General features: G+C 56.3%; 49 protein-coding genes and 1 tRNA gene (1 of these 50 running past the window's edge). 29 read left to right on the plus strand and 21 right to left on the minus strand.

Going from position 1 to position 57671, the window contains the following annotated elements; genetic code table 11:
- From IM304_RS16360 to nagB, 6 genes are all read right to left on the minus strand, one after another.
- A tRNA-Met gene (locus IM304_RS16360) sits at positions 1 to 74 on the minus strand.
- Positions 75 to 300: 226 nt separating this feature from the next.
- Complete coding sequence (asnB, locus tag IM304_RS16365; protein WP_193356470.1) at positions 301 to 1965, minus strand: asparagine synthase B; 1665 nt, start codon at positions 1963 to 1965, stop codon at positions 301 to 303.
- A gap of 250 nt (positions 1966 to 2215) precedes the next feature.
- Positions 2216 to 2968, minus strand: a complete 753-nt coding sequence (gene nagD, locus IM304_RS16370) for a ribonucleotide monophosphatase NagD (RefSeq protein WP_148420840.1) — start codon at positions 2966 to 2968, stop codon at positions 2216 to 2218.
- Positions 2969 to 3013: 45 nt separating this feature from the next.
- Positions 3014 to 4234 (minus strand): N-acetylglucosamine repressor, encoded by a 1221-nt coding sequence (locus IM304_RS16375; RefSeq protein WP_148420838.1) that lies wholly within the window; start codon positions 4232 to 4234, stop codon positions 3014 to 3016.
- An 8-nt stretch (positions 4235 to 4242) separates the two neighbouring features.
- Complete coding sequence (gene nagA / locus IM304_RS16380) at positions 4243 to 5391, minus strand: N-acetylglucosamine-6-phosphate deacetylase (RefSeq protein ID WP_193356469.1); 1149 nt, start codon at positions 5389 to 5391, stop codon at positions 4243 to 4245.
- A 55-nt stretch (positions 5392 to 5446) separates the two neighbouring features.
- On the minus strand, positions 5447 to 6247 hold the full coding sequence (gene nagB, locus IM304_RS16385; protein ID WP_148420835.1) for a glucosamine-6-phosphate deaminase: 801 nt from the start codon (positions 6245 to 6247) through the stop codon (positions 5447 to 5449).
- 326 nt (positions 6248 to 6573) lie between these two features.
- Between nagB and nagE the strand changes: the two genes are divergently transcribed.
- The 4 genes from nagE to chiQ all read left to right on the plus strand — a co-directional run bounded on the left by nagE (position 6574) and on the right by chiQ (position 12577).
- On the plus strand, positions 6574 to 8523 hold the full coding sequence (gene nagE / locus IM304_RS16390) for a PTS N-acetyl glucosamine transporter subunit IIABC (RefSeq protein ID WP_193356468.1): 1950 nt from the start codon (positions 6574 to 6576) through the stop codon (positions 8521 to 8523).
- Between the two features lie 169 nt (positions 8524 to 8692).
- Positions 8693 to 10357, plus strand: coding sequence for a glutamine--tRNA ligase (glnS, locus tag IM304_RS16395; RefSeq protein WP_193356467.1), 1665 nt, complete (start codon positions 8693 to 8695; stop codon positions 10355 to 10357).
- Between the two features lie 445 nt (positions 10358 to 10802).
- A complete protein-coding gene (chiP, locus tag IM304_RS16400) occupies positions 10803 to 12200 on the plus strand; it encodes a chitoporin (RefSeq protein WP_148420829.1) in 1398 nt (465 codons plus the stop codon).
- 47 nt (positions 12201 to 12247) lie between these two features.
- Positions 12248 to 12577, plus strand: a complete 330-nt coding sequence (gene chiQ / locus IM304_RS16405) for a ChiQ/YbfN family lipoprotein (protein WP_193356471.1) — start codon at positions 12248 to 12250, stop codon at positions 12575 to 12577.
- Positions 12578 to 12672: 95 nt separating this feature from the next.
- Here chiQ and fur read toward each other — a convergent pair whose 3' ends face one another.
- The 4 genes from fur to ybfF all read right to left on the minus strand — a co-directional run bounded on the left by fur (position 12673) and on the right by ybfF (position 15286).
- Positions 12673 to 13119, minus strand: a complete 447-nt coding sequence (gene fur, locus IM304_RS16410; RefSeq protein WP_003858655.1) for a ferric iron uptake transcriptional regulator — start codon at positions 13117 to 13119, stop codon at positions 12673 to 12675.
- A 291-nt stretch (positions 13120 to 13410) separates the two neighbouring features.
- Positions 13411 to 13941: a flavodoxin FldA gene (gene fldA, locus IM304_RS16415; protein ID WP_014069353.1), complete on the minus strand. Its 531-nt coding sequence runs from the start codon at positions 13939 to 13941 to the stop codon at positions 13411 to 13413.
- 155 nt (positions 13942 to 14096) lie between these two features.
- Positions 14097 to 14384 (minus strand): LexA regulated protein, encoded by a 288-nt coding sequence (gene ybfE / locus IM304_RS16420; RefSeq protein ID WP_176610886.1) that lies wholly within the window; start codon positions 14382 to 14384, stop codon positions 14097 to 14099.
- Positions 14385 to 14512: 128 nt separating this feature from the next.
- Positions 14513 to 15286: an esterase gene (gene ybfF / locus IM304_RS16425; protein ID WP_176610885.1), complete on the minus strand. Its 774-nt coding sequence runs from the start codon at positions 15284 to 15286 to the stop codon at positions 14513 to 14515.
- A 183-nt stretch (positions 15287 to 15469) separates the two neighbouring features.
- Between ybfF and seqA the strand changes: the two genes are divergently transcribed.
- Both seqA and pgm read left to right on the plus strand, forming a co-directional pair.
- The gene (seqA, locus tag IM304_RS16430; protein ID WP_148420825.1) at positions 15470 to 16015 is read left to right on the plus strand and encodes a replication initiation negative regulator SeqA; all 546 of its coding nucleotides are present in this window, start codon (positions 15470 to 15472) and stop codon (positions 16013 to 16015) included.
- Positions 16016 to 16039: 24 nt separating this feature from the next.
- Entirely contained in the window at positions 16040 to 17680 is a 1641-nt protein-coding gene (gene pgm / locus IM304_RS16435) for a phosphoglucomutase (alpha-D-glucose-1,6-bisphosphate-dependent) (RefSeq protein WP_148420824.1), read from the plus strand.
- 103 nt (positions 17681 to 17783) lie between these two features.
- Here the strand turns inward: pgm and potE are convergent, their stop codons facing one another.
- The 9 genes from potE to kdpF all read right to left on the minus strand — a co-directional run bounded on the left by potE (position 17784) and on the right by kdpF (position 29715).
- Positions 17784 to 19097, minus strand: coding sequence for a putrescine-ornithine antiporter (gene potE, locus IM304_RS16440; protein ID WP_148420823.1), 1314 nt, complete (start codon positions 19095 to 19097; stop codon positions 17784 to 17786).
- The gene (speF, locus tag IM304_RS16445; protein ID WP_193356466.1) at positions 19094 to 21292 is read right to left on the minus strand and encodes an ornithine decarboxylase SpeF; all 2199 of its coding nucleotides are present in this window, start codon (positions 21290 to 21292) and stop codon (positions 19094 to 19096) included. Before speF ends, potE begins: the two co-directional genes overlap by 4 nt.
- Before the next feature lie 254 nt (positions 21293 to 21546).
- Positions 21547 to 21651, minus strand: a complete 105-nt coding sequence (gene speFL, locus IM304_RS16450; RefSeq protein ID WP_003858645.1) for a leader peptide SpeFL — start codon at positions 21649 to 21651, stop codon at positions 21547 to 21549.
- A gap of 278 nt (positions 21652 to 21929) precedes the next feature.
- Positions 21930 to 22607 carry a two-component system response regulator KdpE gene (gene kdpE, locus IM304_RS16455; RefSeq protein WP_148420821.1) on the minus strand — a complete coding sequence of 226 codons (678 nt, stop codon included), beginning with the start codon at positions 22605 to 22607 and terminating at the stop codon, positions 21930 to 21932.
- On the minus strand, positions 22604 to 25291 hold the full coding sequence (gene kdpD / locus IM304_RS16460) for a two-component system sensor histidine kinase KdpD (RefSeq protein WP_193356465.1): 2688 nt from the start codon (positions 25289 to 25291) through the stop codon (positions 22604 to 22606). Before kdpD ends, kdpE begins: the two co-directional genes overlap by 4 nt.
- On the minus strand, positions 25292 to 25867 hold the full coding sequence (gene kdpC / locus IM304_RS16465) for a potassium-transporting ATPase subunit KdpC (RefSeq protein WP_193356464.1): 576 nt from the start codon (positions 25865 to 25867) through the stop codon (positions 25292 to 25294).
- Positions 25868 to 25879: 12 nt separating this feature from the next.
- Positions 25880 to 27928, minus strand: coding sequence for a potassium-transporting ATPase subunit KdpB (gene kdpB / locus IM304_RS16470; RefSeq protein WP_193356463.1), 2049 nt, complete (start codon positions 27926 to 27928; stop codon positions 25880 to 25882).
- A gap of 18 nt (positions 27929 to 27946) precedes the next feature.
- Positions 27947 to 29626: a potassium-transporting ATPase subunit KdpA gene (gene kdpA, locus IM304_RS16475; protein ID WP_193356462.1), complete on the minus strand. Its 1680-nt coding sequence runs from the start codon at positions 29624 to 29626 to the stop codon at positions 27947 to 27949.
- Entirely contained in the window at positions 29626 to 29715 is a 90-nt protein-coding gene (gene kdpF / locus IM304_RS16480) for a K(+)-transporting ATPase subunit F (RefSeq protein ID WP_014069365.1), read from the minus strand. The genes kdpA and kdpF overlap by 1 nt, the downstream gene beginning before the upstream one ends.
- A gap of 308 nt (positions 29716 to 30023) precedes the next feature.
- Here kdpF and IM304_RS16485 point away from each other — a divergent pair, with 308 nt between their 5' ends.
- The 7 genes from IM304_RS16485 (at position 30024) to nei (ending at position 35708) form a co-directional block, all read left to right on the plus strand.
- The gene (locus IM304_RS16485) at positions 30024 to 30230 is read left to right on the plus strand and encodes a YbfA family protein (RefSeq protein ID WP_003858637.1); all 207 of its coding nucleotides are present in this window, start codon (positions 30024 to 30026) and stop codon (positions 30228 to 30230) included.
- A 177-nt stretch (positions 30231 to 30407) separates the two neighbouring features.
- Positions 30408 to 31820: a deoxyribodipyrimidine photo-lyase gene (gene phrB / locus IM304_RS16490; RefSeq protein ID WP_193356461.1), complete on the plus strand. Its 1413-nt coding sequence runs from the start codon at positions 30408 to 30410 to the stop codon at positions 31818 to 31820.
- A 10-nt stretch (positions 31821 to 31830) separates the two neighbouring features.
- Positions 31831 to 32574 carry a type 2 GTP cyclohydrolase I gene (locus IM304_RS16495; RefSeq protein WP_148420864.1) on the plus strand — a complete coding sequence of 248 codons (744 nt, stop codon included), beginning with the start codon at positions 31831 to 31833 and terminating at the stop codon, positions 32572 to 32574.
- A gap of 14 nt (positions 32575 to 32588) precedes the next feature.
- The gene (gene pxpB, locus IM304_RS16500) at positions 32589 to 33245 is read left to right on the plus strand and encodes a 5-oxoprolinase subunit PxpB (protein WP_193356460.1); all 657 of its coding nucleotides are present in this window, start codon (positions 32589 to 32591) and stop codon (positions 33243 to 33245) included.
- Positions 33239 to 34171: a 5-oxoprolinase subunit PxpC gene (gene pxpC / locus IM304_RS16505; RefSeq protein WP_148420814.1), complete on the plus strand. Its 933-nt coding sequence runs from the start codon at positions 33239 to 33241 to the stop codon at positions 34169 to 34171. Before pxpB ends, pxpC begins: the two co-directional genes overlap by 7 nt.
- The gene (pxpA, locus tag IM304_RS16510; protein ID WP_193356459.1) at positions 34158 to 34898 is read left to right on the plus strand and encodes a 5-oxoprolinase subunit PxpA; all 741 of its coding nucleotides are present in this window, start codon (positions 34158 to 34160) and stop codon (positions 34896 to 34898) included. The genes pxpC and pxpA overlap by 14 nt, the downstream gene beginning before the upstream one ends.
- Positions 34899 to 34916: 18 nt before the next feature.
- Positions 34917 to 35708 (plus strand): endonuclease VIII, encoded by a 792-nt coding sequence (gene nei / locus IM304_RS16515; RefSeq protein WP_148420812.1) that lies wholly within the window; start codon positions 34917 to 34919, stop codon positions 35706 to 35708.
- Positions 35709 to 35788: 80 nt separating this feature from the next.
- On the opposite strand, the gene IM304_RS16520 is transcribed toward nei, so the two are convergent.
- Positions 35789 to 37072 (minus strand): citrate synthase, encoded by a 1284-nt coding sequence (locus IM304_RS16520; protein WP_176610874.1) that lies wholly within the window; start codon positions 37070 to 37072, stop codon positions 35789 to 35791.
- A gap of 639 nt (positions 37073 to 37711) precedes the next feature.
- Here IM304_RS16520 and sdhC point away from each other — a divergent pair.
- From sdhC to sucD, 8 genes are all read left to right on the plus strand, one after another.
- Positions 37712 to 38116: a succinate dehydrogenase cytochrome b556 subunit gene (gene sdhC / locus IM304_RS16525; RefSeq protein ID WP_026080740.1), complete on the plus strand. Its 405-nt coding sequence runs from the start codon at positions 37712 to 37714 to the stop codon at positions 38114 to 38116.
- Positions 38110 to 38457 (plus strand): succinate dehydrogenase membrane anchor subunit, encoded by a 348-nt coding sequence (gene sdhD, locus IM304_RS16530; RefSeq protein WP_010428702.1) that lies wholly within the window; start codon positions 38110 to 38112, stop codon positions 38455 to 38457. The genes sdhC and sdhD overlap by 7 nt, the downstream gene beginning before the upstream one ends.
- On the plus strand, positions 38457 to 40223 hold the full coding sequence (gene sdhA / locus IM304_RS16535; protein ID WP_014883036.1) for a succinate dehydrogenase flavoprotein subunit: 1767 nt from the start codon (positions 38457 to 38459) through the stop codon (positions 40221 to 40223). Before sdhD ends, sdhA begins: the two co-directional genes overlap by 1 nt.
- Positions 40224 to 40238: 15 nt before the next feature.
- Entirely contained in the window at positions 40239 to 40955 is a 717-nt protein-coding gene (sdhB, locus tag IM304_RS16540; RefSeq protein WP_148420810.1) for a succinate dehydrogenase iron-sulfur subunit SdhB, read from the plus strand.
- A 269-nt stretch (positions 40956 to 41224) separates the two neighbouring features.
- Positions 41225 to 44032, plus strand: coding sequence for a 2-oxoglutarate dehydrogenase E1 component (gene sucA / locus IM304_RS16545; RefSeq protein WP_193356458.1), 2808 nt, complete (start codon positions 41225 to 41227; stop codon positions 44030 to 44032).
- 14 nt (positions 44033 to 44046) lie between these two features.
- A complete protein-coding gene (gene odhB / locus IM304_RS16550; RefSeq protein WP_148420808.1) occupies positions 44047 to 45273 on the plus strand; it encodes a 2-oxoglutarate dehydrogenase complex dihydrolipoyllysine-residue succinyltransferase in 1227 nt (408 codons plus the stop codon).
- A 95-nt stretch (positions 45274 to 45368) separates the two neighbouring features.
- Entirely contained in the window at positions 45369 to 46535 is a 1167-nt protein-coding gene (sucC, locus tag IM304_RS16555; RefSeq protein WP_017384968.1) for an ADP-forming succinate--CoA ligase subunit beta, read from the plus strand.
- Positions 46535 to 47404, plus strand: coding sequence for a succinate--CoA ligase subunit alpha (gene sucD / locus IM304_RS16560; protein WP_006809578.1), 870 nt, complete (start codon positions 46535 to 46537; stop codon positions 47402 to 47404). Before sucC ends, sucD begins: the two co-directional genes overlap by 1 nt.
- A gap of 85 nt (positions 47405 to 47489) precedes the next feature.
- On the opposite strand, the gene IM304_RS16565 is transcribed toward sucD, so the two are convergent.
- Positions 47490 to 48206, minus strand: coding sequence for a GntR family transcriptional regulator (locus tag IM304_RS16565; RefSeq protein ID WP_148420807.1), 717 nt, complete (start codon positions 48204 to 48206; stop codon positions 47490 to 47492).
- Between the two features lie 171 nt (positions 48207 to 48377).
- On the opposite strand from IM304_RS16565, the gene mngA reads away from it, so the two are divergent.
- From mngA to tolQ, 8 genes are all read left to right on the plus strand, one after another.
- Positions 48378 to 50294, plus strand: coding sequence for a PTS 2-O-a-mannosyl-D-glycerate transporter subunit IIABC (gene mngA / locus IM304_RS16570; protein WP_193356457.1), 1917 nt, complete (start codon positions 48378 to 48380; stop codon positions 50292 to 50294).
- A gap of 23 nt (positions 50295 to 50317) precedes the next feature.
- A complete protein-coding gene (gene mngB / locus IM304_RS16575) occupies positions 50318 to 52954 on the plus strand; it encodes a mannosylglycerate hydrolase (RefSeq protein ID WP_193356456.1) in 2637 nt (878 codons plus the stop codon).
- 676 nt (positions 52955 to 53630) lie between these two features.
- The gene (cydA, locus tag IM304_RS16580; RefSeq protein WP_148420804.1) at positions 53631 to 55199 is read left to right on the plus strand and encodes a cytochrome ubiquinol oxidase subunit I; all 1569 of its coding nucleotides are present in this window, start codon (positions 53631 to 53633) and stop codon (positions 55197 to 55199) included.
- Between the two features lie 15 nt (positions 55200 to 55214).
- On the plus strand, positions 55215 to 56354 hold the full coding sequence (gene cydB, locus IM304_RS16585; RefSeq protein ID WP_148420803.1) for a cytochrome d ubiquinol oxidase subunit II: 1140 nt from the start codon (positions 55215 to 55217) through the stop codon (positions 56352 to 56354).
- Between the two features lie 14 nt (positions 56355 to 56368).
- On the plus strand, positions 56369 to 56482 hold the full coding sequence (gene cydX / locus IM304_RS16590; protein WP_006177208.1) for a cytochrome bd-I oxidase subunit CydX: 114 nt from the start codon (positions 56369 to 56371) through the stop codon (positions 56480 to 56482).
- On the plus strand, positions 56482 to 56772 hold the full coding sequence (gene ybgE, locus IM304_RS16595) for a cyd operon protein YbgE (RefSeq protein WP_176610870.1): 291 nt from the start codon (positions 56482 to 56484) through the stop codon (positions 56770 to 56772). The genes cydX and ybgE overlap by 1 nt, the downstream gene beginning before the upstream one ends.
- Before the next feature lie 148 nt (positions 56773 to 56920).
- A complete protein-coding gene (ybgC, locus tag IM304_RS16600) occupies positions 56921 to 57325 on the plus strand; it encodes a tol-pal system-associated acyl-CoA thioesterase (RefSeq protein WP_180240999.1) in 405 nt (134 codons plus the stop codon).
- On the plus strand, positions 57322 to 57671 hold the 5' portion of the coding sequence (gene tolQ / locus IM304_RS16605; protein ID WP_003858590.1) for a Tol-Pal system protein TolQ. The gene runs 343 nt beyond the window's last position; 350 of the gene's 693 nt are visible here — the first part of the coding sequence; it begins with the start codon at positions 57322 to 57324; its stop codon lies off the right edge, out of view. Before ybgC ends, tolQ begins: the two co-directional genes overlap by 4 nt.

Genomic DNA, 57671 nt, shown 5'->3' on the forward strand with positions numbered 1-57671 from the left:
TGGCTACGACGGGATTCGAACCTGTGACCCCATCATTATGAGTGATGTGCTCTAACCAACTGAGCTACGTAGCCATCTTTTTTTCGCGTTACCTTATCGGCGTTGCGGGGCGCATTATGCGTATAGACCCTTGCAGCGTCAACACCTTTTTCAATGAAAATAGCCGGAATGTGACTGTTTGGTTAGGTTGCGAACAGCGAGGCCGAATATTCGACAATTATTGGTTATTAATCGATTTTATGCGGTGAAAAGTGAGGCAAAAAAAATCAGGCCCCGGAGGGCCTGATGACAATCTGAACGTTATTTATAGGCAGACTGGTGTACGCCTACCGCCCGTCCTGACGGATCGTTCATGGCCTTGAAAGATTCATCCCATTCAATGGCTTTGGCTGACGAGCAGGCGACAGATGGACCACCCGGAACGCACTCGGCTGCGCTTGGCACCGGGAACAGTTCTTCAAAGATTTCACGGTACAGATACGCCTCTTTCGAGCCCGGCGTGTTGTACGGGAAGCGGAAGCTCGCGGTTTCCAGCTGTTGGTCAGAAACCTGTTTCGCCGCCACCTCCTTCAGGGTGTCGATCCAGCTGTAGCCTACGCCATCGGAGAACTGCTCTTTCTGACGCCACGCCACGCTTGCCGGCAGGTAGGATTCAAAACATTCGCGCAGGATATGTTTTTCCATTTTGCCGTTGCCGCACATTTTGTCCTGCGGGTTGATGCGCATCGCCACGTCGAGGAATTTCTTATCCAGGAACGGCACGCGGGCTTCCACACCCCAGGCGGACATCGCTTTGTTGGCGCGAGCGCAGTCGAACATGTGCAGCGCCTGAAGCTTGCGCACGGTCTCTTCATGCAGCTCTTTGGCGTTCGGCGCTTTGTGGAAGTAGAGGTAGCCGCCGAACACTTCGTCTGAACCCTCGCCGGAGAGCACCATCTTGATACCCATCGCTTTGATCTTACGCGACATCAAATACATCGGCGTGGAGGCGCGGATGGTGGTCACATCATACGTTTCAATGTGGTAGATCACATCGCGAATCGCATCCAGGCCTTCCTGCACGGTGAAGTGAATTTCATGGTGCACGGTGCCGAGGTGGTTCGCCACCTCCTGCGCGGCTTTCAGGTCAGGCGCACCTTCCAGGCCTACGGCAAAGGAGTGTAGCTGCGGCCACCAGGCTTCAGAGCGCTCCTGATCTTCCACGCGGCGCGCGGCGAATTTCTTGGTGATGGCGGAGATCACGGAGGAGTCCAGCCCGCCGGAGAGCAGCACGCCGTACGGCACGTCTGACATCAGGTGGCTCTTAACGGAATCTTCAAGCGCCTGGCGCAGTTCGGCTTTATTCGTCACGTTGTCTTTTACCGCGTCGTAGTCAAACCAGTCGCGCTGGTAGTACTGACGGATTTCGCCATCTTTGCTCCACAGGTAGCTGCCTGCCGGGAACTCTTTAATGGTGCGGCAAACCGGCACCAGCGCTTTCATCTCTGACGCGACATAGAAGTTGCCGTGCTCGTCGTGGCCCATGTACAGCGGAATGATACCAATGTGGTCGCGGCCAATCAGGTAAGCGTCTTTTTCGCTGTCGTACAGGGCGAAGGCAAACATGCCCTGCAGGTCGTCGAGGAATTCCGGGCCTTTCTCCTGATACAGCGCCAGGATCACTTCACAGTCAGAGCCGGTCTGAAAGGCGTAGCGGTCGCCATACTCGGCGCGCAGGGCCTGATGGTTGTAGATTTCACCGTTCACAGCCAGCGCGTGCGTTTTTTTCTCGTTATACAGCGGCTGTGCACCGGCGTTGACGTCAACAATGGAAAGACGTTCGTGAGCCAGAATCGCTTTATCGCTGGCATAAACGCCGGACCAGTCCGGACCGCGATGGCGCATCAGACGGGACAGCTCAAGTGCTTTTTTACGCAGTTCGCCCGCGTCAGTTTTAATATCCAGTACGCCAAAAATAGAACACATAACCTTCTCCGTTAACCCTGTTGCGTTGTGATGTTGCTTGCTAATGAAAATGCCGCAAAAGGGGGAGAGGGCGCAAGCGTTTTACGGGTGAATACGCAAAAAGTGCAATGACGATTGCGGAATCTTAAAAAATGAGTATGTTTTGCGCGGTTTTATTGAGGATTGTTCAATGGAAGGTGCTTTTTGTTAGATTTGACGGTGTTTTTTGGCTACAGAAATAAAAAACCACGCCCTGAGGCGTGGTTCTTGATCAAATAACGTCGATTTCGTCGACGGAAGGGTATATCCAGCTTGGGCGGAAGGGCATGGTGTCGATATCGTCAATCGTCGAGACGCCGGAGAGCACCAGTATCGTTTCGAGCCCCGCCTGGAAGCCGGCCAGAATATCAGTGCGCAGGTTATCGCCGACAATCACGGTCTCTTCAGAGTGGGCCTGCATCGTATTCAGCGCTGCACGAACGATCCACGGGCTCGGTTTACCGACAACAAACGGCTTACGGCCGGAGATTTTTTCGATACCGGCGCACAGTGCGCCGCAGGCCGGATAGAAGCCGCGGCCGTGCGTATCCGGGTTGGTGGCGATAAAGCGCGCGCCGCTTGCGACAAAGTAGGCAGCTTTATGCATCATCTCCCAGTTAAAGGAACGCGTTTCGCCCACGATGACAAAGTCCGGGTTCACGTCGGTAATGGTAAAGCCCGCTTTGTAGAGCTCATGGATCAGCGCACCTTCGCCGACCACGTAGGCTTTCTTGCCTTCCTGACGCTTCAGGAAGTCAGCCGTTGCCATGGCGGAGGTATAAAACACGCTGTCCGGTACGTTGACGCCCGCAGTCGCAAAGCGGTTTGCCAGATCCTGACCAGTCTGTGAAGGGTAGTTCGTGAGAAGAACCAGTGGCATTCCTTTGTCGATGATGCGATGAAGAAATTCCGCAGCACCCGGCACGGCAACGTTGTCGTGCATCAGCACGCCGTCGATATCACAAATTACATTCTTAATGGTCATGGTCAACCCGACATCAAAAAAAGAAGGCGTTACTATAAGGTCCGATCAGGATTCCAGCAAATGCTGGAGCAGGATCCCGTTGAGCATCGCACGTTTTACCAGCGCGAACGCGCCAATCGCCGAGCGGTGATCGAGCGTAGAACGCACCACCGGCAGGTTCTGGCGAAACGCTTTCAGCGCCTGGGTATTGATGCAGCCTTCAATAGCCGGCAGCAGTACTTTTTCTGCTTCAACGATCTCGCCGGCAATCACCACTTTCTGCGGATTAAACAGGTTGATGGCAATGGCGATGGTTTTACCCAGATGGCGACCAACCTGTTCGATCACTTCGCAGGCCAGCGCGTCGCCTTTGTTGGCGGCTTTGCAGATGGCGGCGATTTTACAATCGTCCAGCGTAACGCGGCTCTGGTAACCCTGCTCCAGCAGATGGCGAACGCGATGCTCAATGGCGGCATTGGCGGCCACGGTTTCGAGGCAGCCAAAGTTACCGCAGTGGCAGCGCTCGCCGAGCGGTTCAACCTGGATATGGCCAATCTCGCCCACGTTGCCGTTACGACCGATAAAAATGCGTCCGTTAGAGATGATGCCAGCGCCTGTACCACGATGCACGCGCACCAGAATGGAGTCTTCGCAGTCCTGGCTCGCACCAAAGTAGTGCTCCGCCAGCGCCAGTGAGCGGATATCGTGACCGACAAAACAGGTCAGCTTAAAGCGCTTTTCCAGCGCCTCAACCAGCCCCCAGTTTTCCACGTTTATATGCGGCATGTAGCGAATAACGCCGCTCTCCGGGTCGACCAGACCGGGCAGAATGACCGAAATGGCAATCAGCTCGCGGATCTTGCGCTGACAGCTTTCGATAAAGTGCGCAATGGTATTCAGTAAGGCGTGTTCAAGCGTCTCCTGAGTGCGTTCAGGAAGCGGGTAGTGCTCTTCGGCAATGGCTTTGCTGCTCAGATCGTAGAGCGTAAGCGTGGTGTCATGACGGCCTAAACGGACGCCGATCGCCTGAAAGTTGCGGGTTTCAGTAACGATGGAGATCGCGCGACGGCCTCCGGTGGAGGCCTGCTGATCGACTTCTTTGATCAGGCCGCGCTCAATAAGCTGACGCGTAATTTTTGTTACGCTGGCGGGAGCAAGCTGGCTTTGTTCGGCTATCTGAATGCGTGAGATTGGCCCGTGCTGGTCAATCAGGCGATAAACTGCCGCGCTGTTAAGCTGTTTAACGAGATCGACATTACCGATTTGAGCTTGTCCGCCTGGTGTCATACTTTTACTTACTCAGTGACGACCTCGTTACCATTAACGATGGTCTTAATAATTTTATAATCGTGTGTGAACGCCGTCAGGTTTGCAACCATACCGGGTGCAATACCACCGAGCCGTTTATCCACGCCAATTGCGCGTGCCGGATAAAGCGTGGCCATACGCAGCACTTCATCAAGGGCAATTCCGCAATGCTCAACGAGGTTACGTACCCCTTCGATCATCGTCAGAGAAGAACCGCTCAGCGTGCCGTTCTCATCCACGCACAGTCCATTCCGGTAGTATATTGTTTTACCAGCAAAAATGAACTGGTCAATATTTGCCCCTGCCGGTGCGGTGGCATCGGTTACCAGGCACAGCTTGTCGCCCTTAAGGCGCTTGGCGTTGCGGATGTTAGCGTAATCGACATGCATACCGTCGGCGATAATGCCGCAGTAGACGTCCGGCTCATCCAGAATAGCCCCAACCAGGCCCGGTTCGCGGCCGGTGATGTACGGCATCGCGTTGTAAAGGTGCGTGGCAAACGTAATGCCTGCGCGGAAACCGGCTTTCGCCTCCTTCAGCGTGGCGTTCGAGTGACCCGCTGATACCACAATCCCGGCGGCAGCCAGCTTGCTGATAACGTCCGTGCCGGTCATTTCCGGTGCCAGCGTGACTTTAACGATCGCATCGGCGTTGGCGCACAGGTAATCAACCAGTTCGGCATCCGGCTTGCGCACATAGTTCGGGTTATGGGTGCCTTTCTTGACCATGTTCAGCCATGGTCCTTCCAGATGCAGGCCCAGCGCCTGATTCGGATATTTTGCCTGGTAATCGCGCATGACGCGGATACCCTGCTTCATCAGGTCGTCGCTGCTGGTGATAAGCGTCGGCAGATAGCTGGTGCAGCCCGATTTCTCGTTGGCTTTTTGCATGATTTCCAGCGTTTCAACCGTTACCGCCTCTGGGGTATCGTTAAACTGGACACCGCCGCAGCCGTTAAGCTGTACGTCGATGAAACCGGGGGAGATCGCAGCTCCATTGAGAGAACGCTGTTCGATCTCCGGCGGCAGTTCTGCCAGCGGGCAAACACGTTCAATCAGGCCATTGGCGATAACAATCGCATGGTCATCCAGAATTTCATGGCCGGTATAAATCCGACCGTGGGTTAAAGCGTACATATTGACCCCCGGTTAACAAAAGCGACCGCCCCTGAATAAAGAGGCGGTTATTCAATTACAGACCTTTGATGTTCTCTGCTTCTAACTCGTTGAAGTATTTCAGCGTTTTCACTTTCAGTTCCATGGTGGACGGTTCGTCACACACGATGACTGATTTTGGATGCAGCTGCAGGCAGCTGATGGTCCACATGTGGTTTACGTTACCTTCAACAGCGGCCTGAAGCGCCTGCGCTTTCACGGCTCCCAGCACCAGAATCATCACTTCTTCGGCATCCAGCAGGGTGCCTACGCCAACGGTCAGCGCGTATTTAGGCACCTGGTTCACGTCGCCGTCAAAGAAGCGGGAGTTAGCCACACGCGTGTCGTGGGTCAGCGTTTTGATACGGGTACGGGATGCCAGTGAAGAGGCCGGTTCGTTGAACGCGATGTGGCCATCGTTGCCCACGCCGCCCATAAACAGGTGGATTTTACCGTAAGAACGGATTTTTTCTTCATACTGACGGCATTCTGCGTCAATATCAGGCGCGTTTCCATTCAGCAGGTTAATATTTTCCGCCGGGATATCAACGTGATCGAAGAAGTTACGGTGCATAAAGCTGTGGTAGCTTTCCGGATGTTCCTTTGGCAGGCCGACATATTCGTCCATGTTAAAGGTCACAACGTGTTTGAAGCTAACCTGGCCCGCTTTATGCATTTCCACCAGCGCTTTATACGCGGTCAGCGGCGTGCCGCCGGTTGGAAGGCCGAGAACGAAAGGACGATCGGCAGTTGGCTTGAAGGCGTTGATGCGGTTAACGATATGACGTGCAGCCCATTTTCCGACTTGTTCAGCTGTTGCCAGGGGAATCAGTCTCATTATTCACCTCTAAAGTTTAAGTAAAAGTGGGCGGATGATTAGTGCAACCTGAACTAAGCGTAACCTGGAACCTTTCAGGCCGGATCAATCCGTCTTGATTTTTTGAATGATAAAATAAGTTTTCGTCGTTAGCCAGTGAAAGGGAGGGTTGAATACGATATTTGGTGACAATAATCACAAAAAATAGGTGTTTAATTTGCGATACGAATTAATTTTTCACACACTCACACTGCCAGTGAATCATCAACTGTATCTATCGTTCGTGACACAATAAAAAACATAGTTTATGCGCGAGCCTTCACAACGGGTCTCGTAGGGGGAATAGGATGAATATTTTAGGTTTTTTCCAGCGCCTCGGTAGGGCTTTGCAGCTCCCTATCGCCGTGCTACCGGTTGCAGCGCTCCTGCTGCGATTCGGGCAACCCGATCTTCTCAACGTGCCGTTTATCGCCCAGGCAGGCGGCGCAATTTTTGACAACCTGGCGCTGATTTTCGCCATCGGTGTGGCATCTAGCTGGTCTAAAGACAGCGCCGGTGCTGCGGCACTGGCCGGAGCCGTGGGTTACTTCATCCTCACGAAAGCGATGGTGACCATCAACCCTGAAATCAACATGGGCGTACTGGCGGGTATCATTACCGGTCTCGTCGGTGGTGCCGTGTACAACCGTTGGGCGGGTATCAAGCTCCCTGACTTCCTGAGCTTCTTCGGCGGAAAACGCTTCGTGCCGATCGCGACGGGCTTTTTCTGTCTGATCCTTGCCGCCATCTTTGGCTACGTGTGGCCACCGGTGCAGCACGCTATCCATGCGGGTGGCGAGTGGATCGTTTCCGCGGGCGCAATGGGTGCGGGTATCTTCGGCTTCATCAACCGTCTGCTGATCCCAACGGGTCTGCATCAGGTGCTGAACACCATCGCCTGGTTCCAGATCGGCGAGTTCACCAACGCGGCGGGCGCCGTATTCCACGGTGATATCAACCGCTTCTACGCAGGCGACGGCACCGCGGGCATGTTTATGTCCGGCTTCTTCCCAATCATGATGTTTGGTCTGCCTGGCGCTGCGCTGGCGATGTACCTGGCCGCGCCGAAAGCGCGTCGCCCAATGGTTGGCGGTATGCTGCTGTCCGTGGCGGTAACGGCCTTCCTGACCGGCGTGACCGAGCCGCTGGAATTCCTGTTCATGTTCCTGGCTCCGCTGCTGTACCTCATGCACGCCATCCTGACCGGTATCAGCCTGTTTGTTGCCACTCTTCTGGGCATCCATGCTGGCTTCTCCTTCTCCGCAGGCGCTATCGACTACGTGCTGATGTACAACCTGCCGGCGGCAAGCAGCAACGTCTGGATGCTGGTGGTGATGGGTCTGATCTTCTTCATTATCTACTTCGTTCTGTTCAGCGCGGTTATTCGTATGTTTAACCTGAAGACGCCGGGCCGTGAAGATACGAAAGACGACGTTGTTACCAGCGAAGCAAACAGCAATACCGAAGAAGGTTTAACCCAGCTGGCAACCAGCTACATTGCCGCGGTAGGCGGTACCGACAACCTGAAAGCCATTGATGCCTGTATTACCCGTCTGCGCCTGACCGTTGGCGACTCTGCGCGCGTAAGCGATGCAATGTGTAAACGCCTGGGCGCGTCTGGCGTGGTGAAGCTGAACAAGCAAACCATCCAGGTCATCGTGGGTGCGAAAGCCGAATCTATCGGCGACGAGATGAAAAAAGTGGTTGCCCGTGGGCCGGTTGCTGCCGCGTCAGCGGATAGCGCACCGGTGGCTGACGCTCCGGCTGCTAAACCGCAGGCGGTGCCAAATGCGGTGACCGTCGCGGCGCTGGTTTCTCCGGTGACAGGTGACGTCGTTGCGCTTGAGCAGGTGCCTGACGAAGCGTTCGCCAGCAAGGCGGTAGGTGACGGCGTGGCGGTGAAGCCTACGGACAAAACCGTGGTCTCTCCGGCAGCCGGTACTATCGTGAAAATCTTCAACACCAACCACGCGTTCTGCCTGGAAACGGAAAAAGGCGCGGAGATCGTTGTCCATATGGGTATCGACACCGTTGCGCTGAACGGTCAGGGCTTTACTCGCCTGGTGGAAGAGGGCGCTGAAGTCGTGGCAGGCCAGCCGATCCTGGAAATGGATCTGGATTACCTGAACGCCAATGCGCGCTCCATGATAAGCCCGGTGGTATGCAGCAACATCGACGACTTCAGCGGTCTGGTTATCCAGGCGCAGGGTCAGGTGGTTGCCGGTCAAACGCCACTGTATGAGATTAAAGGCAAGTAATCGCTCCTGAGTAGAGTTATGCCTTTAGCGGCGGGGGATATCCTCCGCCGCTTTTTTTTGCAGCAATTGTCCCCATTATTTTCTTCCGGGACGTTTTAAGGGTTGTCACTACGTCCGGCTTATAAGATCATATGCCGTTATACGTTGTTTACGCTTTGAGGAATCCACGATGAGTGAGGCAGAAGCCCGCCCGAGTAACTTTATTCGTCAGATCATCGATGAAGATCTGGCCAGTGGTAAGCACACCACGGTGCATACGCGTTTCCCGCCGGAGCCAAACGGCTACCTGCACATTGGTCACGCTAAATCGATCTGCCTGAACTTTGGCATCGCCCAGGATTACCAGGGACAGTGCAACCTGCGTTTCGATGACACCAACCCAGTAAAAGAAGACATCGAATACGTTGAGTCGATCAAAAACGACGTGCAGTGGCTGGGCTTCAACTGGTCTGGCGATATCTGCTACTCCTCTGACTATTTCGATCGGCTGTACGCCTATGCGGTTGAGTTGATCAACAAAGGTCTGGCCTACGTTGACGAGCTGTCTGCTGACGAAATTCGTGAGTATCGCGGTACGCTGACTCAGCCTGGCAAAAACAGCCCGTTCCGCGATCGCAGCGTGGAAGAGAACCTGGCGCTGTTTGAAAAAATGCGCGCCGGCGGCTTCGAAGAAGGTAAAGCGTGCCTGCGCGCCAAAATCGATATGGCGTCACCGTTCATCGTGATGCGCGACCCGGTGCTGTACCGCATTAAGTTCGCGGAACACCATCAGACCGGCAATAAGTGGTGCATCTACCCGATGTACGACTTCACCCACTGCATCAGCGATGCGCTGGAAGGCATTACGCACTCTCTGTGCACGCTGGAGTTCCAGGACAACCGACGTCTGTACGACTGGGTGCTGGATAACATCACGATCCCCGTGCATCCGCGTCAGTACGAGTTCTCTCGTCTGAATCTGGAATACACCGTGATGTCCAAGCGTAAGCTGAACCTGCTGGTAACCGACAAGCACGTTGAAGGCTGGGACGATCCGCGCATGCCGACCATCTCGGGCCTGCGTCGTCGTGGTTATACTGCCGCGTCCATTCGCGAGTTCTGCAAACGTATCGGCGTCACCAAGCAGGACAACACCATTGAGATGGCCTCTCTGGAATCCTGCATTCGTGAAGATCTGAACGAAAACGCGCCGCGCGCAATGGCGGTTATCGATCCGGTGAAGCTGGTCATCGAAAACTATCACGGCGGCAGCGAAATGGTCTCTATGCCAAACCATCCGAACAAACCGGAAATGGGCACCCGTGACGTGCCGTTCAGCGGTGAAATCTGGATCGATCGCGCTGACTTCCGTGAAGAAGCGAACAAGCAGTACAAGCGTCTGGTGCTGGGCAAAGAGGTTCGCCTGCGCAACGCCTACGTGATCAAAGCCGAGCGCGTGGAGAAGGATGCAGAAGGTAACATCACGACTATCTTCTGTACCTATGATGCAGAGACGTTGAGCAAAGATCCGGCTGATGGACGTAAAGTGAAGGGCGTTATTCACTGGGTGAGCGCAATGCACGCGCTGCCGGTTGAGATCCGCCTGTACGATCGCTTGTTCAGCGTGCCGAACCCTGGCGCGGCGGAAGACTTCCTCGCCACCATCAACCCGGAATCGCTGGTCATCAAACAGGGCTACGCGGAACCGTCTCTGAAAGCCGCTGAAGCCGGTAAAGCGTTCCAGTTCGAACGTGAAGGTTACTTCTGCCTGGACAGCCGCTACAGCACGGCTGAAAAACCGGTATTTAACCGTACCGTGGGTCTGCGCGATACCTGGACTAAGATCGGCGAATAATAACGCTGCACTGGTCAATGAGAAACAAACGCCGCGTAATGCGGCGTTTTTTTATTTAACGATCATGTCGTTAAGCAGAGGGGGAAATAGTAAAAATAAAAAATGCAGGTCAACGTGGTGCTACTTATTTTTTTGAAAAAAGTTTCTCTGTTTATGAAAAACGGAATCCGATTAAAATAAATTCTTCATTACCTTGTTACTTACTGAAAACGCGTCTGTTCCCCGCCAGCGCTCACTCCGCGGTAATTGTTACAAACCGCTACGAAATATGTGCACTTCGTCATAATCCTGACTTTTGCCTCATTAAAAGCATTGATAATTCGCGTCGCGAAAAATAACCTAAAGACGGTAGTTAATTCGAGGGTATTTCTGACTACCCCTGACCGTTTGGTCTTTTTATTTTTCGCCGTTTAAGGCGTTTTAATTCGTCAAAGAGGAATAATCTATGCGTACGTTCAGTGGCAAACGTAGTGCGCTGGCGCTGGCTATCGCCGGTGTGACAGCAATGTCGGGTCTGGTGGTTGCGCCAGAAGCAAAAGCAGCCGGTTTCATCGAAGATTCTACCCTCACGGGCGGTATTTATTACTGGCAGCGTGAGCGTGACCGTAAAGACGTCACTGAAGATAAATACAAAACCAACCTTTCTCACTCCACCTGGAACGCCAATCTGGATTTCCAGTCGGGATATGCCGCCGATATGTTCGGTCTGGATATTGCGGCATTTACGGCAATTGAAATGGCGGAAAATGGCGACAGCGGCCACCCGAACGAAATTGCTTTCTCCTCCAGCAACAAAGCTTATAAAGAAGACTGGTCCGGGGATAAAAGCGGCATCAGCCTCTATAAAGCGGCTGCGAAATTCAAATATGGCCCGGTATGGGCGCGTGGTGGCTATATTCAGCCAACCGGCCAGACGCTGTTAGCCCCGCACTGGAGCTTTATGCCGGGTACCTATCAGGGGGCGGAAGCTGGCGCTAATTTTGACTACGGCGATGCGGGTGCGCTGAGCTTCTCCTATATGTGGACCAACGAGTACAAAGCGCCGTGGCACATTGAGATGGACAAGTTCTATCAAAACGATAAAAAAACAAAGGTCGACTATCTCCACTCGCTCGGCGCGAAGTATGACTTCAAAAACGATCTGGTGCTGGAAGCCGCCTTTGGTCAGGCTGAAGGTTATATCGATCAGTATTTTGCGAAAGCCAGCTACAAATTTGATATCGCAGGCAGCCCGCTGAGCACCAGCTACCAGTTCTACGGTACGCGCGATAAGGTCAGCGATGGCGGCGTAAATGATATCTATGACGGTACGGCCTGGCTGCAGGCGCTGACCTTCGGCTACAAGGTAGGCCAGGTCGATTTGCGTCTGGAAGGGACGTGGGTGAAGGCAGAAGGGCAGCAGGGCTACTTCCTGCAGCGTATGACGCCAACCTACGCCTCCTCCAACGGTCGCCTGGACATCTGGTGGGATAACCGCTCTGACTTCAACGCCGACGGTGAAAAAGCGGTCTTCTTCGGCGCGATGTATGACCTGAAGAACTGGAACCTGCCGGGCTGGGCGGTAGGGGCATCCTACGCGTACGCCTGGGACGCGAAGCCGGGGGATATGGCGACGCCGGACGCTTACTACGATCCGAACTACCGTCTGAAGGAGTCTTCATACAGTCTGGATGCGATTTACACCCTTCAGGAAGGCCGGGCGAAAGGCACGATGTTTAAGCTGCACTTCACCCAGTATGACAACCACTCCGATATCCCGAGCTACGCGGGCGGTTACGGCAACATCTTCCAGGATGAACGTGACGTGAAGTTCATGGTCATCGCGCCATTCACCATCTTCTGATGAAGAGTCCGGCGGGGTAGCTCCCGCCGAACCGGAGACTAAATATGATGAAAAAAATCGTAATCGTCGCGCTGCTGGCATCGGGGCTGGTGGCGTGCGCGCAGGAACCGGCGCCAAAGGAAGATTCTCGCCTGAAGGAGGCGTATAGCGCCTGCATCAATACCGCGCAGGGCTCGCCTGAGAAGATTGAAGCCTGCCAGAGCGTGCTGGACGTGCTGAAAAAAGACAAAGCGCACGAGCAGTTCGCCAAGCAGGAAACCGTTCGCGTGATGGACTATCAGGCCTGCATTCAGGCGCGTAAAACGGGTAACGATCAGGAAGTGGCGAAGCGTTGCGACAAGATTTGGGAAGACATTCGAAGCAATAACGGTAAGTAACCTGCTGTTATCCTGCCCGGTGGCGCTGCGCCACCGGGCTTTTTTACGGCAAAAAAAAGCCAACCTTTCGGCTGGCTCAGAGTATGAACGCTAACTTATTTTGCGTCGTGCGCGTGTTCATTTTCGCGGCAATCACCTTCAGCGCAGTGACCGTACAGGTACAGGCTGTGGTTAGTCAGGCGGATGCCATGACGGGCGGCGATTTCACGCTGGCGTGATTCAATGGAATCATCGCTAAATTCAATGACCTTGCCGCAATCGAGGCAGATCAGGTGATCGTGGTGGTGCTGCTGAGTCAGCTCGAACACGGATTTACCGCCTTCGAAATTATGACGAGTAACAATGCCCGCGTCATCGAACTGGTTCAGCACACGATAGACGGTTGCCAGCCCAATCTCTTCACCCATATCGATAAGACGCTTGTAAAGGTCTTCCGCACTGACATGGTGATTGTCTGGCCCCTGAAGCACTTCAAGGATTTTTAACCGAGGAAGCGTTACTTTCAGGCCAGCTTTCTTTAATGCGGTATTGTTGTCAGTCATGCGGAATCTGTCCTGTTGCTAAACGATTCACTTCTAAAGAAGAAGTGACAGAAAATGCACTTGGGATAATGCGTCTCATTATAGAACTGCCATGGCTAAATGAAAACTGCAAGTCTCAAGCAAAGTATGCTTATAAAAACGTGGTATCACCAACAAACTTGTTCGATGGCACCCACTTTTTACCAGGGGGATATTGTACAGGTCTGAACGAAAAAGTTAAAAGTTTGTAGCAATTAATTTAATCGGTATAACCTGGAAAACGGGCGCAACCGGAGCTGCGCCGCAGGGAAATCAGGCGTTAAGAATGTCGTCCAGGTTCAGCTCTTCGCGGATCTGCTTAACCCATTTTTCAACACGCTCAGCGGTAAGCTCTGGCTGACGATCCTCGTCAATCGCCAGGCCAACGAAGTGATCGTCATCTGCCAGGCCTTTAGAAGCTTCGAAGTGATAACCCGCCGTTGGCCAGTGGCCGACAATTGCCGCACCGCGTGGCTCAATGATGTCGCGAATGGTGCCCAGCGCATCACAGAAGTATTCAGCATAGTCTTCCTGATCGCCACAGCCGAACAGGGCAACCAGCTTGCCGTTGAAGTCGACTTCTTCCAGCGTCGGGAAGAAATCATCCCAGTCACACTGCGCTTCGCCGTAGTACCAGGTCGGGATGCCCAGCAGCAGGATGTCATAGCCCTCGAGATCTTCTTTGCTGCTCTTGGCGATGTCATGCACATCAGCAACGTCTTTACCGAGCTGTTTTTGAATGTTTTTTGCGATATTTTCAGTATTGCCGGTATCACTGCCAAAGAAAATGCCGATGATTGCCATGAGTAAAATAACCTCTTGAAACTTAATGGTATGGTGGCGCAAATTGTCCACGGATAAGGGCAATAATAGCAGAACTGGCAACCCTGCGGAAACAGCTATCACGCAGGACTGCACTCTGTGCTACATGAAAAGGGTAATATTGGGGATTTTCTGAGTTACGCCTTGCCGCGTAAGGCCTCAAGTTGGGCGATCAGCATCTCTTCGATCAGTTCGCTGCGGCTGATGTTGCGTGCTTCAGCCAGCTCGTTAAGCGCATCGACGGCATCGGCATTCAGCTTCAGTTCGACACGCTTAAGCCCACGATTTTTATCGCGTTTAAGCTGGTTGCGTTTATTAATACGCAGCTGTTCGTCACGCGAAAGCGGATTCGTTTTCGGTCGTCCCGGTCGACGCTCATTCGCGAACAGATCTAGTGTCGTACGGTCCGTTTGTTCTTTGGCCATGATTCTGAGACTTCGGGGGAAACACGCCGCCCTGCTAATGCCCGGGCGATAAGCGCGCCATCATACATCACCCAAATCCACACGCCAACGACTGGAAGCCCGTCGTCTTCCGGTCGCTGGCTTTTTAATCAATTCGCAGTATCAGTGAGATAGCGACGAATGGCGCGCAGTACGGCATCCGGTTTTTCCGCGTGCACCCAGTGCCCGGCACCGGCAATCACGTGGGCGCGAGCCTGCGGGAACTGCGCCAGCAGCGTGTCGCGGTACGCGTCAGTGACGTAGGGGGAGTTACCGCCACGGATAAAGAGGGTAGGGTGCGGCCAGGCGGGAACATTCTCCCAGCCCACGATGTGCGAATATTGGTCCCACAGCACCGGCACGTTAAAGCGCCATTGTCCGTCCACAAACGATTTCAACAGGAACTGCACCACGCCCTCTTCATCAAGATGGTCGCGCATAACGGCAGCCGCCTGCTGGCGGGTGGAAGCGCCTGACGCCGTCACGGCGCCGATCGCAGCAAAAATTTCATCGTGGCGACGAACGTCGTAATTGACGGGCGCAACGTCAATGACCACCAGCCCGGAAATGCGCTCGGGCGCGAGCGCGGTGAGCGCCATCACCGCCTTGCCGCCCATTGAGTGCCCGATGAGCGTCGCTGTCTGGATATCGTGCGCATCCAGCGTGTCCAGCAGATCCTGCGCCATGGCCGCGTAGGTCATCTCCTCTGAACGTCCGGAAAGACCGTGGTTTCGCATATCAACCTGAAGAATTTCATGATCGGTAACCAAATCGCGCGCCAGCACGCCCAGGTTATCCAGGCTGCCAAACAGGCCGTGAACCAGTACGATGGGAGAATTATTGTTCGGCGATTGTGCAGTTTGCGCTCGGGTATTCAATTTCATGGCAAAGTTCTTTTTTTAGGTTTGTCAGGTTAGGGTATCATGTTGACCATTCTGCCGCCCGGGGGCAAGGATCCAGTTTAATCCGACTTTTGCCGCCAACCTGGTTTGACGCTATCCGCTGTTGGGATTAGACCTTATAATCTCAATGACTTGTATTCAGATAAGATATCGCACTGGATTAAGATGAAAACAATCGAAGTTGATGACGAACTCTATCAGTATATTGCCAGCCAGACGCGGCATATTGGGGAGAGCGCGTCCGACATTTTACGGCGCATGCTTAAAATTTCCGCCGCCTCACAGCCCGCTTCTGTCTCTAAGGATGTCGTGTCTCAGCCGAGCGTTGTCGCACAAGTAAAACCTGCCGTCATGCCGGCTAAAGACAAAGTGCGCGCCATGCGCGAGCTGCTGCTGTCTGATGAATATGCAGAGCAGAAAAAGGCGGTTAACCGCTTTATGCTGGTGCTGTCTACACTTTACTCACTGGATAACAAAGCGTTTGCTGAGGCGACAGAGTCGCTCCACGGTCGTACTCGCGTTTACTTCGCCGGCGACGAGCAGACGCTGCTGCAAAATGGCAATCAAACCAAACCCAAACACGTTCCCGGTACACCATACTGGGTGATCACCAATACCAATACGGGCCGCAAGTGCAGCATGATCGAACATATCATGCAGTCCATGCAGTTCCCGGCGGAGTTGATCGAAAAGGTTTGCGGTACAATTTAACCCTTGCATCAGAAGGACCAGGCAATGGCAAATCACAGCCGTGCAGGCCAACCTGCACAACAACGCGATTTGATTAACGTCGCTCAGCTGACCGCGCAGTACTACGTGCTGAAACCGGTCCTGGGCAACGCAGAACACGCAGTGAAGTTTGGTACATCTGGCCACCGCGGCAGCGCGGCGCGCCACAGCTTTAACGAACCGCACATTCTGGCCATTGCTCAGGCCATCGCGGAAGAGCGCGCCAAAAATGGCGTCACCGGTCCGTGCTACGTTGGGAAAGATACCCACGCCCTGTCTGAACCCGCTTTTATCTCCGTGCTGGAAGTGCTGGCGGCGAACGGCGTGGACGTGATTGTTCAGGAGAACAACGGCTTTACGCCAACGCCTGCGGTTTCCAACGCCATTCTGGTACACAACAAAAAAGGCGGCGCGCTGGCTGACGGTATCGTCATCACCCCGTCCCACAACCCGCCGGAAGATGGCGGTATCAAATACAACCCGCCGAACGGTGGCCCGGCAGACACCAACGTCACGAAAGTGGTGGAAGATCGCGCGAACGCGCTGCTGGCTAATGGCCTGGACGGCGTGAAGCGTATCTCCCTGGATGAAGCCATGGCCTCCGGTCATGTGAAAGAGCAGGATCTGGTGCAGCCGTTTGTGGAAGGGCTGGCGGATATCGTTGATATGGCCGCCATCCAGAAAGCCGGCCTGAAGCTGGGCGTGGATCCGCTGGGCGGCTCCGGTATTGAATACTGGAAGCGTATTGCCGAGCACTACAAGCTGGATCTCACCATCGTGAACGATCACGTTGACCAGACCTTCCGCTTTATGCACCTGGATAAAGACGGCGCGATCCGTATGGACTGCTCCTCTGAATGCGCAATGGCTGGCCTGCTGGCGCTGCGCGACAAATTCGATCTGGCGTTTGCTAACGATCCGGATTACGACCGCCACGGTATCGTTACCCCTGCGGGTCTGATGAACCCTAACCACTACCTGGCTGTGGCAATCAACTACCTGTTCCAGCATCGTCCGCAGTGGGGCAAAGAGGTCGCCGTCGGTAAAACGCTGGTTTCCTCCGCGATGATCGACCGCGTGGTCGACGCGCTGGGCCGCAAGCTGGTGGAAGTGCCGGTGGGCTTTAAGTGGTTTGTAGACGGTCTGCACGACGGCAGCTTCGGCTTTGGCGGTGAAGAGAGCGCGGGAGCATCCTTCCTTCGCTTCGACGGCACCCCGTGGTCAACCGATAAAGATGGCATCATCATGTGCCTGCTGGCCGCGGAAATCACCGCTGTCACCGGCAAGAACCCGCAGGAGCATTACAACGAGCTGGCGGAACGTTTTGGTGCGCCAAGCTACAACCGTATTCAGGCTGGCGCGACCTCTGCCCAGAAGGCGGCCCTGTCCAAACTCTCTCCGGAGATGGTCAGCGCAAGCACGCTGGCGGGTGACCCGATCACCGCACGTCTGACGGCGGCACCGGGCAACGGCGCGTCCATCGGCGGCCTGAAGGTGATGACTGAAAACGGCTGGTTCGCGGCGCGTCCATCCGGTACGGAAGATGCGTACAAAATCTACTGCGAAAGCTTCCTCGGCGCTGAGCATCGCCAGCAGATTGAGAAAGAAGCGGTAGAAATTGTCAGTGAAGTGCTGAAAAACGCGTAAGTGGTGTTTGGTGCGGGCTGGTGCCCTCACCCCGGCCCTCTCCCACAGGGAGAGGGTGAAAACATGGAAAACGGCAACCTCAGGGTTGCCGTTTTGCTTTTACCTAGCCGTGCTTATTCTTTAGTTCAAATCTCGGCGACACCAGACCGTACAGCGTCCAGCCCATAAATGTCACCATCGCGCCGTACAGCATCGCTTCCTGACCGGACGAGTAGAGCGCGTAGAAGCTGTAAATCGCCCCCGTCAGCGCCACAATATTTGCCGCCCGGGCCTTTCGCGGATCCACTTTCGCCACCTTCTGAATAATCACCAGCGCCGCCATCGACAGAATGTAAGGAATGATGTTCGTTACCACCGCCAGGTTGACCAGCACGTTGAACTGGCTGTTCAGCGACGGGCTGATGGTCATTAACGACAGGCCGCTCTGGACAATCGCAATGGCCAGCATGCCCTGCACCGGCGCATCGGCTTTTGTCACCCGGGAGAAGATTTTCGGGAAGTAGCCTTCGTCAGCCGAAGATTTAAACACCTGTGCGATGGTGAACTGCCAGCCGAGGAGCGAGCCGCAGCAGGACATCACCATCAGCCCCATGATGACTTTCCCCACCTCCGGGTTGAACATCTGCGCGAAGGCCAGCCCGAACGGTGCCGTGGAGTTTGCCAGATCCGCGTTTGGCACAATCCCCGCAATCACGTTAGTGGAGATGATGTAGATCACCGCCGCGCCCAGCGTTCCGCCGAGCACCGCGATGGGGACATTTTTCTCCGGATTTTCCACCACTTCAGCGTTTGCGCAGGCCGACTCCAGACCGAGGAAGGCCCACAGCGTCATGGCGATAGAAGATCCGACTGCGGAAAAGAACGGCACGTGGTGCGGGTTCCAGGAGTTTGCGTACAGCGTCGGGCTGAACCAGAACCAGCCGATAACGCACAGGCCGACCACAGGGATGATCACGCCCCAGACGGTGATGCTGCTGAGCTGTCCGGTGATGCGCGCGCCGCCGAAGTTGGCCACGGTGCAGATCCACAGCACGCCAATGGTGGCTAAACCAATCTGTACCGGACTGAGCGTCGCGCCAAACAGCTCCGTGCCGTAGCCGACGGCGGAAATAGCAATCGCCACGTTAGCGATCAGCAACGACACGCCGTAGGTGTAGTTGGCCATAAAGTTACCGGACTTGCCGAACGCATATTCGGCGTAGCCGCCCATGCCGCCTGACTTGCGGCTGAACATCCCACACTTGGCAAACGCCCACGCCAGCGCCATCGATCCCACGGCGGTGACCAGCCAGGAGATAATCGAAATCGTCCCCACTTCGGCGAGCTTGGTGGGCAGCATGATGATCCCGGACCCCATCATGTTCACCATGGTGAGAATTGTCAGCTGCACCACGCCCATCTTGTTGGCCTTACTCATACTTTTTCTCCTTTCAGCAGCGCGGGCTGAGCGGCAGGTTGTTTAATGACGTAGCAGCGCACCTGTTTACGTCCGTCACGCTCCTCGACGTACACGCCCTGTAGCTCCGGCGCAAAGCCCGGCAGCAGATTGATCCCGTCCTCCAGCGCGGCAAAGTAGCGCAGCACGGAACCGCCCCAGACTTCCCCCGGGACCACGCACAGCACCCCCGGTGGGTAAGGGAGCGCCCCCTCCGCGGCGATACGGCCTTCTGCATCGCGCAGGGAAACCAGCTCGACTTCCCCGCGCAGGTAGGCGTAGTTCGCCTCCTGCGGGTTCATCATCACGCGCGGGAAGTGGGACTTGCGGAACATCTCTTTTTGCAGCTGCTTGACGTTATGGCGGGCATAGAGGTCGTGCATCTCCTGGCAAATCTGGCGCAGCGTGTAATTCGCGTAACGTTCCGGATGCTGCTTATAAAGAGAGGGGAGAACCGCTTTCAGCGGCGCATCGCTCTGGAGCAGCTTTTCGAAGCGCACCAGCTGGGCGACCAGTTGCTGCAGTTTGCCCATGTCCTCCGCCGGGGTGAGCAGGAAAAGAATGGAATTGAGGTCGCATTTTTCCGGCACGATGCCGTTTTCACGCAGGAAGTTGGCAAGGATAGTGGCGGGCACGCCGAAATTGTCATACTCGCCGGTGCGGGGGTTAATTCCCGGCGTGGTCAGCAGCAGCTTGCACGGATCGATAAAATACTGGTGCTCGGCGTAGCCTTCAAAAGCGTGCCAGCGTTCACCCGGCACGAAGTGGAAGAAGCGCAAATCCGTCGCGATCTCCGCCGTGTCCCAGCTTTCCCACGCCTTGCCGTCAATCGTTTCAGGAACGAAAGGACGAATAAACTGGCAATTTTCCAGGATCAGCTTGCGTGCCTCAATGCCCGTCACCACGCAATCCATCCACATATTACGGCCGCTTTGCCCCTCATGCATGCGGGCGTTGATGTCCAGCGCGGCAAACAGCGGGTAGAACGGGCTGGTGGAGGCGTGCATCATAAAGGCGTTGTTGAGGCGCTTGTGCGGGACATAGCGCGGCTGGCCTTTGATGTGGCTGTCCTTCTTGTGGATCTGCGAGGTTTGCGAGAATCCAGCCTGCTGCTTATGCACGGACTGGGTAACCAGGATCCCCGGATCGTTCTCGTTCAGCTCCAGCAGCAGCGGCGAGCAGTCGGCCATCATCGGGATAAACTGCTCGTAGCCGACCCACGCAGAGTCAAACAGAATGTAGTCACACAGGTGGCCAATGTTATCCACCACCTGACGGGCGTTATAAATGGTGCCGTCGTAGGTGCCCAGCTGGATCACCGCCAGACGGAACGGACGTGCGTCGCGCGCGCGGTCCGGCGCAACCTCCGACACCAGCTCACGCAGGTAGCTCTCCTCAAAGCAGCGTGCGTCAATACCGCCGATAAAGCCGTACGGGTTGCGCGCCGTTTCCAGGTACACCGGCGTTGCACCCGCCTGCAACAGCGCGCCGTGGTGGTTAGACTTGTGGTTATTACGATCGAACAGTACCAGATCGCCTGGGGTGAGCAGGGCGTTCAGCACCACCTTATTGGAGGAGGAGGTACCGTTCAGCACGAAGTAGGTTTTGTCAGCGTTAAAGACTTTTGCCGCATGCTGCTGGGCGATGCACGGCGCGCCTTCGTGGATCAGCAGGTCGCCCATTGCCACGTCGGCGTTGCACAGATCGGAGCGGAAAAGCGTTTCGCCAAAGAAATCAACAAACTGATTGCCGGCAGGATGGCGGCGGAAGAACTGGCCTCCCTGATGCCCGGGACAGTCAAACGCGCTGTTGCCCTGCTGGACGTAATCGACCAGCGCGCGGAAGAACGGGGGACGAAGCTGGGTTTCGTATTTCTGCGCGGCCGCTTCCAGCTGGCGTCCGTAGAACGCACTGCAGCTGTCGGCGTACTCAAAAACGCCGTGAATACGCGACAGAAATTCAGCCGGAACCATTTCTTCCTTATGCGTGGCAATAAACACCGGGATGCCAAATCCCGTGGCCTCTATCTCTTCAATTGCGCCAGTGAAAATATCGCTGACGGCCAGAACCACGGCCGCCACGTCAATATAATCCGAAGCGTTAACGTCCACCATTTCGCGCTGGGTTGTAAAACATTCAGGGCAGGCACGGCTGACGGCAATTTTTAATTTTTTCATCTTTCTCTCTTTATTCAGGCAATATTGATCCCTCGACTTCTTATGAGAAAGAAATCGATTGTTTCCGGAAAATAAAGCAAAGCGTGACCGCTGATACGGAAATCAGTTATTTGCTTTTTGCTGAGTGAAATTCAGTCCGCCCGGATGCGGAGAATCTGAATTACAAGAAATGAGCGCAGGTGTTCACAGGCAACAGCCTGTAAAATAGCGTGTTTCAGGATGACCTGTAAGCAGATGCGCCAGAAGTCGAAGGACTACCGGGCGTTAAAGAGGTGAAAGTCAAAACAGTTTCGGTGGGCAAACATCATGATATGCGTTGTCCGCCTTATATGGGGCATTAAACGGTTATTGTTTTCCATGTTCAGTTTCCTTTCAGTAATTGAAAGCATGGTCATTTTATCCGGTAAAAAGCGATTAACTGTGAATTAGATCACCCTTAACCGATCATTACAGAAATAATTAGTCGCTTTTGATGAATAATGCAGATCAAAATGCTGTTTTGTTGACTTCATGTTAATTGAGTGTTTTCTTTGTGTTTTTAATAGCCGTGCGTAGCCATAAAAATAAACTTGTCGCTATTTTTATGGCTTATTAAGATGACGTGGAGGGATTATTGAAAATAAATCTGAATACTTATTCAGATCATAAAACGATAGCCGATACCGGTTTCTGTTAATAAATGACGAGGGCGCGCGGGGTCGGCTTCAAGCTTCTGGCGAAGGTGCCCCATATAAATGCGTAAATAGTGACTATGTTCGACAGCATTCGGTCCCCAGACCTGACTTAACAGCTGTCGCTGGGTCAACACTTTTCCATGGTTATTGAGCAGCACGGCCAGAAGACGAAATTCGATAGGCGTAAGGTGTATCTCTTCGTCTCCCCGCAGGATGCGGCGAGCGGCAAGATCGACCCGGATATCGCCAAAGGTATATACCGGATCGGAAGGCGCGGTGGCGCTGTGGCGACGCAATGCGACGCGAAGCCGCGCCTGCAGCTCGCCAATGCCAAACGGCTTAATCAGGTAATCATCCGCGCCGGCATCCAGCGCGGCGATTTTATCCGTCTCTTCGGTGCGGGCAGAGAGCACCAGAATCGGCATCTGGCTCCACTGACGCACCTCGCGAATAAAATCAATGCCGTCGCCATCCGGTAGCCCCAGGTCCAGGATAACCAGGTCCGGCTTGCGGGTCGCGGCTTCGATTAACCCCCGTTGAAGCGTACCGGCTTCGTGAACGCGCAAACCGTCGCCTTCCAGCGCGGTGCGCAGAAATCGACTGATAGCGAGTTCATCTTCAACAATCAGAACGTTAATCACAAATCCTCTGGCAATTCATCAAGTTCTGGTGGGGTTTCAAGAGGAAGTGTAACACAAAAGCGGGCGCCACCTTCCGGACGGTTTTCGGCCGAAATGGTGCCGCCATGCACGTCGACGATGGCCTGGCAGATCGCCAGCCCCAGCCCAACGCCCGGAATAGCAGACTCTTTACTGCCGCGCGCGAATTTATCAAAAATGGCGTGTTCCTGGCCAGCGGGAATGCCCGGCCCGGTATCCCAGACTTCAAGCCGCAGCGCCTGCGCGTCCATCGCGGCGGTAATGCCAATCTGCGCCTTTGCTCCGGCATATTTCGCGGCATTTTCCAGCAGGTTGATCAGCACCCGCTCAAACAGAGGGCCATCAACGTGAATTAACGTCAGGGGATCCGGCATGTTCAGTTCAATATGGCGTCCGCCCAGCCCCGGCTCCAGCATCTTCAGCGCACTCCCGACGACCTCCTCAAGCGTGAGCCACTCTTTTTTGAGGTTAAACCCGCCGGACTGAATGCGCGCCATGTCCAGCAGGTTATTCACCAGACGCGTGGTATTCAGCACGTGCTGGCGAATTTCACTGGCCTGCATCGCATGCTTTGACCCTTCCGCCGCGAGATCCAGCGTGAGAATTTCGGACTGACCAAACAGCACGGTGAGCGGGGTGCGTAAATCGTGGGACAGCGCCGCCAGCAGCGAATTGCGAATGCTTTCGCGCTCGCTTGCCAGACGCGCCTGCTCTTCGCTGGCCGTGAGCGCCAGCCGCTCAAGGGCGCTGGCAACCAGCAGCGTGAAGGTTTCCAGCAGGCGCTGCTGCTCGGGGATCATCAGCTGGCGCAGGTTAGACGGCTCCACGATGACCAGCCCGTGATTTTTATCCGCGCTGCGCAGCGGCAGGATCTGGTAAGGCACGCCGGGCAGGGTGTCGGTCCCGGCCCCGGCAGGTAACCCCTTATCGAAACTCCAGCGGGCAATGGCTTCATCCCACGGCGTCATGCCCGAGGAGGAGGTGAGGGGGCGAAGATGCCCCTGCTCGTCGGGAAGCAAAATCAGGTTACCGGCATGAAACGTCGAGCGGATAAACTGCTCGCTGGTCTGGACGATATCCAGCGGCGTGCGGCCCACCGCCAGCGATTTTGACATCTCGTACAGATGGCGCGTACGCTGCTCGCGGTAGCGGGCAATGCGGGCCTGGTAGCGTACCCCCGCCGTCAGATTCCCAATCACCAGCCCGACGGTAAGCATCACCGCAAAGGTCAGAATGTACTGCACGTCCGAGACGGCGAGCGTCCCGCGCGGGGCAATGAAGAACAGATCGAAGCTGACGACGTTGATCACCGTTGCCAGCACCGACGGCCAGCGACCGTAAAAGAGGGCCACCACCACTACGCCCAGGAGATAGATCATGACCAGGTTGGCGGCGTCGAAGGCGATCAGCCACTGGCTGGCGATTACCGTAATCAGGGCGCACAGCACCACGGCAACCAGGCAGCCGCGGATCTGGATCCGCCATTTATCGCCAAAGGTGCGCGCGTCCGGCGCACGGTTGGGCAGGGGGGCGGGCCTGTCGTCCAGCGCGACGATGACTAAATCAAGATCCGGCGCGCGGCGCGCCAGCCTGTCGGCAAAGGATTCACGGCTAAACCAGCGGCGGTGCTGGCGACGCCCGGTAACAATTTTGCCCAGATTGTGCTCACGCGCGTAGCGCACGATGGCTTTATCCTCCTGCGGATCGGAGAGGGTCGCCGTTTCCGCGCCCAGCTCCTGCGCCAGCCGCAGCGCGCTCAGGATGGCGCGGCGCTGATTTTCCGGCAGGGCGTGAAGCTGTGGCGTTTCGACATACACCGCATGCCAGACGCTGCCGAACTTCGCCGCGAGACGAGCGGCGGTGCGGACCAGCTTTTCATTGCCGCTGCCGTGGCCGATGCACAGCAGAATGGCGTCCCGCGTATGCCAGACGCGCTCCCGCCCCTGCAGATCGCGCCAGGCGCGCATCTGGTCATCAACGCGATCGGCAGTGCGGCGCAGGGCCAGCTCGCGCAGGGCAATCAGGTTGCCTTTGCGGAAAAAATGTTCAATGGCGCGTTCGGCCTGGCCGGCAATATATACCTTGCCCTCGTGCAGGCGCTGGCGCAGATCGTCCGGCGGCAGGTCAACCAGCACCACTTCATCGGCAGAATCAAAAAACGGATCGGGAACAGTCTCCCGCACCTGAATGCCCGTTACGCCGCTCACCACGTCGTTCAGGCTTTCCAGATGCTGAACGTTCACCGTGGTAAAAACGTCAATCCCGGCTTCAAGTAATTCCTCAACGTCCTGCCAGCGCTTCGGGTGACGGGAGCCTGGCGCGTTGCTGTGCGCCAGCTCGTCCATCAGAATTAGGGCGGGACGGCGGGCGAGGGCCGCGTCCAGATCGAACTCCGTCACCAGCCGCCCGCGGTGGCTGATGCGCCGGGGCGGCTGCGTGGCAAGCCCCGTCAGCAGCGCCGCGGTCTCTTTGCGACCGTGGGTTTCAACCACGCCGATGAGAATATCAAGCCCCTGCGCCCGCAGCCGCTGGGCTTCCGTCAGCATGGCGAAGGTTTTCCCGACGCCCGCGCAGGCGCCGAAGAAAATTTTCAGCTTGCCGCGATGGGCTTCAGCCGTTTGTTCAAGCAGCCTGTCCGGATCCGGGCGCATGGGCTCGTCGGTCATTTAGTTTTTCCTTAGCGCGTCCAGCGCCAGATTCAGCTCAACAATGTTCACTACCGGCATGCCGATGACGCTGACCAGCGGCTTTTGCGTGTGCTCTGCGACCAGCTGGCTCACCTGTTCGACGGGCAGCCGGCGGGCGGCGGCCACGCGCGGGATTTGCCAGGCCACCGCTTCCGGCGTCAGGCTGTAGTCCAGGCCGCTCGCGGAGGCGGTGACCAGCTCAACCGGCACCTCCCGGCTGGCCTGCGGGTTCGCGGCGCGCAGGGCGGCAACGCGTTCCGCTACCGCTTTATCCAGCGCGGGATTGCTGCCCGCCAGGTTACTGCCGCCGGACGCCATGGGATTATACGGGCTTTCCGCAGTGGCGGAAGGGCGTCCCTGGAAGTAGTGTGCCTCTGTGAAATTCTGTCCAATCAGGCGCGACCCCCGGTTTTCACCGTTCTGAATAATCAGCGAGCCGTTGGCCCGATCCTGAAACCACCACTGGCCCAGCGCGGTGGTCGCCAGCGGGTAAAGCCCGCCGGTAACCAGAGACAGCAGAATAAACAACAGTATAGCGGGACGTAACATCGTCATTTGATTCACCTTTTAAACCAGCCCGAACAGCGTTAACAGCACGTCGATAACCTTGATGCCGATAAAGGGCACCACCAGCCCGCCGAGACCGTAAATCCACAGGTTGCGGCGCAGCATGGCGGCGGCCGTCAGCGGCTTATAGCTCACCCCCTTCAGCGCCAGCGGGATCAGGAAGACAATAATCAGGGCGTTGAAGATCACCGCGCTCAGAATCGCCGAGGCCGGCGAGTGCAGGTGCATCACGTTCAGGGCATTCAGCTGCGGATAGGTGGCCGCAAAAGCCGCCGGGATGATGGCGAAATACTTCGCCACGTCGTTGGCGATACTGAACGTGGTCAGCGAGCCGCGCGTCATCAGCATCTGCTTCCCGATGTGCACCACCTCGATGAGCTTGGTCGGGTTCGAGTCAAGGTCGACCATGTTGCCCGCCTCTTTTGCCGCCTGCGTACCGGAGTTCATCGCTACCGCCACGTCGGCCTGCGCCAGCGCCGGAGCATCGTTGGTGCCGTCGCCGGTCATCGCCACCAGACGGCCTTCCGCCTGATACTGGCGGATCAGGGCCAGCTTCGCTTCCGGCGTCGCCTCGGAGAGGAAATCATCCACCCCCGCTTCGGCGGCAATGGCGGCCGCGGTGAGACGGTTATCCCCGGTGATCATCACCGTTTTAATGCCCATCTTCCGCATCTGGGCAAAACGCTCTTTAATACCGCCCTTTACGATATCCTTCAGGGCGATCGCGCCGAGCACGCGGGAACCTTCCGCCACCACCAGCGGGGTTGCCCCCTGTCGCGCGATGCTTTCCACCAGCTTGTCGACTTCCGGTGGGAAATGGCCGTTATTCGCCTCAATGTGGCGGCGAATGGCATCAACGGACCCTTTGCGGATCATCCTGTCCTGAATGTTGATCCCGCTCATCCGGGTTTGCGCCGTGAACGGGACGAACGTGGCCTGCAGGCTCTGGACGTCGCGCTGGCGCAGGTTGAAGCGCTGCTTTGCCAGAATCACGATGCTACGACCTTCCGGCGTTTCATCGGCCAGAGACGAGAGCTGCGCCGCGTCGGCCAGCGTTTTTTCATCCACGCCGGGAGCCGGTAAAAATTCGGATGCCTGACGGTTGCCGAGGGTGATGGTGCCGGTTTTATCCAGCAGCAGCACGTCAACGTCACCCGCCGCCTCAACGGCGCGTCCGCTGGTGGCAATCACGTTCGCGCCCAGCATGCGGCTCATCCCCGCCACGCCAATCGCCGAAAGCAGGCCGCCGATGGTGGTGGGGATCAGGCACACCAGCAGGGCGACCAGCACGGTGATGCTGACCGCCGTGCCGCCGTAGGCGGAGAAGGGCCACAGGGTTGCCGTTGCCAGCAGGAAGACGATGGTGAGCGCCACCAGCAGGATGGTCAGGGCGATCTCGTTCGGCGTTTTACGGCGCTGCGCCCCTTCCACCATGGCGATCATTCTGTCGAGGAAAGTTTCGCCCGGGTTGACGCTGCACCGGATCACCAGCCAGTCGGAAAGGATGCGCGTTCCGCCGGTGACGGAAGCGAAATCTCCACCCGATTCACGTATAACCGGCGCGGATTCCCCGGTAATGGCGCTTTCGTCAACCGATGCGCCCCCTTCAATCACCTCCCCGTCGCAGGGGATGATGTCGCCCGCTTCCACCAGCACCACATCACCCTTGCGCAGCTCGTCTGCCGGGACGCGATCCATCTGCGCGCCGTATTTCGGTTCGCGTAATTTGCGCGCGAAAGCGGTTTTTTTAACCCCTTTCAGGCTGTTGGCCTGCGCCTTACTGCGGCCTTCCGCCAGCGCTTCGGCGAAGTTGGCGAACAGCACGGTAAACCATAGCCACAGGCTGATGGCGGCGGTGAAGGTGGCATTCCCCGACAGTTGACCCGTTCCCATGGCAATCGCCAGCGCGGTGGTGAGTAAACTTCCTATCCAGACGATAAACATCACCGGGTTGTGCCACTGCACGCGCGGACTCAGTTTTTTCACCGCATCCATGAGGGCCTGACGAACTAACGTCGGTTCGAGCAGGGCCAGTTGTTTACGACTCATGACAAATACTCCGCAAAATCAGCGTAAAGAGAGAGTTTCCGCGACCGGGCCTAACGCGAGGGCGGGGATAAAGGTCAGGGCGCCCACCAGCAGGACGGTACCCACCAGCAGACCGACAAACAGCGCGCCGTGAGTCGGTAACGTACCGGTAGTGGTCGGCTGAATTTTTTTACTCACCAGCGCTCCGGCGATCGCCATGACGGGAACGATCACGCCGAAACGCCCCATGAACATGCAGAACGCCAGCAGGCAGTTCCAGAATGGCGAGTTGGCGCTCAATCCTGCAAAGGCGCTGCCGTTGTTGTTGGCCGCAGACGATACGGCGTAAAGCACTTCGCTAAAGCCGTGGATGCCGGGGTTGAAGATGCCGCTGCGGCCTGCTTCGGTCATCAGCGCCAGCGCGGTGCCGAGCAGCACGAGGGCAGGGGTAACCAGGATCGCCAGCGCGGTTAATTTCATCTCGCGCACGTCGATTTTTTTACCGAGATACTCAGGCGTGCGGCCAATCATCAGCCCGGCGATAAATACCGCCAGCAGAACGAACAGCAGCATGCCGTACAGACCCGAGCCGACCCCGCCGAAGACCACTTCGCCGATCTGCATCAGCCACATCGGGATCATGCCGCCGAGCGCGGTGAAAGAGTCATGCATGGCGTTCACCGCCCCGCAGGAGGCCGCCGTGGTGACTACCGCATAGAGGCTGCTGGCAAGAATGCCGAAGCGGCTCTCTTTACCTTCCATGTTGATATTGCTGCTGGCCCCGAGCTGCATGAAGTGGCTGTTGCCGTGCCATTCGGCCCACATCACCAGCGCGACGCACACCACGAAGATCGACGACATGGCCCACAGCAGCGTGCGTCCCTGACGGCGATCGTTAACCACATCGCCAAACGCGAAGCAGAGCGCGGCGGGGATCAGGAAGATCGCCAGCATCTGGACCAGGTTGGTGAGCGCCGTTGGGTTTTCAAACGGATGGGCTGAGTTGGCGTTGAAGAAGCCACCGCCGTTGGTGCCCAGCATCTTTATCGCTTCCTGCGACGCCACCGGCCCCATCGGCAGGAGACCGTTGACGCCTTCAAGCGAGGTGTAAGGGGTATAAGGCAGCAGGTTTTGCAGGCTGCCCTGCTGAATAAAGAACAGGGCAATAACCAGCGCCACGGGAACCAGGATCCAGAGGGTGATACGCGTTATATCAACCCAGGCGTTGCCCAGCGTGCCCACATTCTGACGGGCGAAGGCGCGCGTCAGGGCAAAAATAACCGCGATACCGCTGGCCGCAGAGAGAAAGTTTTGCACGGTTAATCCGGCCATCTGGCTGAAATAGCTGAGCGTGGTTTCACCGGCATAGGATTGCCAGTTGGTGTTAGTAACGAAGCTGACCGCGGTGTTTAGCGCCAGATGCCAGGATAAGCCGGGTAGCCGCTGCGGGTTAAGCGGCAGGCTGCCCTGAAGCATCAGCATGGCGAATAGGACGACCAGACCCACGATATTCAGAAGCACTATCGCCGTCAGGTACTGCCGCCAGTTCATTTCCCGGTCGCTGACGCCCAGCACGCGCCATAACCCGTTTTCGACGTGGCCCGTGCCCGGCAGGGGCACGTTGTTGATCAGCCGCGCCAGCGCCGTTCCCAGCGGCCTGGCAAGGACAAACAGCACCAGTAAAAAGCCCGCAATAAGCAAAAACGCCTGAGCAGCCATCAGAACGCCTCCGCATTAATCAGGGCATAAACCAGATAACCCAATAACAGGAACACCAGCACAATGCCGGCAATCAGACCTGCACTCACAACCCACCTCCGGGTGACATTTGTATTGGTGCTAACGGTAGGGTTTACGGCGCAAAGATTTCGCAAAAATCCGCGGGGCGGGTGTAAAAAAAGTATAAAAACGGAAAGACCATGATTTAACTATTGATAAGTAAATCGTTAACTTTTTTGTAACTTAATTACGGCGTGAATGTAAATATTCACTAAATGGATGAAATTGAGTGGTCGGATGAGTAGTAAAATTACAAACAAAGCGGTATTATTTTATCCAGGTCACAGATTTCACATTTTCCGGAGAACGTTTCCGGCCAACTACAGGGGAGAAAAATATGGATCTTTATAAAGAGTTTCCGGCTCATATCATTTTCATGCGTCGCACTTTCGCCGTAGTGGCTGGCGTGCTGGCCCTGCCGGTGATGCTGTTCTGGAAAGATCGCGCACGTTTTTACAGCTATCTGCACCGCGTCTGGGCAAAAACCAGCGAGAAACCGGTATGGATGGATCAGGCCGAGAAGGCAACCTGCGACTTCTACTGATACGTAGCCATAAAAAATTGCAAAAAGTATTAACGCAGGACAAGTAGCGTTAAGGCCGCCTCGGGCGGCCTTTTTTATTTCATCCCGTCTACACTTCATGGCAAAGTAGTTCAATGCGTGCCTTTTTCCTTTTACGGCATGCCCTTACGGACATAATGGACAATTGCCAGGAGTTTTATGCCCACCCATCTGGTTTGGTTTCGCGCGGATTTACGCATTCACGACAACATCGCTCTCGCGGCCGCCTGCCGCGCCAGGGACGCTAAGGTGCTGGCCCTGTTTATCGCCACCCCTGAACAGTGGCGTCAGCACGATATGGCGCCCCGGCAGGCGGCTTTACTCAACGCGTACCTGAACGATGTGCAGCGTTCGCTGGCCGAAAAAGGCATTCCGCTGATCTACAAAGAGGTGAACGATTTTGCCGGGCAGCTTCAGACGGTGCAGGCCATCTGTAGGCAGCACGCGGTAACGCATCTTTTTTACAACTACCAGTACGAATTTAACGAGCAGCAGCGCGACCGACAGCTGGAAAAAAACCTTGCGGGCGTTGTCTGTGAAGGATTTGATGACAGCGTGATGCTCGCGCCGGGCAGCGTAATGACCGGCAATCACGAGATGTATAAAGTTTTCACGCCGTTTAAAAATGCCTTTATCAAACGCCTGAAGGAAGGGCTGCCCGAGTGCGTGCCCGCGCCTGCCGGGCGAGGAGAAACGATAGCGGATCCGGCGGAAATCAGCCTGAATTACCCCCGCCAGACGTTCGATGACGCGTTATTTCCCTCCAGCGAGAAAGCGGCTATTGCCCAGCTGCGCGACTTCTGCAAACAGGGCGCGGCTGAATACGAGGCGCGCCGGGATTTTCCGGCGATTGAAGGCACCAGCCGCCTGTCGGCCTGTTTAGCGCTGGGCGCGCTCTCCCCGCGCCAGTGCTTGCATCGGCTGCTGGCGGAACAGCCCCGGGCGCTGGACGGTGGCGCGGGCGCAGTATGGCTGAACGAGCTGATCTGGCGCGAGTTTTATCGCCACCTGATGACGTATCATCCTGAGTTATGTAAACATCGTCCCTTCATTCGTTGGACCGATAACGTAAGGTGGCAGTCCAATGAAAAGCTGCTGAAGGCGTGGCAGAGCGGACGCACCGGCTATCCGATTGTTGATGCAGCTATGCGGCAGATGAATGAAACCGGGTGGATGCATAACCGTCTACGCATGATAACCGCCAGCTTCCTGGTGAAGGATCTGCTTATCGACTGGCGAATCGGAGAGCGCTATTTTATTTCTCAGCTCATCGATGGCGATCTGGCGGCGAATAACGGCGGCTGGCAGTGGGCGGCCTCCACCGGAACGGACGCGGCTCCTTATTTCCGGATCTTTAACCCGACCACGCAGGGACAGCGATTTGATGCTGACGGCGCGTTTATCCGCCGCTGGCTGCCTGAGCTGAAGGATGTCCCCGCCAAAGCTATTCATGACCCCTGGACATGGGCGGATAAACAGCGGGTTACCCTGGATTATCCCCGTCCCGTTGTCGACCATAAACAGGCACGCGTCGCCACGCTGGCGGCGTACGAAGCCGCCCGAAAAGCTTGAGAGAGTGATGATGAAAAACAGTGAACTGGAACGCCTGATTAACGAAAAACTCAACGCCGCCTCCTTTAGCGACTACGGCCCGAACGGGATGCAGGTGGAAGGTCGCGAAACGGTGCAGAAAATCATCACCGGCGTGACGGCAAGCCAGGCGCTGCTGGACGAGGCGGTGCGTCAGGAAGCCGACGCGGTGATAGTCCATCATGGCTATTTCTGGAAAAACGAATCGCCCGTAATTCGCGGCATGAAGCGCAACCGCCTCAAAACGCTGCTGGCGAACGACATCAACCTGTACGGTTACCATCTGCCGCTGGATGCGCACCCTGAACTGGGCAATAACGTCCAGCTGGCACAGCTGCTGGGCATTACGGTCATGGGCGAAATTGAGCCGCTGGTTCCGTGGGGCGAGCTGTCAATGCCGGTACCGGGGCTGGAGCTGGCCTCATGGATCGAAGCGCGCCTGGGGCGTCGTCCGCTGTGGTGCGGCGATACCGGGCCGGATACCGTGAAGCGCGTGGCCTGGTGCACCGGCGGCGGTCAGGGCTTTATTGATAGCGCGGCGCGATTCGGCGTCGACGCCTTCATTACCGGCGAGGTTTCCGAGCAGACTATTCATTCTGCGCGTGAACAGGGTCTGCACTTTTACGCGGCAGGCCATCACGCCACCGAGCGCGGCGGCATCCGTGCCCTCAGCGAGTGGCTGACGGAAAATACCGATCTGGATGTGACCTTTATTGATATCCCTAATCCGGCCTGATGAGAGGTAGTTAAGTGCAGCGAGCGCGTTGTTATCTTCTGGGTGAAACCGCGGTAGTTCTGGAGCTTGAGCCTCCCGTAACGCTTGCCACGCAAAAGCGTATCTGGCGGCTGGCTCAGCGTCTGCCCGATCTGCCCGGCGTGGTTGAAGCTATTCCGGGCATGAATAATATCACCGTGGTGCTGCGTAACCCGCACGCGGGGGCGCTGGATGCGATTGAGCGTCTGCAGCGCTGGTGGGAGGAGAGCGAGGCGCTGGAGCCGGAGTCGCGGACGATTGAGATCCCGGTCGTCTATGGCGGCAAGGGCGGCCCCGACCTGGGCGTGGTGGCTGAATACTGTGGGCTTACGGAAAAGCAGGTTGTGGAGCTGCATAGCGCCGTCGATTATGTCGTCTGGTTTTTGGGTTTTCAGCCGGGCTTTCCGTATCTTGGCGGGCTGTCACCTCAGCTGCATACCCCGCGCCGCGCGGAGCCGCGCCTGAGCGTACCGGCGGGCACGGTGGCGATTGGCGGCGAACAGACGGGAATTTATCCGCTCGCCTCGCCGGGAGGCTGGCAGCTTATCGGGCACACGTCCACGCCGTTATTTGAACCCGGCCAGGACGCGCCAATACTTCTGCGTCCGGGTGACACCCTGCGCTTTATCCCGCAGAAGGAGGGAGTATGTTAACGCTTATTCGCGCCGGGCTTTACACCTCCGTTCAGGATGCCGGGCGCTTTGGCCTGCGTCAGTCGGGCGTGAGCTACTGCGGTGCGCTTGACCGCCCGTCGCTGGAGATTGCCAACCTGCTGGTAGGCAACGCCGGCAGCACGGCGGCGTTAGAAATTACGCTGGGCCAGTGCGTGATTGAGTTTGGTCAGGAAACCTGGTTTGCCTTAACCGGTGCGGGCTGTGACGCGACGCTGGACGGCAAAGCGGTGTGGACCGGCTGGCGCCTGCGGGCGAAGGCCGGGCAGCGTCTGACGCTTAAACGCCCTCTGCACGGCGTGCGCAGCTACCTTGCGGTGGCGGGAGGCATCGACGTGCCTGAGGTGCTGGGCTCAGCAAGTACCGACCAGAAAGCGGGAATGGGCGGGCATGAAGGACGGCTGCTGCGCGACGGCGATCGCCTGGCGATTAAGCCATCAGCGCGCCATTTCACCACCACGCAGGGCGTGAAGCAGCTGCTGTGGGGGAACCTGATCCGCGCCCTGCCGGGGCCGGAATATCATGAGTTCGATGAGGCCTCAAAGGAGTCTTTCTGGCGCTCGCCGTGGAAGATCAGCCCGCAGAGTAACCGCATGGGGTATCGCCTTCAGGGGCAGCCGTTAACCCGCACGACCGATCGGGAGCTGCTTTCCCACGGGCTGTTGCCGGGCGTGATCCAGGTGCCGGGCAACGGTCAGCCTATTGTGCTGATGAACGACGCGCAAACCACCGGCGGTTATCCGCGCATTGCCTGCATCATTGAGGCGGATCGCTACCATCTGGCGCAAATCCCTCTCGGCCAGCCGATTCATTTTGTGCAGTGTTCGCTGGAGGAGGCGCTGAAGGCGCGACAGGATCGGCAGCGTTATCTCGAACAGCTGGCGTGGAGGCTCGATGGTAAAGATTGACCTGAACGCCGACCTGGGGGAGGGCAGCAGCGCCGATGCGGCGCTGATGACGCTGGTCTCCTCGGTCAACATCGCCTGCGGTTTTCATGCGGGGGACGCGCAGACCATGCTGGAGAGCGTGCGTACCGCCGTTAAAAACGGCGTCGCGATTGGGGCTCACCCCAGCTTTCCCGACCGGGAAAACTTTGGCCGCACGGCGATGGATCTGCCGCCTGAGACGGTGTACGCGCAAATGCTCTATCAGACCGGTGCGCTGGACGCGATTGTGCGCGCGGAGAGGGGCGTGATGCGCCACGTGAAACCGCACGGCATGCTCTATAACCAGGCGGCGAAGGATCCGGCGCTGGCGGACGCCATCGCCCGCGCGGTGCGGGACTACAATCCGCAGCTGATTCTGGTGGGCCTGGCGGGCAGCGAACTGATCCGCGCCGGTGCGCGTCTGGGGTTAACCACCCGGCAGGAAGTATTTGCCGACCGGGGATACCAGCCGGATGGCAGCCTGGTGCCGCGTGCGCAGGCCGGCGCGCTGATTACCGACGAAGATAAAGCCCTGGCGCAGACCCTGGAGATGGTGCGCGCCGGGCGGGTCATCGCCGTAGATGGCACAGCGGCAAGCGTTCAGGCCGATACGGTGTGTTTACACGGCGACGGCGAGCATGCGCTCCGGTTTGCGCGACGCCTGCGGGCGGCGTTCTCGGAAGAGGGCATTCTCGTCAGCGCAGAATAATTATGTAAGGACAATACTATGCCAGAAGGTCCGGAGATCCGCCGCGCGGCGGATAGCCTGGAGGCGGCGATAAAGGGCAAAACCCTGACAAAAGCCTGGTTTGCCTTTCCTCAACTGAAGCCGTACGAATCACAGCTGGTGGGGCAGACGGTGACCCATATTGAAACGCGCGGCAAAGCGTTGCTGACCCACTTTTCCCATAACCTGACGTTATACAGCCACAATCAGCTTTACGGCGTCTGGCGCGTGGTGGAGGCAGACGAGCAGCCGCAAACCACCCGCGTGCTGCGCGTCAGGCTGCAAACGGCGGATAAAGCAATCCTGCTTTACAGCGCGTCGGATATCGAAATGTTAACGCCGGAGCAGCTGCTGACGCACCCGTTCCTGCAGCGGGTCGGGCCGGACGTGCTGGACATGCGCCTGACGGCGAGCGACGTTAAAGCCCGGCTGTTATCCCCTAAGTTCCGCAACCGGCAATTTTCCGGGCTGCTGCTCGACCAGGCGTTCCTGGCCGGGTTAGGCAACTATCTGCGGGTGGAAATCCTCTGGAGCGTGGGGCTTGCGCCGCAGCGTAAAGCCTCTCAGCTGAGCGATGAACAGCTGGACGCGCTGTCCCACGCGCTGCTCGATATTCCGCGCTTATCCTACAGCACGCGCGGCGTGGTGGATGAGAACAGGCATCACGGGGCGCTGTTCCGCTTTAAGGTGTTTCATCGGGCGGGAAAAAAGTGTGAGCGATGCGGCGGGATTATCGACAGGATGATGCTCTCGTCGAGGCCCTTTTACTGGTGCCCGCACTGCCAGAGATAAAAGTAAAACGGTAACCCGTAGGTTACCGTTTTTAATGTTTTCACCCTCACCCTGTGGGAGAGGGCCTTACCCAGCTTCTGTTAGCGCTTAATATCAGACTTGAAGTCGCGCTGCTCGTAGCCGGTATACAGCTGACGAGGACGGGCGATTTTCATGCCTTCGCTGTGCATTTCGTTCCAGTGCGCAATCCAGCCTACGGTACGTGCCATAGCGAAGATCACGGTGAACATGGAGGACGGAATGCCCATCGCTTTCAGGATGATACCGGAGTAGAAATCGACGTTCGGGTAGAGTTTCTTCTCGATGAAGTACGGGTCGTTCAGCGCGATGTGCTCCAGCTCCATCGCCACTTCCAGCAGGTCATCTTTGGTGCCCAGCTCTTTCAGCACTTCGTGGCAGGTCTCGCGCATGACGGTTGCGCGTGGGTCGTAGTTTTTGTAAACGCGGTGACCAAAGCCCATCAGGCGGAAGGAGTCATTCTTGTCTTTCGCGCGACGCACGAATTCCGGAATGTGCTCAACGGAGCTGATCTCTTCCAGCATCTTCAGCGCCGCTTCGTTCGCGCCGCCGTGCGCCGGTCCCCACAGGGAGGCGATACCCGCCGCAATACAGGCGAACGGGTTCGCGCCTGAAGAGCCAGCGGTACGGACGGTAGAGGTGGACGCGTTCTGTTCGTGGTCAGCGTGCAGGATCAGAATACGGTCCATTGCGCGTTCCAGCACCGGATTCACTTCGTACTCTTCGCACGGCGTGGAGAACATCATGCGCAGGAAGTTACCGGCGTAGGAGAGGTCATTGCGCGGATAAACAAACGGCTGGCCGATGGAGTATTTGTAGCACATCGCCGCCATGGTAGGCATTTTGGACAGCAGACGGAACGCCGCGATATCACGATGACGCGGGTTATTCACGTCCAGAGAATCGTGGTAGAACGCCGCCAGCGCACCGGTAATACCGCACATGACCGCCATCGGGTGAGAGTCACGACGAAACGCATGGAACAGACGGGTAATCTGCTCATGGATCATGGTGTGACGGGTCACGGTGGTTTTGAATTCATCGTATTCAGCCTGGGTCGGCTTTTCGCCGTTCAGCAGGATGTAGCACACTTCCAGATAGTTGGATTCGGTGGCTAACTGATCGATGGGGAAGCCGCGATGGAGCAGGATACCTTCGTCACCGTCAATGTAGGTGATTTTGGATTCGCAAGATGCGGTGGAGGTGAATCCAGGGTCAAAGGTGAATACCCCTTTAGAACCCAGCGTACGGATATCAATAACATCCTGACCGAGCGTGCCTTTTAGCACATCCAGTTCAATAGCATCATCACCATTTAGGGTGAGTTTTGCCTTTGTATCAGCCATTTACGGTCTCCTTAGCGCCTTATGCTTAAGACTGCTTTTCACCGGATTTGCATTCAGCTGTTAATCACCGTTACCAGATTGTTATTTGGCTTACCGCTCAGCTCACGAGGAGAAACCAGGGTACAGAGCTATGGCGCCTTGCAGGTAAACGAATGAAATATCAGTGAAACAACAGCAAATCAGCGTTTTTGCAGTCCGAATTATTCAAACCTGTATATCACTAATAACTGTCCTGATAACTTCGGTCAATACCATCACACTGTTACATAACTATTTGTCAGGTGAAAGTAAGACCTCATAACTTTTGCGCATTATATGCCTTTTCTAATGACGTTTGTAACAATATTGTTTAACATTTGTCAAATCAGATGATTAAAAATTAAAAAGATGTTGTTATCGTGACCCCGATCACTGTTCCAGAGAAAACCCAACAAACTGTATGTAGGTTAATTGTAATGATTTTGTGAACGGCCTATACTGCCGCCAGGTCTCCGGAACACCCTGCAATCCCGAGCCACCCAGCGTTGTAACGTGTCGTTTTAGCATTTGGAAGCAATGTTTTGCATGACGCGCAGTTATAGAAAAGGAACGCTGTCTGACCCGCATCGCAGTCCGGAGGAAGGAAACAATAAGAACAGCATGTGGGCGTTATTCATGATAAGAAATGTGAAAAAACAAAGACCTGTCAATCTGGATCTCAAAACGATCCGATTCCCTGTAACAGCAATAGCGTCCATTCTGCACCGTGTTTCAGGTGTGATTACGTTTGTGGCGGTCGGTATTTTGCTGTGGTTACTGGGAACCAGCCTCTCATCCCCTGAAGGATTCCTCCAGGCCTCAGCCATCATGAACAGCTTCTTCGTGAAATTCATCATGTGGGGCATTCTCACCGCGCTGGCCTATCACGTTGTTGGCGGCGTTCGCCATATGCTGATGGACTTTGGCTATCTGGAAGAGACGTTCGAGGCCGGAAAACGTACCGCTAACATTTCATTTGTGATCACTGTCGTGCTTTCACTTCTCGCAGGAGTTCTCGTATGGTAAGCAACGCCTCCGCATTAGGACGCAACGGCGTACATGACTTCATTCTGGTCCGCGCTACCGCGATCGTCCTCACGCTTTACATCATCTATATGATCGGTTTCTTCGCGACCAGCGGGACGCTGACGTGGGAAATCTGGAGTGGTTTCTTCGGATCGGCCTTCACCAAAGTGTTCACCCTGCTGGCGCTGTTCTCCATCCTTATTCATGCCTGGATTGGCATGTGGCAGGTGTTGACCGATTACGTTAAACCGCTGGCGATTCGCCTTCCGCTTCAGCTTGTTATTGTTGTTGCTCTGGTGGTTTACGTCATTTATGGATTTGTTGTGGTGTGGGGTGTGTAATGAAACTGCCAGTCAGAGAATTTGATGCTGTTGTGATTGGTGCGGGTGGCGCAGGTATGCGCGCCGCACTGCAAATTTCCCAGAGCGGCCAGACCTGTGCGCTGCTCTCAAAAGTCTTCCCGACCCGTTCCCACACTGTGTCCGCGCAGGGCGGTATCACCGTTGCGCTGGGTAACTCCCATGAAGATAACTGGGAATGGCACATGTACGATACGGTAAAAGGTTCCGATTACATCGGCGACCAGGATGCCATCGAATACATGTGTAAAACCGGCCCGGAAGCGATTCTGGAGCTGGACCACATGGGCCTGCCGTTCTCCCGCCTGGAAAACGGCACCATCTATCAGCGTCCGTTTGGCGGCCAGTCGAAAAACTTCGGCGGCGAGCAGGCGGCACGCACCGCGGCGGCGGCTGACCGTACCGGTCACGCGCTGCTGCACACGCTGTATCAGCAGAACCTGAAAAACCACACCACCATCTTCTCCGAGTGGTATGCGCTGGATCTGGTGAAAAACGCCGATGGCGCAGTGGTGGGCTGTACCGCACTGTGCATTGAAACCGGCGAGGTAGTCTACTTCAAAGCCCGCGCAACCGTGCTGGCGACCGGCGGCGCGGGCCGTATTTACCAGTCCACCACCAACGCCCACATCAACACCGGTGACGGCGTGGGTATGGCAATCCGCGCCGGCGTGCCGGTGCAGGATATGGAGATGTGGCAGTTCCACCCAACCGGTATCGCCGGTGCGGGCGTGCTGGTCACGGAAGGCTGCCGCGGTGAAGGCGGCTACCTGCTGAACAAACACGGCGAGCGCTTCATGGAGCGTTATGCCCCGAACGCGAAAGACCTGGCGGGTCGCGACGTGGTGGCGCGTTCCATCATGATCGAAATCCGCGAAGGCCGCGGCTGCGATGGCCCATGGGGTCCGCACGCGAAGCTGAAGCTCGACCACCTGGGTAAAGAGGTGCTGGAATCCCGCCTGCCGGGCATTCTGGAGCTGTCCCGTACCTTCGCCCACGTCGACCCGGTAAAAGAGCCGATTCCGGTTATCCCAACCTGCCACTACATGATGGGCGGTATTCCGACCAAAGTGACCGGTCAGGCGCTGACCGTGAACGAGCAGGGCGAAGACGTGGTCATCCCTGGCCTGTTCGCGGTAGGCGAAATTGCCTGCGTATCCGTTCACGGTGCAAACCGTCTGGGCGGCAACTCCCTGCTGGACCTGGTGGTGTTTGGCCGTGCGGTGGGCCTGCATCTGCAGGAATCGATCGCCGAGCAGGGCGCGCTGCGTGACGCGACCGACGACGAAATTGATGCCTCTCTTGAGCGCCTCAACCGCTGGAACGGCAACCGTAACGGCGAAGATCCGGTGGAAATTCGTAAAGCGCTGCAGGAATGCATGCAGCACAACTTCTCGGTATTCCGTGAAGGTGACGCTATGGCTAAAGGCCTGGAGCAGCTGAAAGCGATCCGCGAGCGTCTTAAAAATGCCCGTCTGGACGACACCTCCAGCGAGTTCAACACCCAGCGCGTTGAGTGCCTGGAGCTGGATAACCTGATGGAAACCGCGTTCGCGACCGCGATGTCGGCAAACTTCCGTACCGAAAGCCGCGGCGCGCATAGCCGCTTCGACTTCCCGGATCGTGATGACGAAAACTGGCTGTGCCATTCCCTGTATCTGCCAGAGTCGGAATCCATGACGCGTCGTAGCGTCAACATGGAACCGAAACTGCGTCCGGCGTTCCCGCCGAAGATTCGTACTTACTAATGCGGAGACAGGATAATGAAACTCGAATTCTCAGTTTATCGTTATAACCCGGATGTTGATGACGCTCCGCGTATGCAGGACTACACCCTGGAAGCGGAAGAAGGTCGTGACATGATGCTGCTGGACGCCTTGATCCAGCTGAAGGAAAAAGATCCTACCCTGTCGTTCCGCCGCTCCTGCCGTGAAGGGGTGTGTGGCTCCGACGGTGTGAACATGAACGGCAAAAATGGCCTGGCCTGCATCACGCCAATTTCAGCGCTAAACCGTCCAGGTCAGAAAATTGTTATCCGTCCTCTGCCCGGGCTGCCTGTCGTGCGTGATTTGGTGGTGGACATGGGACAATTCTATGCACAATATGAGAAGATTAAGCCTTACTTATTGAATAATGGGCAAAATCCACCCGCTCGCGAGCACTTACAGTCTCCCGAGCAGCGTGAAAAACTCGATGGGCTGTACGAGTGTATTCTCTGTGCATGTTGTTCAACGTCGTGTCCGTCATTCTGGTGGAACCCGGACAAGTTTATCGGCCCTGCGGGTCTGCTGGCTGCCTATCGCTTCCTGATCGACAGCCGCGATACCGAAACCGATAATCGCCTGGAAGGGCTAAGTGACGCTTTCAGCGTATTCCGCTGCCATAGCATCATGAACTGCGTCAGTGTGTGTCCTAAAGGGCTGAACCCGACGCGCGCCATCGGCCATATTAAGTCGATGCTGCTGCAGCGCAGTGCGTAAGTAGTGAGAGGGGAGCGGTGTTCCCCTCACCCTAACCCTCTCCCACAGGGAGAGGGAACAGATTGCAGGAAATCTTTAAAAACTGCCGACGACCTTCCCCCTCTCCCTGTGGGAGAGGGTCGGGGTGAGGGGAAACCCTTAAGACAGTTTCTAAAGGTTCCTTCGCGGGCCAAAGTAAAAGAGCTCGCAGGTGAACCCCGGCACGTACACGTGGTGTGCGTGGTAGTTTCTACGGCGAAAGTAAGCATAAAAATGCTTAAGGGATCACGATGCAGAACGGCGCAATGAAAGCCTGGCTGGACTCTTCTTACCTCTCTGGTTCTAACCAGAGCTGGATAGAACAGCTCTATGAAGACTTCTTAACCGATCCTGACTCAGTGGACGCAAACTGGCGTTCCATGTTCCAGCAGTTGCCTGGTACAGGGGTCAAACCGGATCAATTCCATTCCAAAACACGTGATTATTTCCGTCGTCTGGCGAAGGATGCCTCACGTTACTCTTCTGCGATTTCCGACCCTGACACCAATGCGAAGCAGGTTAAAGTCCTGCAGCTTATCAACGCTTATCGCTTCCGCGGTCACCAGCATGCGAATCTCGATCCGCTGGGACTGTGGCAGCAGGAACGTGTGGCGGATCTCGATCCGGCCTATCACGATCTGACCGAGGCCGATTTCCAGGAAAGCTTTAACGTAGGTTCTTTTGCCATCGGTAAAGACACGATGAAGCTGGGCGATCTGATTGATGCGCTCAAGCAAACCTACTGCGGCTCCATCGGCGCGGAATATATGCACATTACCTCCACCGAAGAGAAACGCTGGATCCAACAGCGTATCGAATCCGTGGCGGGCCACGCGAATTTCTCAGCAGACGAGAAAAAACGTTTCCTGAGCGAACTGACCGCAGCAGAAGGCCTTGAGCGCTATCTGGGCGCGAAATTCCCGGGCGCAAAACGCTTCTCGCTGGAAGGCGGCGATGCGTTAGTCCCGATGCTGAAAGAGCTGATTCGTCATGCCGGTAAGAGCGGCACGCGCGAAGTGGTGCTGGGCATGGCGCACCGTGGCCGTCTGAACGTGCTGGTTAACGTGCTGGGTAAAAAACCGCAGGATTTGTTTGACGAGTTTGCGGGTAAACATAAAGAGCACCTCGGCACCGGTGACGTGAAGTACCACATGGGCTTCTCGTCGGATATCGAAACCGAGGGCGGCCAGGTTCACCTGGCGCTGGCGTTTAACCCGTCACACCTCGAAATCGTCAGCCCGGTGGTAATCGGGTCCGTGCGCGCGCGTCTGGATCGTCTGGACGAGCCAAGCAGCAATAAAGTGCTGCCAATCACCATTCACGGCGATGCGGCGGTGACAGGGCAGGGCGTGGTTCAGGAAACCCTGAACATGTCGAAAGCGCGTGGTTATGAAGTGGGCGGTACCGTTCGCATCGTGATCAACAACCAGGTGGGCTTCACCACCTCGAACCCGCTGGATGCGCGCTCCACCCCGTACTGCACCGACATCGGTAAAATGGTTCAGGCGCCAATCTTCCACGTTAACGCGGATGACCCGGAAGCCGTTGCCTTTGTTACCCGTCTGGCGCTGGACTTCCGTAACACCTTTAAGCGTGATGTGTTCATTGACCTCTTCTGCTACCGCCGCCACGGCCACAACGAAGCGGATGAGCCAAGTGCAACCCAGCCGCTGATGTATCAGAAAATCAAAAAACACCCGACGCCGCGCAAAATCTATGCTGACAAGCTGGAAGGCGAAAACGTGGCGACGCTGGAAGATGCGACCGAGATGGTCAACCTCTACCGCGACGCGCTGGATGCGGGTGAATGCGTTGTGAAAGAGCTGCGCCCAATGAACATGCACTCCTTCACCTGGTCGCCGTACCTCAACCACGAGTGGGACGAGAGCTACCCGAACAAGGTTGAGATGAAGCGCCTGCAGGAGCTGGCTAAGCGCATCAGCACCGTGCCGGAAGCGATCGAGATGCAGTCTCGCGTGGCCAAAATCTATGGCGATCGCCAGGCGATGGCGGCGGGCGAGAAGCTGTTCGACTGGGGCGGCGCGGAAACGCTGGCTTATGCAACGCTGGTTGATGAAGGCATTCCGGTTCGTCTGTCCGGTGAAGATGCGGGCCGAGGCACCTTCTTCCACCGTCACGCGGTGGTTCACAACCAGTCTAACGGTTCAACCTATACCCCGCTTCAGCACGTGCATAACGGTCAGGGCCAGTTCAAGGTCTGGGACTCCGTGCTGTCTGAAGAAGCGGTACTGGCGTTCGAATACGGTTACGCCACCGCGGAGCCGCGCACCCTGACCATCTGGGAAGCGCAGTTCGGTGACTTCGCCAACGGTGCGCAGGTGGTTATCGACCAGTTCATCTCCTCCGGCGAGCAGAAGTGGGGCCGCATGTGTGGCCTGGTGATGCTGCTGCCGCACGGTTATGAAGGGCAGGGACCGGAGCACTCCTCCGCGCGTCTGGAACGTTATCTGCAGCTCTGCGCCGAGCAGAACATGCAGGTTTGCGTGCCGTCCACCCCGGCTCAGGTGTACCACATGCTGCGTCGCCAGGCGCTGCGCGGTATGCGCCGTCCGCTGGTGGTCATGTCGCCGAAATCGCTGCTGCGCCATCCGCTAGCGGTCTCCAGCCTGGAAGAGCTGGCAAACGGCACCTTCCTGCCGGCCATCGGTGAAGTTGACGAACTGGATCCGCAGGGCGTTAAGCGTGTCGTGATGTGTTCTGGTAAGGTTTATTACGACCTGCTGGAACAGCGCCGTAAGAACAATCAGAAAGATGTCGCCATCGTGCGTATCGAACAGCTTTATCCGTTCCCGCATCAGGCGATGCAGGAAGTGCTGAAACAGTACGCTCACGTACATGATTTTGTCTGGTGCCAGGAAGAGCCGCTCAACCAGGGCGCGTGGTATTGCAGCCAGCATCATTTCCGTGAAGTGATTCCATTTGGGTCTGCTCTGCGTTATGCAGGTCGCCCGGCCTCCGCCTCTCCGGCGGTAGGGTATATGTCCGTTCACCAGAAGCAGCAACAAGATCTGGTCAATGACGCGCTGAACGTCGATTAATTAAAGGATACATAATGAGTAGCGTAGATATTCTTGTTCCCGACCTGCCTGAGTCCGTAGCAGATGCAACCGTCGCCACCTGGCACAAAAAACCAGGCGACGCGGTAACCCGCGACGAAGTGCTGGTAGAAATCGAAACTGACAAAGTGGTACTGGAAGTACCGGCTTCAGCGGATGGCATTCTGGATGCGGTCCTGGAAGATGAAGGTACGACCGTAACCTCTCGCCAGATCCTGGGTCGCCTGCGTGAAGGCAACAGCGCGGGCAAAGAGTCCAGCGCCAAATCTGAAGAGAAGGCGTCTACGCCGGCCCAGCGCCAGCAGGCTTCTCTGGAAGAGCAAAGCAACGACGCGCTCAGCCCGGCGATCCGTCGCCTGCTGGCCGAGCACAGCCTCGATCCGGCAGCCATTAAAGGCACCGGCGTAGGCGGCCGCCTGACGCGTGAAGATATCGACAAGCATCTGGCTAAAGCGCCTTCTGATGCGAAAGCAGAAGCGAAAGCGCCTGCTGCAGCACCAGCGGCACAGCCTCAGCTTGGCGCACGTAGCGAAAAACGCGTGCCGATGACCCGCCTGCGCAAGCGCGTGGCCGAGCGTCTGCTGGAAGCGAAAAACTCCACCGCGATGCTGACCACGTTTAACGAAGTCAACATGAAGCCAATCATGGACCTGCGCAAGCAGTACGGTGACGCGTTTGAAAAACGTCACGGTATCCGTCTGGGCTTTATGTCCTTCTACGTGAAAGCGGTGGTTGAAGCGCTGAAACGCTACCCGGAAGTGAACGCGTCTATCGATGGCGATGACGTGGTTTACCACAACTACTTCGACGTCAGCATGGCGGTTTCTACCCCACGCGGCCTGGTGACCCCGGTTCTGCGCGATGTGGACACCCTGGGCATGGCTGACATTGAGAAGAAAATCAAAGAGCTGGCCGTGAAAGGCCGCGACGGCAAGCTGACCGTAGACGACCTGACCGGCGGTAACTTCACCATTACCAACGGCGGCGTGTTCGGCTCGCTGATGTCTACCCCGATCATTAACCCGCCGCAGAGCGCGATCCTGGGTATGCACGCCATTAAAGATCGTCCTATGGCGGTAGACGGTAAAGTGGAGATCCTGCCAATGATGTATCTGGCGCTCTCTTACGATCACCGCCTGATCGACGGCCGCGAGTCCGTGGGCTTCCTGGTAGCGATTAAAGAGCTGCTGGAAGATCCAACGCGTCTGCTGCTGGACGTCTAGTCCCTTTTAGCATCACCTGCCCTGTAGGCCGGATAAGCCTTGCGCCGGCCTGCAGGTTTGAAGATAACGATTACCCTGAAGGATGGATAGAACACATGAACTTACATGAATATCAGGCCAAACAGCTGTTTGCCCGGTATGGCTTACCGGCTCCGGTGGGTTATGCCTGTACTACCCCGCGTGAAGCAGAAGAAGCCGCATCTAAAATCGGTTCCGGCCCGTGGGTAGTTAAATGTCAGGTTCACGCTGGTGGCCGTGGTAAAGCGGGCGGTGTGAAGGTTGTTAAGAGCAAAGAAGAGATCCGTGCCTTTGCTGAACATTGGCTCGGCAAGCGTCTGGTAACTTACCAGACGGATGCGAACGGCCAGCCGGTTAACCAGATCCTGGTTGAAGCTGCGACCGACATCGCAAAAGAACTGTACCTCGGCGCCGTGGTGGACCGTAGCTCCCGTCGCGTGGTGTTCATGGCGTCTACCGAAGGCGGCGTGGAAATTGAAAAAGTAGCGGAAGAGACCCCGCACCTGATCCATAAAGTCGCTATCGATCCGCTGGCCGGCCCAATGCCTTACCAGGGGCGCGAGCTGGCGTTCAAGCTGGGTCTGGAAGGCAAGCTGGTTCAGCAGTTCACCAAGATCTTTATGGGGCTGGCGACCATCTTCCTGGAGCGCGACCTGGCGCTGATCGAGATCAACCCGCTGGTGATCACTACCCAGGGCGATCTGATCTGCCTGGACGGCAAGCTGGGCGCTGACGGCAACGCGCTGTTCCGCCAGTCCGATCTGCGTGAAATGCGCGATCAGTCTCAGGAAGATCCGCGTGAAGCGCAGGCTGCACAGTGGGAACTGAACTACGTGGCGCTGGACGGCAACATCGGCTGCATGGTTAACGGCGCGGGCCTGGCAATGGGCACCATGGACATCGTTAAGCTGCACGGCGGTGAGCCGGCGAACTTCCTGGACGTGGGCGGTGGCGCAACCAAAGAGCGCGTAACCGAAGCGTTCAAAATCATTCTCTCTGACAGCAACGTGAAAGCCGTTCTGGTTAACATCTTCGGCGGTATCGTGCGTTGCGACCTGATCGCCGACGGTATCATCGGCGCGGTAGAAGAAGTGGGCGTTAACGTTCCGGTAGTGGTTCGTCTGGAAGGGAACAACGCTGAACTCGGCGCGAAAAAACTGGCTGACAGCGGCCTGAATATTATTGCAGCGAAAAGTCTGACGGATGCAGCTCAGCAGGTTGTTGCCGCAGTGGAGGGGAAATAATGTCCGTTTTAATTAATAAAGATACCAAGGTTATCTGCCAGGGCTTCACCGGTAGCCAGGGGACTTTCCACTCTGAACAGGCGATTGCCTACGGTACGCAGATGGTTGGCGGCGTGACGCCAGGTAAAGGCGGCACCACGCACCTGGGCCTGCCGGTGTTCAACACCGTGCGTGAAGCCGTAGAAGCAACCGGCGCTACCGCGACCGTGATCTACGTTCCGGCTCCGTTCTGCAAAGACTCCATTCTGGAAGCGATCGACGCAGGCATTAAGCTTATCATCACCATCACCGAAGGTATCCCGACGCTGGATATGCTGACCGTGAAGGTGAAGCTGGATGAAGCGGGCGTGCGCATGATCGGCCCGAACTGCCCGGGCGTTATCACCCCTGGTGAATGCAAAATCGGCATCATGCCGGGCCACATTCACAAGCCGGGTAAAGTGGGCATCGTTTCCCGCTCCGGTACCCTGACCTATGAAGCGGTTAAGCAGACCACCGACTACGGCTTCGGCCAGTCCACCTGCGTGGGCATCGGCGGTGACCCGATCCCGGGCTCTAACTTCATCGACATCCTGAAGCTGTTCCAGGAAGATCCACAGACCGAAGCGATCGTGATGATCGGTGAGATCGGCGGTAGCGCGGAAGAAGAAGCGGCTGCTTACATCAAAGATCACGTGACCAAGCCGGTAGTGGGCTACATCGCGGGCGTGACCGCGCCGAAAGGCAAGCGTATGGGTCACGCGGGGGCGATTATCGCCGGCGGTAAAGGTACGGCTGATGAGAAATTCGCAGCACTGGAAGCCGCAGGCGTGAAAACCGTTCGCAGCCTGGCGGATATCGGTGAAGCGCTGAAATCCATCATTAAGTAAGTCCTCTCTGCTCCCCGGAAGGGGGGCGTTGAAGTATAAAAAAATGTCCGTTTCGACATGGTTGGCCGCTGTAAAGCGGCCTTTTTTATTGTCTGCGCCTGGCGACGAGGGTGAACCTGTAGTCGTCAGAATTAAACACGTTGCGACTGTATTCAAATACCCGACCGTCTTTCAGGAACCCACGAGAGACCTTTTCCAGAATCGGCTTCGCCGGATCCAGCGCCAGGGCGGCGATCGCCTCGTCCGAGGGCATGATCGGAACCAGCTCCTGCTCGCTGCGATCGATAACCATCCTTTTGATCTGCTCAACGTAGTGGTATTTCGAATTTTCCATTACTTCCCAGGTAAGGTCGGGGAACATCGCCAGCGGCATCCATGTCTCCTCCAGGTTTACCGGCTTTTCCCTGATGAAGCGTACGCGCTTGACGTGCCAGACCTTGTCATCCTGGTTAATTGCCAGCCTTGCAGCGAGCCTCTCATCGGCCTTGACCACTTCGAAGATTTTTACATCGCTGTGCGTATCGACGTTTCGATCCGCCAGCTTTTCGTAAAAGCCGGTGAGCTGATAAATGTCGTAATTCACCCGCTCCTCTTTTACATACGAGCCACTGCCCTGAATGCTTTCGATGATCTGCTCGTCGGCGAGCAGCTTCAGCGCCTGCCGCACGGTGACCCGGCTGACGCTAAACGCCTCCTGCAGGCTGGATTCCGTCGGCAGCGCGTCGCCTGGCTTTAACTCACCGGCATTGATTTTCTCGCGGAACGCATCGGCGATCTGCCGGTACCTCGGTTTATTGCCCATTCTTTCGCGCCTGTTTAATACCTTTTCAGGGAATTATGCCTTCAGTGGATGATTTGTAAATAACACAAATAGAATACAAATATCGTTATCAGTGAAAATGATCACATAAATGTATTATTAGGTCTGCCACAATCCTCCCCAGACAATAACTCTGCATATGTGAGGATCTTTATGAACCTGACGACCCTGACCGATCCGCGTGCTGTCTGCGTACAGGCGCAGTTTACAGGCCGCGATGAGGCAATACGCCAGCTTGCGATGCGGCTGGTGGCCTTGGGCAAAATCGCCGACGCCGATACGTTTCTGGCAGAAGTGTTCCATCGGGAATCGCTTGGCCCGACAGCGCTGGGGGAGGGGCTGGCCGTCCCTCATGGCAAATCAGCGGTCGTGAAGGAAGCGGCTTTTGCCGTGGCAACGCTGCGCGAACCGCTGGCATGGGAGGGCGTGGACGGGCCTGAAGAGGTTGAGCTGATTTTTCTGCTCGCCATTCCTCCCGCACAGGCGGGATCGACGCATATCCAGGTGCTGACGGCGCTGACCTCTCGCCTGGCGGACGACGATCTCAGGGCCCGGGTGATGACGGCGACCAGCCCGGAAGCGGTGCTCGCTGCTCTGGAGGCGAACTCGCAGGCTGAAGAGGCCGACGTCGCCGTGAATGCCCCGACCATCGTCTGCGTGACCGCCTGTCCGGCCGGGATCGCCCATACCTATATGGCAGCGGAATATCTCGAAAAAGCGGGACGTCGGCTCGGCGTCAACGTGGTGGTAGAGAAGCAGGGGGCGAACGGCATTGAGGGGCGACTCACCGCGCAGCAGCTGCGTGAGGCGAAAGCCTGCATCTTTGCTGCGGACGTGGCGATCAAAGAGAGCGAACGCTTTCACGGGATCCCCGCCATTTCCGTTCCCGTCGCGGAACCGTTGCGCCACGCGGAAGCGCTCATTGAGCGCGCGCTGGCGCTACGGCCTTCATCCGATGCGCGTTTTGCGCATGCCGATACTGAAGCGAAAAAGAGCGTTAAAACGGAACTCAAGCAGGCGCTTCTCAGCGGCATCTCCTTTGCGGTACCGCTGATTGTCGCTGGCGGTACGGTGCTGGCCGTGTCGGTACTGCTGGCGCAGGTTCTGGGCTTACAGCATCTCTTCGATCAGGAAAACTCGTGGCTGTGGTTGTACCGTAAGCTGGGCGGCGGCATGCTCGGCATTCTGATGGTGCCGGTTCTGGCCGCCTATACCGCTTACTCGCTGGCGGATAAACCTGCTCTCACGCCGGGCTTCGCTGCCGGCTTAGCCGCCAATACGATCGGTGCCGGTTTTCTGGGCGCAATCGTCGGCGGGCTTATTGCAGGCTACCTGATGCGCTGGGTGAAAAATCATATTCGCCTGAGCAGCCGCTACAACGGCTTTCTGACCTTTTATCTCTATCCGGTGATCGGCGTGCTCGGCGCAGGCAGCCTGATGCTGTTTGCGATCGGCGAACCGGTGGCCTGGGTCAATACCGCGCTGACCGTCTGGCTTAACGGGCTGTCCGGCGCAAATGCGCTGCTCCTGGGCGCGATCCTCGGCTTTATGTGCTCGTTCGACCTGGGCGGGCCGGTCAACAAGGCTTCTTACGCCTTTTGCCTGGGAGCGATGGCTAACGGCGTCTACGGGCCTTATGCGATCTTTGCCTCCGTCAAAATGGTATCGGCCTTTACCGTCACGGCGTCAACGATGCTGGCGCCGAAACTGTTTAAGCAGTTCGAAATCGAAACCGGAAAATCCACCTGGCTACTGGGGCTGGCGGGCATTACGGAAGGGGCGATACCGATGGCTATCGAGGATCCGCTGCGTGTCATCGGCTCATTTGTTCTGGGGTCAATGGCGACCGGGGCGATTGTCGGGGCGATGGGCATTGGGCTCTCCACCCCGGGAGCCGGTATTTTCTCCCTCTTCTTACTGCACGATGCCGGGCTCGGCGGCGTGATGGCCGCTGCGGGCTGGTTTGGCGCCGCGCTGATCGGCTCCGCAATCTCCACGCTTTTTTTACTGCTCTGGCGGCGTCAGGCCGTGGCGAGCGGCAAATACGTGGCCGAAGACATTCCATCCTAAACACGCACTGACAGGAAACGAAGATGAAAGCCGTATCTCGCGTTCATATCACGCCACATATGCACTGGGACCGTGAGTGGTACTTCACCACCGAAGCGTCACGTATTCTTCTGGTCAATAATATGGAAGAGATCCTCGCCCGTCTTGAGCAGGACGCGGAGTATAAGTACTACGTCCTGGATGGCCAGACGGCGGTGCTGGAGGATTATTTTGCGGTGAAGCCGGAAAGCAGGCCGCGCGTGAAAGCGCTGGTAGAGGCCGGAAAGCTCATCATCGGGCCGTGGTATACCCAGACGGACACCACTATTGTCTCCGGTGAGTCGATTGTGCGAAATCTGATGTACGGCATTCGCGACTGCATGGCCTTTGGCGAGCCGATGAAGATTGGCTATCTGCCGGACTCCTTCGGGATGTCTTCCCAGCTGCCGCACATTTATAACGGTTTTGGCATCACGCGCACCCTGTTCTGGCGCGGCTGTTCCGAGCGTCACGGTACCGATAAAACCGAATTCCTCTGGCAGAGCCAGGACGGGAGTGAAGTTACGGCGCAGGTACTGCCGCTGGGTTACGCGATTGGTAAGTACTTACCGGAGGATGAAGCCGGGCTGCGGAAACGACTCGACAGCTATTTTGAGGTGCTCGAAAAAGCCTCGGTAACGAAGGAAATTTTGCTGCCGAACGGCCATGACCAGATGCCGCTACAGCAGAACATTTTTGCGGTGATGGATAAACTTCGGGAAATCTATCCCCAGCGTCAGTTTGTCATGAGCCGCTTTGAGGAGGTGTTTGACCGCATCGACGCGCGCCGCGACGAGCTGGCGACGCTGAAAGGGGAGTTTATTGACGGCAAATACATGCGCGTGCACCGCACAATTGGCTCCACGCGGATGGACATTAAGATCGCCCACGCCCGTATCGAGAATAAAATCGTCAACGTGCTTGAGCCGCTGGCCACGCTTGCCTGGACGCTGGGCTTTGAGTATCACCACGGTTTGCTGGAAAAAATGTGGAAGGAGATCCTCAAGAATCACGCCCACGACAGTATCGGCTGCTGCTGTAGCGACAAAGTGCACCGCGAGGTGATGTCCCGCTTTGAGCTGGCGGAAGACATGGCCGATAACCTGACGCGCTTCTATATGCGCAAGATTGTCGACAACATGCCGCAGAGCGATGAGGACAAGCTGGTGATGTTTAACCTGACGCCGTGGCCGCGCGAGGAAGTCATTAACACCACGCTGCGTCTGCGCGCCAGCCGGTTCCGCCTGCTGGACGACAGGGGTAATGAAATCCCTTATTACCTCCGCGGCGCGCGTGAGATCGACCCCGGTCTGATTGACCGACAGATTGTGCATTACGGTAACTACGATCCCTTCATGGAGTTTGACATCCAGATCGCTCAAATCCTGCCGTCAATGGGTTACCGCACGCTTTATATCGAGCCGCACGTGGCCGGCAGGGTGCTCGCACCGGCAGATTCCCCGGGGGCACTGCTGGAAAATGCGTTCTGGGAGATTACGCTGAATGGAGACGGAACCCTGCGCCTGCTCGACAAAGCGTCCGGACTTATCTATGACCGTGCGCTGGAAATTGAAGAGAGCTCGGACGATGGCGATGAGTACGATTATTCGCCTTCGCGCGAGGAGTGGAGACTCACTTCAGCGCAGGGCGAGCATCAGGTGGAGGTGTTCCACGAAGCCTGGCAGAGCAGGGCGGTGATCCGCCATCGTATGGCGGTGCCGGCCAGTCTTGCCGAACGTTCTGCGCGTCAGCGGACGGGGACGCTTGAGGCTGAAATGACGATTACGCTCAGCCATAACAGCCGGCGTATCGACGTTGAGGCGCGTCTGGAAAACCATGCGGACGATCATCGTGTTCGGGTGCTGATCCCAACGCCCTTCACCACCGAGGAGGTGTTAGCCGACACCCAGTTCGGTTCGCTGACGCGTCCCGTACGGGATGAGGCGATGGCCAGCTGGCAGGAGGAGGGCTGGAAGGAAGCGCCGCTGCCGGTGTGGAATCTGCTTAATTACGCGGTGCTTCAGGAAAGACGCAACGGAATGGCGCTTTTCACCGAAGGGTTGCGCGAATTTGAGGTAACTGGCGAGCGTCAAAAAACCTTCGCCCTGACGCTGCTTCGCGGCGTGGGGGTACTGGGGAAGGAGGATTTACTTCTGCGACCGGGCAGACCGTCCGGGATCAAAATGCCCGTGCCGGATTCGCAGGTGCGTGGTCAGCTAACCTGTCGCTTTAGCCTGTTCAGCTTTAACGGTACGCCTGTGAGTGCCGGCGTTGCGCAGCAGGCGAAATCATGGTTAACGCCCGTGCACTGCTATAACAAAATCCCGTGGGATGCGATGAAGCTTAACCGGGCCGCAGTCACCGCACCTACAAGTTACAGCCTGCTGACGCTGGCGCCAAACGGGTGTGTACTCAGCGCGCTTAAAAAGGCGGAAGATCGTGACGAGATGATTCTGCGCCTGTACAACCCTTCGGAGACCCGCTCCTGTGACGTGGCGATTACCGTGAATCGTGCGGTTAAGGCCTGCGGCGAAACGGACATGAATGAGAGGTTTACCGCAGCAGGAGAGGGCGGGGCGGACATTTCCGGGCCATTCCGTCCCGGGCAGTCGCGCACTTTTAGCCTGAAGATTGACCGGTAACGCTTGCCGCAATAAAAAGGCCGCAGAGGGGGCGGCCTTTTTTAATGAATAATCACGCAGAGGTGTTAATTTCAAGACCATTAAAAGTGAATAAAATGTAACCATGCGCCGTTCCAGCACAGCAATAAAAAAATACTGTGAAGCGGATAACATAATATGTTTATCTTTATGCCAAATACGTTTTTCCTGCCGCGTTAATAAAAATCACATCTGTTTATATTATCTTCTGCCTTTTATAACCATTCACGACTTTCAATATACATATCGTTAACATGGTTTTTACTATCCATGTCACAAAGAAACATCATTAACAGGGTGGGCCGTTTTTGATTTAAATCAATGTTTAATACTTGGAAAAAGGCTCCAAAAGGCGTTAAATTGTTCCCGATCAAAATGGCCTAAAAGTGGTAATTTTGCTATAAATTGATCGCCGTCGAAAAACGTAAATCTGTTCGAATAAAAACCTGTTTATTGTAAGGGTTTTGCAGCGTATTATATTTGCGGGATCAATTTGGTTTTTTCTTAACGTATTTGTAACCTTTCATCACTGCTTTTTTCTTGTCGGGAATAAGCAATGAAGAAGGGATGCAGATTACTTTGTATTGGGGCATGCGTGTGGATCCTTATCTAACGGGAACCACTCTCGGAGTCTTCATGCGATGAGCAAGGAGTCATAATGTTAGACGTAGTCGAACTGTCGCGCTTACAGTTTGCCTTGACCGCGATGTACCACTTCCTGTTTGTACCGCTGACGCTCGGTATGGCGTTCCTGCTGGCAATCATGGAAACGGTTTACGTCCTCTCCGGCAAACAGATTTATAAAGATATGACCAAGTTCTGGGGCAAGTTGTTTGGTATCAACTTTGCGCTAGGCGTGGCAACCGGTCTGACCATGGAGTTCCAGTTCGGGACTAACTGGTCTTATTATTCCCACTACGTTGGGGATATCTTCGGTGCGCCGCTGGCCATTGAAGGTCTGATGGCCTTCTTCCTCGAATCCACCTTTGTAGGTCTGTTCTTCTTCGGCTGGGACCGTCTGGGCAAAGTCCAGCATATGGCGGTAACCTGGCTGGTGGCATTAGGCTCCAACCTGTCCGCACTGTGGATCCTGGTGGCGAACGGCTGGATGCAAAACCCCATCGCGTCTGATTTCAACTTCGAAACCATGCGTATGGAGATGGTCAGCTTCGCTGAGCTGGTCCTGAACCCGGTTGCTCAGGTTAAATTCGTACACACCGTAGCATCTGGCTATGTGTGCGGCGCCATGTTCGTACTGGGCATCAGCTCCTACTACATGCTGCGCGGTCGTGACTTCGCCTTCGCAAAACGCTCTTTTGCTATCGCAGCAAGCTTCGGTATGGCAGCAATTCTGTCTGTTATCGTTCTGGGTGATGAATCCGGTTACGAAATGGGCGACGTGCAGAAAACCAAGCTGGCCGCGATTGAAGCGGAATGGGAAACCCAGCCTGCGCCGGCAGCGTTTACCCTGTTCGGTATTCCCGATCAGGACGCGCAGGAAAACCGCTTCGCCATTCAAATTCCTTACGCGCTGGGCATCATCGCCACCCGTTCCGTCGATAAACAGGTTACTGGCCTGAAAGATCTGATGGTGCAGCACGAAGAGCGTATCCGTAACGGGATGAAAGCTTACTCGCTGCTGGAGCAGCTGCGCGCCGGCTCTACCGACCAGGCCGTTCGCGATCGGTTTAACGACGTGAAGAAAGACCTCGGTTACGGTCTGCTGCTGAAACGCTATACCCCGAACGTCTCCGACGCGACGGAAGCGCAGATCCAGATGGCAACCAAAGACTCTATTCCACGCGTTGCGCCGCTGTACTTCGCGTTCCGTATCATGGTGGGCTGCGGCATTATCATGCTGCTGATCATCGCGGCCTCGTTCTGGTCAGTGATTCGTAACCGTATCGGTGAGAAAAAATGGCTGCTGCGCACGGCGCTGTACGGTATCCCACTGCCATGGATTGCTATCGAATCCGGCTGGTTTGTCGCGGAATATGGCCGTCAGCCATGGGCGATTGGTGAGGTGCTGCCAACGGCGGTAGCGAACTCCTCCCTGACCGCAGGCGACCTGATCTTCTCCATGCTGCTGATTTGTGGTCTGTACACCCTGTTCCTGGTGGCTGAACTGTTCCTGATGTTCAAGTTCGCGCGCCTTGGCCCGAGCAGCCTGAAAACCGGTCGCTACCACTACGAGCAGTCTGCTGTGACTACTCAGCCGGCACGCTAAGACAGGAGTCATCAAATGATCGATTATGAAGTATTGCGTTTTGTCTGGTGGCTGCTGATCGGTGTTCTGCTGATCGGTTTTGCGGTCACCGATGGTTTCGACATGGGCGTGGGCATGCTCACCCGTTTCCTCGGTCGTAATGACACCGAGCGTCGAATCATGATCAACTCCATCGCCCCGCACTGGGACGGTAACCAGGTGTGGCTGATCACCGCAGGCGGCGCGCTGTTCGCGGCCTGGCCGATGGTCTACGCGGCTGCGTTCTCCGGCTTCTATGTGGCGATGATTCTGGTGCTGGCGTCTTTATTCTTCCGTCCGGTTGGTTTCGACTACCGTTCCAAGATTGAAGATACCCGCTGGCGCAACATGTGGGACTGGGGCATCTTTATTGGTAGCTTCGTTCCACCGCTGGTGATTGGTGTGGCATTCGGTAACCTGCTGCAGGGCGTACCGTTCCACGTCGACGAGTACATGCGTCTGTTCTACACCGGCAACTTCTTCCAGCTGCTGAATCCGTTTGGTCTGCTGGCAGGTGTTGTGAGCGTGGCGATGATCATCACGCAGGGCGCAACGTATCTGCAGATGCGTACCGTGGGTGAACTGCACCTGCGTTCCCGTGCTACCGCCCAGGTTGCGGCGCTGGTGACGCTGGTCTGCTTCGCGCTGGCCGGCGTGTGGGTGGTGTACGGTATTGATGGTTACGTGGTGACGTCCGCCATCAACCACACTGCACCGTCTAACCCGCTGACCAAAGAAGTGGCGCGTCAGGCAGGTGCATGGCTGGTGAACTTCAATAATACCCCTGCGCTGTGGGCTATCCCGGCTCTGGGTGTGCTGCTGCCGCTGCTGACCGTGCTGACGTCTCGTCTGGAGAAAGGCGCCCTGGCGTTCGTGTTCTCTTCACTGACGCTGGCGTGCATCATCCTGACGGCCGGTATTGCTATGTTCCCGTTCGTGATGCCATCCAGCACCATGATGAACGCTAGCCTGACCATGTGGGATGCAACGTCCAGCCAGCTGACGCTGAACCTGATGACGTATGTTGCTTGTGTATTCGTACCGATTATCCTGCTCTACACCTCCTGGTGTTACTGGAAAATGTTCGGTCGTATCACTAAAGAACATATCGAAAGCAACACCCACTCTATGTATTAAGTAAGGAGCTGAATATGTGGTATTTCGCATGGATTTTAGGGACGCTTCTTGCCTGTGCATTTGGTGTCATCACTGCCCTGGCGCTTGAGCATGTTGAAGCGTCTAAAGCAGGTGAAGAAAAACACTAATGAACATTATCGCAACGTTATATGCGGTAATGGATAAGCGCCCGTTACGGGCGCTTTCTTTAGTGATGGCATTACTGCTGGCAGGCTGTATCTTCTGGGACCCGTCGCGCTTCGCGGCGAAAACCAGCGAGCTTGAGATCTGGCACGGCTTCCTGATGATGTGGGCGGTGTGTGCAGGGGTCATTCACGGTGTCGGCTTTCGACCGAAAGCGATTCACTGGCAGGGCATCTTCTGTCCGCTGATTGCCGATCTGGTTCTCCTCGCCGGTTTGATTTTCTTCTTCTTCTGAATAAGAAATGTCCGTTAACGATATGGGCTTACCCGAGCCCATAAAAATTTACTCTCCGTTTACTTTCCCCCATTCCAAACCATCATTCCCGCGCGTATAGTAGCGAAGTTTGAAAGCCCCAACTTTTCATGTTTTACCGGGATGTAAAGTGAATACAACGCTGTTTCGATGGCCGGTACGTGTCTATTACGAAGATACCGATGCCGGTGGTGTGGTCTACCACGCCAGCTACGTTGCTTTTTATGAACGGGCACGCACAGAGATGCTGCGCCATCATCACTTTAGTCAACAGGTGCTGTTGGCTGAGCGAGTTGCCTTTGTGGTACGCAAGATGACGCTTGAGTATTTTGCGCCTGCCAGACTCGACGATATGCTCGAAGTCCAAACTGAAATTACATCAATGCGCGGAACTTCACTGGTTTTCACGCAGCGGATAGTCAATGCAGAGAACACGGTACTGAACTCAGCTCAAGTCCTGATTGTCTGTGTTGATCCAACCATAATGAAGCCTCGTGCGCTTCCTAAGTCTATTGTCGCGGAGTTTAAGCAGTGACTGACATGAATATCCTTGATTTGTTCCTGAAGGCAAGCCTTCTGGTTAAACTTATCATGTTGATTTTGATTGGTTTTTCAATCGCTTCCTGGGCCATCATCATCCAGAGAACGCGTATCCTCAATGCCGCTGGGCGCGAAGCCGAAGCGTTTGAAGATAAGTTCTGGTCGGGTATTGAGCTTTCTCGTCTGTATCAGGAAAGCCAGGGACGCCGTGATAACCTTTCTGGCTCCGAACAAATTTTCTACAGCGGTTTCAAAGAGTTTGCTCGCTTACACCGTGCTAACAGCCATGCGCCGGAAGCCGTGGTAGAAGGCGCGTCGCGTGCGATGCGCATCTCCATGAA

Origin of the sequence: Enterobacter cloacae complex sp. P40C2, assembly GCF_014930695.1 — a bacterium.
Lineage (GTDB): Bacteria > Pseudomonadota > Gammaproteobacteria > Enterobacterales > Enterobacteriaceae > Enterobacter > Enterobacter pasteurii.

What these genes read in the sequence shown, in the direction of transcription:
- ybfE (WP_176610886.1), bottom strand. Translation starts at nt 14,384, where the DNA reads ATGGCCAAAGAACAAACGGACCGTACGACACTAGATCTGTTCGCGAAT.
- kdpB (WP_193356463.1), bottom strand. Translation starts at nt 27,928, where the DNA reads ATGAGTCGTAAACAACTGGCCCTGCTCGAACCGACGTTAGTTCGTCAG.
- IM304_RS16495 (WP_148420864.1), top strand. Translation starts at nt 31,831, where the DNA reads ATGAAAAACAGTGAACTGGAACGCCTGATTAACGAAAAACTCAACGCC.
- nei (WP_148420812.1), top strand. Translation starts at nt 34,917, where the DNA reads ATGCCAGAAGGTCCGGAGATCCGCCGCGCGGCGGATAGCCTGGAGGCG.
- IM304_RS16375 (WP_148420838.1), bottom strand. Translation starts at nt 4,234, where the DNA reads ATGACACCAGGCGGACAAGCTCAAATCGGTAATGTCGATCTCGTTAAA.
- nagB (WP_148420835.1), bottom strand. Translation starts at nt 6,247, where the DNA reads ATGAGACTGATTCCCCTGGCAACAGCTGAACAAGTCGGAAAATGGGCT.
- speFL (WP_003858645.1), bottom strand. Translation starts at nt 21,651, where the DNA reads ATGGAAAACAATAACCGTTTAATGCCCCATATAAGGCGGACAACGCAT.
- phrB (WP_193356461.1), top strand. Translation starts at nt 30,408, where the DNA reads ATGCCCACCCATCTGGTTTGGTTTCGCGCGGATTTACGCATTCACGAC.
- kdpD (WP_193356465.1), bottom strand. Translation starts at nt 25,291, where the DNA reads ATGACCGACGAGCCCATGCGCCCGGATCCGGACAGGCTGCTTGAACAA.
- nagA (WP_193356469.1), bottom strand. Translation starts at nt 5,391, where the DNA reads ATGTACGCTTTAACCCACGGTCGGATTTATACCGGCCATGAAATTCTG.
- chiP (WP_148420829.1), top strand. Translation starts at nt 10,803, where the DNA reads ATGCGTACGTTCAGTGGCAAACGTAGTGCGCTGGCGCTGGCTATCGCC.
- pxpA (WP_193356459.1), top strand. Translation starts at nt 34,158, where the DNA reads ATGGTAAAGATTGACCTGAACGCCGACCTGGGGGAGGGCAGCAGCGCC.
- kdpA (WP_193356462.1), bottom strand. Translation starts at nt 29,626, where the DNA reads ATGGCTGCTCAGGCGTTTTTGCTTATTGCGGGCTTTTTACTGGTGCTG.
- potE (WP_148420823.1), bottom strand. Translation starts at nt 19,097, where the DNA reads ATGAGTAAGGCCAACAAGATGGGCGTGGTGCAGCTGACAATTCTCACC.
- asnB (WP_193356470.1), bottom strand. Translation starts at nt 1,965, where the DNA reads ATGTGTTCTATTTTTGGCGTACTGGATATTAAAACTGACGCGGGCGAA.
- pgm (WP_148420824.1), top strand. Translation starts at nt 16,040, where the DNA reads ATGGCAAATCACAGCCGTGCAGGCCAACCTGCACAACAACGCGATTTG.
- speF (WP_193356466.1), bottom strand. Translation starts at nt 21,292, where the DNA reads ATGAAAAAATTAAAAATTGCCGTCAGCCGTGCCTGCCCTGAATGTTTT.
- cydX (WP_006177208.1), top strand. Translation starts at nt 56,369, where the DNA reads ATGTGGTATTTCGCATGGATTTTAGGGACGCTTCTTGCCTGTGCATTT.
- IM304_RS16520 (WP_176610874.1), bottom strand. Translation starts at nt 37,072, where the DNA reads ATGGCTGATACAAAGGCAAAACTCACCCTAAATGGTGATGATGCTATT.
- sucC (WP_017384968.1), top strand. Translation starts at nt 45,369, where the DNA reads ATGAACTTACATGAATATCAGGCCAAACAGCTGTTTGCCCGGTATGGC.
- sdhA (WP_014883036.1), top strand. Translation starts at nt 38,457, where the DNA reads ATGAAACTGCCAGTCAGAGAATTTGATGCTGTTGTGATTGGTGCGGGT.
- seqA (WP_148420825.1), top strand. Translation starts at nt 15,470, where the DNA reads ATGAAAACAATCGAAGTTGATGACGAACTCTATCAGTATATTGCCAGC.
- cydA (WP_148420804.1), top strand. Translation starts at nt 53,631, where the DNA reads ATGTTAGACGTAGTCGAACTGTCGCGCTTACAGTTTGCCTTGACCGCG.
- sucD (WP_006809578.1), top strand. Translation starts at nt 46,535, where the DNA reads ATGTCCGTTTTAATTAATAAAGATACCAAGGTTATCTGCCAGGGCTTC.
- mngB (WP_193356456.1), top strand. Translation starts at nt 50,318, where the DNA reads ATGAAAGCCGTATCTCGCGTTCATATCACGCCACATATGCACTGGGAC.
- ybgE (WP_176610870.1), top strand. Translation starts at nt 56,482, where the DNA reads ATGAACATTATCGCAACGTTATATGCGGTAATGGATAAGCGCCCGTTA.
- fldA (WP_014069353.1), bottom strand. Translation starts at nt 13,941, where the DNA reads ATGGCAATCATCGGCATTTTCTTTGGCAGTGATACCGGCAATACTGAA.
- sdhC (WP_026080740.1), top strand. Translation starts at nt 37,712, where the DNA reads ATGTGGGCGTTATTCATGATAAGAAATGTGAAAAAACAAAGACCTGTC.
- cydB (WP_148420803.1), top strand. Translation starts at nt 55,215, where the DNA reads ATGATCGATTATGAAGTATTGCGTTTTGTCTGGTGGCTGCTGATCGGT.
- sdhB (WP_148420810.1), top strand. Translation starts at nt 40,239, where the DNA reads ATGAAACTCGAATTCTCAGTTTATCGTTATAACCCGGATGTTGATGAC.
- nagE (WP_193356468.1), top strand. Translation starts at nt 6,574, where the DNA reads ATGAATATTTTAGGTTTTTTCCAGCGCCTCGGTAGGGCTTTGCAGCTC.
- sucA (WP_193356458.1), top strand. Translation starts at nt 41,225, where the DNA reads ATGCAGAACGGCGCAATGAAAGCCTGGCTGGACTCTTCTTACCTCTCT.
- glnS (WP_193356467.1), top strand. Translation starts at nt 8,693, where the DNA reads ATGAGTGAGGCAGAAGCCCGCCCGAGTAACTTTATTCGTCAGATCATC.
- chiQ (WP_193356471.1), top strand. Translation starts at nt 12,248, where the DNA reads ATGAAAAAAATCGTAATCGTCGCGCTGCTGGCATCGGGGCTGGTGGCG.
- IM304_RS16485 (WP_003858637.1), top strand. Translation starts at nt 30,024, where the DNA reads ATGGATCTTTATAAAGAGTTTCCGGCTCATATCATTTTCATGCGTCGC.
- pxpC (WP_148420814.1), top strand. Translation starts at nt 33,239, where the DNA reads ATGTTAACGCTTATTCGCGCCGGGCTTTACACCTCCGTTCAGGATGCC.
- ybfF (WP_176610885.1), bottom strand. Translation starts at nt 15,286, where the DNA reads ATGAAATTGAATACCCGAGCGCAAACTGCACAATCGCCGAACAATAAT.
- IM304_RS16565 (WP_148420807.1), bottom strand. Translation starts at nt 48,206, where the DNA reads ATGGGCAATAAACCGAGGTACCGGCAGATCGCCGATGCGTTCCGCGAG.
- mngA (WP_193356457.1), top strand. Translation starts at nt 48,378, where the DNA reads ATGAACCTGACGACCCTGACCGATCCGCGTGCTGTCTGCGTACAGGCG.
- fur (WP_003858655.1), bottom strand. Translation starts at nt 13,119, where the DNA reads ATGACTGACAACAATACCGCATTAAAGAAAGCTGGCCTGAAAGTAACG.
- nagD (WP_148420840.1), bottom strand. Translation starts at nt 2,968, where the DNA reads ATGACCATTAAGAATGTAATTTGTGATATCGACGGCGTGCTGATGCAC.
- kdpC (WP_193356464.1), bottom strand. Translation starts at nt 25,867, where the DNA reads ATGACGATGTTACGTCCCGCTATACTGTTGTTTATTCTGCTGTCTCTG.
- odhB (WP_148420808.1), top strand. Translation starts at nt 44,047, where the DNA reads ATGAGTAGCGTAGATATTCTTGTTCCCGACCTGCCTGAGTCCGTAGCA.
- sdhD (WP_010428702.1), top strand. Translation starts at nt 38,110, where the DNA reads ATGGTAAGCAACGCCTCCGCATTAGGACGCAACGGCGTACATGACTTC.